This is a genomic window from Burkholderia sp. KBS0801, from assembly GCF_005937855.2.
Lineage (GTDB): Bacteria > Pseudomonadota > Gammaproteobacteria > Burkholderiales > Burkholderiaceae > Burkholderia > Burkholderia ambifaria.
On sequence record NZ_CP042179.1, the window covers coordinates 858,804 to 915,839 of the forward strand.

A 57,036-nucleotide genomic window follows, 5' to 3' on the forward strand; every position below is an offset into this window, starting at 1 on the left:
AAATTCTTCGTCTTCCAACAGAGAAGAAATAACAGACGAATCGGGCACTTCGATTGGAAAGCTCTTTGCCGGACTCGCCGTGTTCACGTCAATTGTTTCCAGTATGAATTTCATGACCATGTCGAATTCCCCGGCGGTTGGTGCTGAAGATTGTCGCCAATCTAGCCTCGTCAGTCCAATGACGGCTCCTGGCTGAACTGAGTCAGACACTCTGACGCTGTCTGCTTGGTCTAGTCCAGACTTATACAGCTGACAACAGCGGGGGCAAAGCGCATGCGATCCAGCGGTCGCTCCTGAGGGACCTGCTCGTGTCCGATGTCGCACAATGCGTCGGCGAACCGGGCATCGCGCCGCCCGCGACAGCATGAACCTTTTAATGCTTCGGCTATCCGCACGCGCCGTCCCAGGCCCGAATTCTGATTGATCGCCCGCGAGCGGCAGAGGCTGCCCTCAATACAGTGGTCGCGAATCCACGGTTTTCAACGAACGCGGATGTAGGCTGAATCGACATGACCGGATACTCGGCTGGCTGCTACACCGCGCTAATTCTCGTGGGACCGAAACCGGACTTTGCGTACGCCAGTGAATACTGCGCAGACCGCGAAGATGGACCCACTGACCACGAAGTTCGAGGCATCTGGCTTGTCCGCCCCGCGCATACCGACGATGCTCTATAGACCGCGGCTCGACGGCGATCAAGCCCCCCGCACGCCTCGAAGCGGCCTCGCTCAATGCGCGCCGCCGGCCATGCCGCCACCGCCCTTGCCCGGCCTGGTAAGCCAGACCAGCGGAACGATCACGATGAAGATGATCGACGACAGCCAGAAGATATCGTTCAGCGCGAGCATCGCTGCTTGCGCATTGAGCGTCCGTTCGAAAAATGCGGTGGCCTGATCCACGCCGCCGCCGAGCGTCGCGTGGAGCTGCGCAATGGCACTCGTATAGGCAGGGTTATTCATGCTCGATTGCTCAGCGAGCCGGGCATGATGAAGGATCGTGCGGTCGTTCCACCCCGTCGCGATCAACGACGTGCCGACCCCGCCCGCGAACACGCGCACGAAATTGGACAGGCCGGCGGCCGCCGGAATCCGTTCGGGCGGCAAACCCGACAGAATGATGGCGGTCAGCGGCGTAAAGAAGAGCGCCATCGGAATACCTTGCAACAGGGTCGGCAGCACCAGCGTATAGAGGTCGACGCTCGTCGTGTAATGCGAGCGCATGAAGAACACGCCCGCGAAGCCGAGGAAGGCCAGCGTCGCGAGCACCCGTGCATCGGACTTCGGCATGATCTTCGCCATCATCGGTGCCAGCAGCACGGCGAAGATCCCCAGCGGCGCGGTGACGAGCCCGGCGTCCACCGATCGATAGCCGAGATAGCCCTGAATCCATTGCGGCAGAATCACGAGGTTCGAGAAGAACACCGCGTACGCGACCGAGATCGCAATCGTGCCGCCGCGGAAATTGCGCACCGCGAAAAGCCGTATGTCGACGATCGGGTTCCGCTCCGTGAACTCCCAGATGAGGAAGAACAGGAAGCTGATGGCGGCGACGACCGCAAGCGTGCAGATCACGGGCGAACTGAACCAGTCGAGGTCCTTGCCCTTGTCGAGCATGATCTGCAGCGTCGCGACCCACACGATGAGCGACATCAGGCCGACCTTGTCGATGGGAAGCTGGCGCACCTGCGTCTCGCGGTCGCGATAGATCATCCACGTGACGCCGGCCGCGAACAGGCCAACGGGAATATTGATGTAGAAGATCCACGACCAGCTGTAGCTGTCGGTGATCCAGCCGCCCAGCGCGGGGCCTGCGATCGGACCGACCGTCGCAGTCATCGACCATAGCGCGAGCGCGGTCGCGCTTTTCTCCTTCGGATACGAACCCAGCAGGATCGCTTGCGACAGCGGAATCAGCGGCCCCGCGACGACGCCCTGCAATACGCGCGCAGCGAGCAGCACGAGCAGGTTCGGCGCGACGCCGCACAACCACGACGAGAACACGAACAGCACGATCGCGGCCACGAACAACCTGATCTGCCCGACGCGCTGCGTCAGCCAGCCCGTCAATGGAATCGCGACGGCATTGGCCGCCGAGAACAGCGTGATCACCCACGTGCCTTCGTCGACGGAGACGCCGAGATTGCCCGCGATGGTCGGAATCGCGACGTTGGCGATCGACGAATCGAGCACGTTCATGAACGTCGCGAGCGCGACGGCGACGGTCGCCAAGACCAGCTTTCCGCCCGTCAGCGGCGGCGGTACGGGTTGCGTCGAGGATTTCATCTTGTTTCCACCCCTGAAGTATCGACCGCGCCGGCGTATCGATCCGGCCGGTCAGGCGATTGGATCGACCGGAGCGCGACCGGAACGCGCACCGGGTCCACGGCTCAGCTTGCGCGCGCCATCGTGTCGCGCGTGACTTGTGTGTCTCGTATGTCGTGCCTGGCGGAAGCCGTCGGCGATCTGGCGGGTCCCGTCGCCCCCGCATGCTCGATGACGACGTTTCGCGCGATGATCTTCTCGATCTCGGCATCCGCCTGTGCGCCGTACTCGGCAAACACGTCCGTGCGATACGACGTGTTCATTGCCGCGCCGAGTTGCGGGCCCGTGTCGTCGCGCGTATCCACATCGACATCCATCGACAGTCCGATACGCAGCGGATGCGCGTCGAGCTCCTTGCGGTCGAGCTGGATACGCGCGGGCAGACGCTGCACGATCTTGATCCAGTTGCCCGTCGCGTTCTGCGCGGGCAAGCTCGCGAATGCGCTGCCCGTGCCTGCGGAGAAGCCGACGACGCGGCCGTGGTACGTGACCTTTCCACCGTACACGTCGGCCGTCAGCGTGACGGGTTGACCGACCCGCATGTTGCGCAACTGGCCTTCCTTGAAGTTCGCATCGACCCACACGCCATCGAGCGGCACGATCGCCATCAATGGCGTGCCGGGCGACACGCGCTGACCGACCTGAGCCGAACGCTTCGCGACATAGCCCGTGACGGGCGCGGGCAGCACGTTGCGCGCGTAGGCGAGATACGCATCGCGCACTTTCGACGCGGCCGCTTGCACATTCGGGTGCTGGTCGATCGTCGTGCGGGCAGTCAATGCGCGGTTGGCTTCCGCCTGCTGACGCGCGGCGTCAAGTGCGGCCCGTGCGGCCGCTACGTTGTCGCGCGCATGCGCGATGTCTTCGGCCGACACGGCACCCGTATCGGCGACGGCCTGACGGCGGCGCAGATCGTCCTGCGCGCGGACGAGATCGGACTGCCTCTGCGCGACGTTCGCGGCATACAGATCGTTGTTCACGTACAGACTGCTCACCTGCCGAACGATCTGCCCCAGCGCCGCTTCGGCGTTGCCGAGCGCGACTTTCGCATCTGCATTGTCCAGCGTGACGACCGGATCGCCCGCCTTCACGATCTGCGTATCGTCGGCATTCACCGCCACGACGGTGCCGGCCACCTGCGGCGTCAGTTGCACGAGATTGCCGCTGACGTAAGCGTCGTCGGTCGATTCGTGGTAGCGCGCATACGTCAGGTAGTACACGCCATATGTGACCGACGACACGACGACCGCCACGCCGAGCAGCGCCAGTAACAGCCTGCGTCGTCGTGTAGCGTCTTCGCTTGCGACATCGTCGCCTGCCTGCGGCGACGGATCATGATTCACGCGTGCGGATTCGACCGGCTTGCGAACCGGCGGGTTGATTTCGCTCATTTCGATTCTCCTGGCAGATTCGATGGATCGCCGTTCAACGCGCGGCGAAGGCAGGCGCGGCCGACACGGGTACGTCGGCACGTGCCGCGGCCCCCGAGTCTGCGAACGACGTGTCGATGAAGCCGCCACCCAGCGCGGACGCCAGCGCGATCTGACGATCACGACGATCCATGCGCAGATTCGCCACGCCCTGAGCGGCGGAAAGCGCATTGACGTCGGCGTTCAACACGGTCAGTTGATTCGTGAGACCGGCCTTGTATTGAGCCAGCGCCAGCGCGGCAGCCTTCTGCGCGGCTTGCTGCGCGGTCTGCGCATCGACCAGTTGCGCGTCCGTCGAACGCACGTCGGCGATTTGCGTCGCGACTTCGCTCAACGCAGTCACGAGCGCCTGGTTATAAGCCGCGACGGCGTTGTCGAAGTCTGCGTAGCGTCCCTTCAGTTGCGCGCGGAGTGCGCCGGCATCGAAGATCGGCAGGTGGATCGCCGGGCCGATCGACGCCGTGCGGCTCGCCGCCGTCAGGAAGCGCCCGAAGCCGAACGCATCGAGCCCGATCGCGGCGCTCAGATTGATGTCGGGATAGAACTCGGCCTTCGCTTCCTTCACGTCGTGCGCGAGCGCATCGACACGCCACCGGGCAGCCACGATGTCGGGGCGCCGGCTCACGAGATCGGCGGGCAGATTGTCGGGCAGTCGAACCTCGTTGCCGATGCCGAGCATCGGGCGGGCGATCCGCAGGCCGCGATCGGGGCCCGCGCCGAGCAGTGCGGCAATCTGATAGCGCGTCGCCAGAATCCGGCCGTCGAGCGATTTCAGCGACGCGCGGCTCGTCGCGAGGTTCGCGCGAGCGGTCTCGCGCTCGACCTGCGTATCGAGCCCTGTCGCGATGCGGCCCGCGGCGATGCGGTCGATCTTCTCGCGCCGATCGATCTCCTGTTGCGCGATGTCATGCAGCAGGTGCAGGCGGGCAAGCTCGTTATAGGTGCGTGCGATCGACGTCGTGAGCGTCAGCCTGACCGTCTCCGCGTCGGCGCGGCTCGCCTGAAGCGTCGACACCGACGCCTTCAGCGCTTCGCGTTTCTTGCCCCAGAGGTCGAGTTCGTACGAAGCGCCGAGGATGCCGCGATTCTCCGTCTGCCACGAACCGCCATACGGCGGCGGTACGAGCGCCGTTCCGGAAAATTGCTGGCGTGTGAGCGCATAGCTGGCGTCGATGCGCGGCATCGTCCCCGCTCGCGCGGATTCGCTGTAGGCCTGCGCGGCCGCCACGCGCGCACGCGCCTGAGCGAGCGTCGGGCTGCCTTTGAGCGCCTCGTCGATCAACGATTTCAGTTGGCCGTCGCCGAACTGATCGGCCCAATCGGCGGTGGGCCAATGCCCCTGCTCGAACGGAAGGCTCTGTTGCGTCGCGTACTGCCGCGGCTCGGTCACCGCCGCATCGCCGTGAATGCCGGCGTAATTCACACATGCAGACAACCCGGCCGCGACGATCGCCGGCACCCCCGCCTTGAACACGCGCGACGTGTGTCGCCCGGCGATTGAAAATATGTTCATTGCTCGTCTCGTCACGTAGTAGGCCACGAAAGCCATTTGCAGAAAAATCGCCATTCGGGTTCGCTCCGGTATCTGCGCAGGCGCGACGAGACCCGGGTGCATTTCATCGCGGCAACGCGACCTCATGCGTGCGCGAGAGGCCAGTCCCTCGTTCGCGAGCGCGAACAGTGTCCTGATGCCCATCCACGGATTCCTCAAGCTACGGCGTACCTGTTCACTGCGTCCGACACCCCGCACGCACCAGGTGCAGAAGTGTTCGCAGTTGTTCGTCAGAAGCTGGTATCGGTCTTCACCAAGGCGCGACCTGGCCCGCTCGACGACGGTCATTCCGGTATACGCGGCCCCCGGTTCCGGCTGAACCCGGATGCCCTTGTTCGCCGCGAAGCAATACAACGGAACGCATTCCACCGGGCACCGCCTTGCGGAGCGATGAAAGCCGCCATAGTGGATAACCAGGCCGTTTCCCGCGTAGATTCCGTGGTGCGCATATCCATCGCGTTCACTGACGAGATGCGCGCCCGCTTCGATGCGCGAATCGTTCCGGATCGGCGCCGGCGAAGTCGACAGCCACTCGATATCCAACGTTTTCATCGCAGGCCTCCGATTTCGTATGGGCGTCGCATGTCGCGTCGCCGCCCGAAACACCGGGAACGGTTGCCGTTGCATTTGCAACGCCTCATGGGCGACGGAGCATCACCCCCATTGCCGTACCGTCATGCTAGGAGCCGGAGCCACCCGCAGGTAGACCTGTATCGGGACACTTTCCCGTTCCTTGTCGGCACCAATCCGCTCCCATCACAGCGATGCACCCGATCGCCGCCTCTCGCCTCATTGGTGCAGAGTGGGAAACACCATGCATCCCGGGGCGATCTGGTACGGCGACTCGTCTTTGCCTAGCATGCAAGAGCGTTTGGCCCATCTTTCGGATGGAGGTCATGGGGATCGACTTGCAGGTTCGACCTGCACCATTGCGCGGATTCGCTTCGAAAAACAGCGCATCGCCCCGATACGCAAGATTCGAGACGCTCGCGTTGGACAGTACAAACAATCGGGAGGCATATGGAGAACAAGAGGTTGCAACCTCCGTCGCTGACACTGCTCGACAAATACCGCGGGCGGAAATTCGCCGTGCTCTACACGACCACGGTCACGGTCTCGGGTGGTGAATCCGGGCACGGCCGTGCATCGGGCGTGGCGAGATCCGACGACGGTTGTCTCATCGTTGATTTACGGTTGCCCGCCGAACTTGGCGGTCCGGGCGGCGGCACCAATCCCGAACAGCTTTTTGCAGCCGGCTATGCCGCATGCTTCCATGGTGCGCTGAGCCTTCTGGCAAAGCGCGAACGCATTGACATCCGGGAAACAACCGTGGCTGTCGAAGTGTCGTTTGGTCGTGATCCGGTGGATGGCGGATATGCGCTGACCGCCAACATCACCCTCCGCATGCCGGGTGTGGACCCGCAGGTCGCGGAACGTCTGGCCCGCGACACGGAGCGCCTGTGCCCCTATACGAAGATGGCGCGGCAGGGAATCTGCAGTGTCGTCGTCGTGTCGGCATGACTGAACCTCTGCTGCGTGCGGTCACGCCGATGCCCTTCACACGTGATTGGTGCCGAAGCGGCAACAGAGTGCGCGCGTCCCCGGTACTACTGGCACGCGAGACCCGCGATTACGATGGCTGCCAAGCGGGTCGTGCGATCGATCGCGATACACAGGGCCGGCGCTACCCGCTTCCACAAATCAGGAGAACGGATCATGACGCAACGTATCAACTACTTTCAGCAATCGCCGGAATTCACCAAGAAACTCGTCGAGCTCGACGGGTTGTTTCAAAAGACGACGATCGAAGTGCCGGTCCGCGAGCTCGTCGAGATTCGCGCATCGCAACTGAACGGCTGCGCGTTCTGCGTCGACATGCACGTCAAGGCGGCCCGGATCCACGGCGAGCGCGAACTGCGCATGCATCACGTCGCGATCTGGCGCGAGTCGACGCTGTTCTCACCGCGCGAGCGCGCCGCGCTCGCATGGACCGAGGCGCTGACGCATCTTCAGTCGGATGGCGTGCCGGATGAGCTCTACGAACGCGTGCGGACCCACTATTCCGAGAAGGAGCTGTCGGATCTGACGTTCCTCGTCGGCGCGATCAACTGCTGGAACCGGCTGAATGTCGCGTTCCGCATCGTGCCCGGATCGTTCGACAAGACGTTCGGGCTCGACAAGGCCAACCTGGAGTAACGACATGAAACGCATCATGCTCACGCTCGCGCCGCTTGCGCTGTCGCTGTTGATGCCCGTCCAGCCGGCGGCCGCCGCACCGCAAGCCAAGGTTACGACGCTGACCACGGAGCCGTTGCCCGAGTATCCGGGCAGGGAGGTCGAGATGATCGTCGTCGATTATCCGCCCGGCAGCGTCGATCCCGTTCATCGTCACGACGCACACGCATTCGTCTATGTGCTCGACGGCAGCATTGTGATGGGCCTGAACGGTGGGAAGGAGGTCACGCTTCACGCCGGCGACACATACCACGAAGGCCCGAAAGACATCCACACGGTCGGACGAAATGCCAGCAGCACGAAGCCGGCAAAATTCGTCGTGTTCATGATCAAGAACCAGGGTGCGCCGATCCTCACACCCGTGAAATAGCGGGAGCATCGTGGCGGCCCGGCGACGCCGGGCCCGCTCCGCTTGCTTAGCGCACCGCAAGCCTGCTCGCGATTCGGTGCGCAAGCTGCGCGGTGCAAGCGGCTCCATGCAGCCGTTTGCACCGCCGCGTCACGACGCGTCCTTGGCGACGTCGACGTCTTTCGTCAGGCCACCGACGTTCTCCCGGCACGATGATTCCGGAATCGGGACATCGCCGGGTATACTCCCCGCCAGTATCGCCCTATACTCCCCCCCAGTTTCAGCCGAACCACGAGAGACGACCTAAAAGGCGCAGAATCGTGGCGTGTTCTTGCGTGCGCGCAGGTCGTGCAAAAAGGCAGATCGATGCGTTCGCGCGTGCCGGAGCAACGCGCCGAATACGGATCGATCTTTCCGGCAGGGGCCGCTCGCAATTACCCGGCATGGTCGAGGACGCAACGAACGGCAAGGTTCAGCTTGCGCCGTTCGCGACACACGCGGAATCGCTCTCCGACAATCAACGAAGCATTCGCTCCGATACGCAACGGGAAGTCGATCCGAGCCGTCGTTCACCAGTGAAGCATCGAAAAGGAGCATGAACATGTCCGTCGCCATTCATCCCGCCGTCGATCGCGGCATTCAAAAGGGCGCCGCCGATTTCGCGGGCGGTACGCTGCGCTGCCAGTGCACACAGGATCCGGTCGAGGTTCGGGTCGATGCGCAGGTCGCATTCAATCACGCGTGCGGCTGCACGAAGTGCTGGAAGCCGGCCGGCGCGCTGTTTTCCGTCGTGGGCGTCGTGCCGCGCGACAAGGTCACCGTGACCGCACATGGCGAGAAACTGCGCGTCGTCGACGACAAGGCGTTGATTCAGCGCCATGCGTGCTCCGCCTGCGGCACGCATCTGTTCGGCCGCATCGAAAATGCCGACCATGCGTTTTACGGCCTGGATTTCATCCATACCGAACTATCGCCGGATACCGGCTGGGACGGGCCCGGTTTCGCTGCGTTCGTGTCGTCGATCATCGAGAGCGGCACGCCGCCGTCACTGATGACGGACGTGCGCGACACGTTGCGCGCCAAAGGGCTGGAGCCCTACGATTGCCTGAATCCGCCGCTGATGGATGCGCTCGCGACGCAAACGGCGAAAGCCAAGGGGACATACCGGGAGGCTTGAGTTCATCTCCACCGGCCGGCGCGCGGCGGGAAGCTGCGCGTCGTGCCTCATCCTGACGCTCACGAGCGCCGCGGTACCGCTTTCAACAGCACGGACCACCGCTGCCCAAATTACAGTGGCGTTTTCGATTCCGGCGCGTCCTCGACGAGCAGCACGCACCGGGCGGCGATTCTCTCCTTCGCACCGACCGCCACCTAATTCTCGGGCGCCGATGGAAGCGGAATCCAGTGCGTGTACCCGGACTGCGCGTTCGCCACATCGTCGAATCGAGCGACGACCGCGAATCCTCCGTGCGTCCAGGCCAATACGTTAAGCGCCTGATCGGCATCCAGGCGCGTCGGACAGTGCTGACTCGTCCTGATCCAGTTCTGGCTTTTGCGTGCGCCCTGCCACCCATCCCATGCAGCGGCCACCCGGGTGCCCCTGACGTAGCCGTCCTGGTCACGAACCTGGTTGACGACGTCGGCGCGATATTCGCTTGGCGTATCGCGAAACCACCATTGCTCAAACAGCTCTCGTTCGGTTCTCACAGACGCCTCCCCACACAGTGTTGCGTCAAGCTCAATACGCAAGTGAGCCGCCGCTGATTTCATCAGACGTCGAGCATTCGCTGTTCCCGCGCCGCGGCTACGGTCGTCGTACCGGCTTGTCCGTCCACTGGACCGGCGGCGCTCAAACTGGCCCGAAATCCGTCAGGAACGTACCCGGGCCGTGTTCCGCCCTCGACCGAAAAGGCTTGACACCTCTGTCGCCGCCGCGTACTGTCGGCCGTGAAGTATTCAAGAAGCGCGACTGCTGCTCATCATCGACCGCGAACTGCGGTATTCGTTGTCCTTTCCCTCCTTGATTATTTTCCCGCGTCCATTCGTGGCGCATCCGCTCGTCTATTCTCAGGAGATCTAATATGGATACCGGTACTGTCAAGTGGTTCAACGACGGCAAAGGCTTTGGCTTCATCACGCCCGATAAAGGCGGCGACGATCTGTTCGCGCACTTCTCCGAAATTCGCGGCGACGGTTTCAAGACGCTCGCCGAAGGCCAGAAGGTGAGCTACGAGACCAAGAGCGGCCCCAAGGGCCTGCAGGCAGCGAACATCACCCCGCTGTAACCGTCTCAAGCCTCGACTTCGCGCAAGGAGCGGCGCAGTGCCGCCGCTCCTTGTGTCATGCACGGCCTCGCGACGCCACGCGTCTCGAGGCCGGCTCGACTGGTCCGTCCGCTTCGCAGGGAGACATTGAACCTGCGTGCAGGCAGATGCCCGTCATGGTGCGCGTGTTCGACCGCGCATCCGGGCCCGGACCAGCCATCCTCGCAGGATCGCGCACGCGACGCAGCAGGAGAATTTCCATGACCCAATATCAGTCTCGCGGCAACAAGGCGCCTCCGCGTACCAAGCAGCCCCCGATGCTGCCGAAGCTCGGCACGGCGTTGAACTGGGTGCCGCCGAAAGAGTCCTCGATCACGAAGACGCAGCAGAAAAAGCGTACGACGTCTGCGCAATAGCGCCGAGATCGCGGCTGCAGAGGCAGCGGCGACCATCGCGCAAGCTGTTGCGGCGCGGGGCGCAGGCGGTCACGATCCGTCACCACGCGCGTGCCGGTTGCTGCGCGTAATACCGAATAAGTTGAAGGCCCGGCGAACGATGCGCGTATGATGGGCTTATCCGAGCGATCACCCGCCCTCCGAACGCTCCCCCTTCACTACCGCGCGCTTGGTTGTCCCTCCGCCGCGCTGCAATTTTGTCCCTTTCACCCCCGCCGGCCCGCCCGACAATGGACGGACCTCGGCCGGACGAGTTCGACCGTGCTTTTCGCCGCGGCCGAACGACAGGAGTTTGTCATGAGCATGCATTCCTACCGTGGATTCGAGATCTATCCGCTGATTTACCCGCACGTACCGGCAGCGAATGGTGCTCCGCACAACTACGATGCCGGCTTCGACGCAGCAGTCAGGATTTGTCTTCGCGGTGCGACGGACACGCAGACGCAAAGCCAGACGTACCGGCTTCGCGACAACGCGCCGTTCGGTACGGCCGGTGACGCACGTCGCGCATCGGTGCGCTATGCGGAGAACATCATCGACGACAATCGCGAAACACACGCGTTCCTGTCGAACGCAGGCTGAGGCGGCTACCCAGCCGATGCGATGCATCGGCAATCTGGAGAGCAACATGGTCATTGACGAACTACTCGCATTGATCGGACGGCACGAGGTTGCGTGGGCCGACACGATCTCGCTCGCCGGAATCTCTGATTCGGCACTGTGTCATCAGCAAGAGTTGCAAATGTACGGCGCGATACGCGCGCTATCGATCGATGCCGGACACTCGGAATTCGAGTCCGACGAGATAGCGAGCGCCGTCATGACGCGGCTCGGCTAACTTCATATTCGAACCTTCTCAAACAGGGCAACCATGACAACCGTCACACTGAAAGTCAACGAACCGATCGATGTCGCACTGCGCCGATTCCGCCGCGACATCGAGAAAACCGGGTTGATTCGCGAGCTGCGCAGTCGCATCGGCTATGAAAAGCCGACGACGGAACGCAAGCGTAAAAAGGCCAGTGCCGTTGCCAGGCAGCGCCTGCGCGCGAAGCGCATGTTGCCCCCGCGCAAAATGTACTAGGAGTGCATCGTGTCCAACCTGCCGGCCGACGCCCCATCGTTTTTCCCGTTGACGAAATGCCAGGTGGATTTCGATCGACAGAAAGACATGGTGACGCTACTGCCGAGCTTCTATGCGTTCGGCTGTGAGTACACCAGCCGCGGCCTCCTGATCGGCCGGGACGATGCCTTCAAATTGATTGCAGCCATCGAGAAAGCGCTCAGCGTTCAAGGCTGAGCCGCCGGCGCGGACGCTTCACAAGCATCAAAAGCAGAAGACCAACCATGCGCGTCGCGACCCGGTACGTGGACTTGCTCTGTTTCCTTGTTGCCCTTCAACTGGTCACCAAAAGGAAAACGCGCGAGTGGTTGTCGCCGTTTCAGCTCGTGGAATCACTGCAGGCATGGCTTGTCGTTCATCGCGCGAAATGCGAGTGGCGCGATCGTGTCTGGATAGGGCACGCGTCTCTTCAGATCGCGAAGTCCGTCCACGCCGTGGACGATCCTCCGCTCCCGGAGCGGCTTCCTGGCGTGGAAGACGACTCGACAGCCCGTCCGCGAGGCGCGATCGCCAATCGGTCGGGCCTGCGGATAAAGTGCATTCGGTACCTTCGAGAGCATATCTGACAGTGGCGCGCGCACACGGCCACGTAGCCCGCGACAACCCTAAACCTGGAGGAGCATATGCTCTTCAATTCGACACGGTTCCGAATCGATCCGACACCACGCCGGGCCGATGGACAGTACATCGCACATGCGAGGATTACCACGTTGCTCGTCGACGGAGATGAGCGACAGGTGCTCTGCAGCGGCGATCTGGCCGCTTTCGAACGCCGCGACGAGGCAGTTGCGTACGCAGCGAAATGGGGAGAGGGTTGGTTGACTGCGCAATTTGGCTGAAAATGGGAAAGTCGGCGCACGCACGTGAAGCACGTCGCTGACGGCCTCTTCCTTCCATATCGATCGCCCCGCGCAGAGGACCAGACTGGAAGGAGTCCGATTTGCCAACGCCATCGAGAAGAAGCCACGCCGCGATGATCAATGACCCGACATCCGTACCCCACTACCTCGTCCTGTTGAGCGGCTGGCAGCCCTATGTGCTGGATATGGAGCGCGTCGTGATCCGGCGGGAAGCAAGCCGGTTGTTGCTTGCGTTTGCGCGGACACGTGGAAAACTCGAGCGTATCGACGGTGACGAATGGAACATGTTTTCCGACGCACAAAACCTGTCGACCCTCGAGCGTGGGCAGGCGCGATTCTACGCACTGGTGAAAGGGACCGAAACCGAGCATCAACTGCGGTTGCTGGCCGTTCTCTGAAATTTCATTTCCGAGTGGATCCCGGCGCGGTGAGATTCGACCGCGCTACGTGAATGCGGATCATCCCGTCCACTGCACGCAAGGCGCAACATGAAACTGGTTTTGGTGGGTGCTGTGTTGTGCTGTGTGATCGTCTTCCTGTTCTGGGGCAACCCGCGAGACGGCGACCGGTAGCGCATCCGTCGCCGTCGTACGACCTCGAGTCGATGGCTTGAGAAGAGCGCCGCCGCGCACACTCCAGCAGCGCCCCAAACGACTCCCCCGTTCATCCCACGGAAGACCGCTTTGCGCCGCCGGCATGCCGGCTATCTCAGGTCCGCACGGCAGGCGCCGTGTCGTGCGCGCCGGACGTCAATGCCAGTGCCGCGAGCGCGCCAGCCGGCGCGAGCAGCGCCCAGAATCCGATGTAGCGAAAGCCGAGCGCACCCGCCATTGCGCCCAGCGCGAACGCGACGATCGCCGGCAACATCTTGCCGAACCGTGCGCGTGCGGTCGCGCGCGCGCTGTCGGTCGTGCCGGCCGACAGCAGATCGACCACATCGAGAATCGCCTGCGTGACGTTGCCCGTCATCACCGTGTTCGGCACGCTTGCTCGTGCGATCACGCGGGGATGCGCGTTCTGCACGCCCATCGCGAACGTGCCGACGATGCCGGCCACGAGCACCGGCAGGCTGTCGGACTGCGTGACGGGCGTCGCCCACACGCCGGCCGCACAGAAGCCGAGCAGCATCACGGCCTGCACCGCATACAGCGCACGCGCGCCCTGCCATGCCGGCCGCGCGGACAACGATCGCGCGATCAGGCTCGCCGCGATGACGCCGCATATGAAGGCGGGAAACACGCTCAGTTTCAGCACGAGGCCCTGCCCGAATCCGGCAACGCCTGCGCCGATCAGCACGAAGTTGCCCGTCACGTGTGCGGTGAACAGCCCGAACAGCGAGACGAAGCTCAGCGTATCGACGAACCCGGCGACCGCGGAAAGAAGGGTGTCTTCAGATTTCAATTCGTGATGTTTGCGTAAAGGTTGGGCGACGCGGCGACCGTGGATGGCACGGTTGCCGCGTCGCGTTCGGGAGGACCGACCGGCGGTCACGGATTGCCGTCGCCCTTCCCCCGTTGAATATCGCCGACGATGGTGACAAGGACGAGCGCCGCAATCAAGCCCAGGTGTTCAAAAAAACTGTTCAGCGCCATGAAATGTTCGGCGCCCGAGCGGTTCCAGAAATCGTTCGCCACGACCATCGCGACCAGCGTCAGCATCCCGAGGCTGCCGGCGCCGAGCCACGTGAAGCGGCGAAACACCACGCACAGCGAGCCGCCGATCTCGACCGCAATCGCCAGCGCCGCCCACAGCGCGGGCGGGTGCAGGCCGAAATGCGCCTGCTCCGCGACCGCATCGCCGAAGTGCATCGCCTTGTTCACCCCGCCGATCAGGAACGCGGAAACGAGCGCGAGCCGGACCAGCGATCCGACCCACGCCTGCGACAGGAGCGCGCGAATCCACGCGGGGCTGCACCGGCCGGTCAGGGTCGTCATGTCAGACCGCCCAGCACGAACAGCCGAACGCGCCCCAGAAGCCCTTCGCGTCCGAGGTCGGCAACGTGCGGCCCCACGCGCTCGCATGCGCATGGCCGTGCATGCCGCACGCGGTAGAACAGCCGCACGCGGCAGCGGCCGCTGCTGCGCGCTGCAGCGGCGCGCCCTCGCGCTGCGTCGCGCCCCAGCCGCCATAACCGCCGTAGGTGCGCACCGGCGACCAGTCCGGCATCGCGGGCGGAATCGGCATATCGTGCGACGCGAACGGCCCGGCACCCCACACGATCCGCCCGCCCACCACCGTCAGCAACGCGGTCGTGTCGGCGATATCGTCCTCCGCGCAGGTGAAGAAATCACGATCGGGGACCATCAGGTCCGCGAGCTGACCGACTGCGATGCGGCCCTTCTTGCCCACTTCGTTCGAGAACCACGTCACGTACTCGGTCCACATGCGCAGCGCGGTTTCACGATCGAGCAGGTTGCGCTGCGGATACAGGCGCGTGCCGCCGACCGTCTTGCCCGTCACGAGCCAGGCGAGCGACACCCACGGGTTGTACGACGCCACCCGCGTCGCGTCCGTGCCGGCCGACACCTTGATGCCCTTGGACAGCATCTTCGCGACCGGCGGCGTCGCCTCGGCCGCCTGCGCGCCATAGCGCTCGACGAAGTACTCGCCCTGATACGCCATCCGGTGCTGCACCGCGATGCCACCGCCGAGCGCCGCGATCCGGTCCATCGATCGCTCGGAGATCGTCTCCGCGTGATCGAAGAACCAGTTCAGCCCTTCGAGCGGGATGTCCTCGTTGACCTTCTCGAACACGTCGAGCGCGCGGCTGATCGTCTCGTCGTACGTCGCATGCATGCGCCACGGCCAGCGGTTCTGCGCGAGCACGCGCACCACGCCTTCGAGATCGTCCTCCATCTGCGCGGGCAGGTCCGGACGCGCGACGCGGAAGTCCTCGAAGTCGGCCGCGGAAAACACCAGCATCTCGCCCGCGCCGTTGTGGCGGAAGTAGTCGGTGCCGTCGTGATACTTGACGCTCTTGGTCCAGTTCACGAAGTCTTCCTTCTCCGCGTTCGGCTTCTGCGTGAACAGGTTGTACGCGATGCGGATCGTCATCTCGCCCGCGTCGTGCAGCTGGCGGATCACTTCGTAATCGTCGGGGTAGTTCTGCGAGCCGCCGCCCGCGTCGATCACGCCCGTCACGCCGAGCCGGTTCAGCTCGCGCATGAAGTGGCGCGTCGAGTTGTACTGGTACTCGAACGGCAGCTTCGGGCCCTTCGCGAGCGTCGCGTAGAGGATCGTCGCGTTCGGGTTCGCGAGCAGCAGGCCGGTCGGGTTGCCCGCGGCATCGCGCAGGATCGTGCCGCCCGGCGGCTCCGGCGTGTCCTTCGTATAGCCGACGACGCGCAGCGCGGCCGCGTTCAGCAGCGCGCGATCGTACAGGTGCAGGATGAACACCGGCGTATCGGGCGCGGCCGCGTTGAGCTCGTCGATCGTCGGCAGGCGCTTCTCGGCAAACTGATGCTCGGTGAAGCCGCCGACCACGCGCACCCATTGCGGCGCCGGCGTGATCGCGACCTGCTGGCGGAGCATTTCCATCGCGACGGCGAGCGAGCGCACGCCGTCCCAGCGCAGCTCCATGTTGTAGTTCAGGCCGCCGCGAATCACGTGCGTATGGTTGTCGGTCAGGCCCGGCAGCACCGCGCGGCCGTCGAGATCGATCACTTTCGTCGCGCGGCCCGCGAGCGGCATCACGTCCGCGTTGCTGCCGACCGCGACGAAGCGGCCGTCCTTGATCGCCACCGCGGCGGCGACGGGGTTCGCACGATCGAGCGTCGTGATGCGCCCGTTGTGCAGGATCAGATCCGGTTGGGTATCGGTTGCGGTCATTGCGTCACCTCACTTCGATCAAAGGCCGATGAGCTGCTTGAGGGCGGGGACCGCCTGCACGCCAATCAACATGCCGAGCAGCCCGACCAGGGCGATCAGCGGCGGTGCGGGAGAGCGAACCTTGATAGCGCTATAGATCACGCCTATCAGCAGGCCCGCACCAAGGGAAACCAGATAAGGTTCCATACGATCAATCTCTCGAACAAATTGGAATGCAGGCACATGCCCTGCAAACGCTCCGCGGGCGGCCTGCGAGGATGAACCGCGTCACGCCGCCCGCATTGACGTATCGCCGCCGCGGCGCGCTCATCGAGCACACCGCGGCGGCATCGACAGTCTCGACTGTCCGCGTTACTTCGCCGGCACCGGCGGAATCGACTCGTGCGGCGTCGCGGTGCGTTGCGGCGCCTTGTGGACCATCGTGTACGCGTAGTCCACGCCCATCCCGTACGCGCCCGAATGCTCCTTCGCGATCGCCATCACCGCGTCGTAGCTGTCGCGGCGTGCCCAGTCGCGTTGCCATTCGAGCAGCACCTGCTGCCACGTGACCGGCACCACGCCGGCCTGCACCATGCGCTGCATCGCGATGTCGTGCGCGGCCTGCGACGTGCCGCCCGATGCGTCGGCGACCATGTAGATCTCGTAGTCGCCCTCGAGCATCGCGCACAGCGCGAACGTCGTGTTGCAGACTTCGGTCCACAGACCCGACACGACCACCTTCTTGCGGCCGTTCGCGGCCAGTGCGTCGCGCACCTTCTGGTCGTCCCACGAGTTCATCGACGTGCGTTCGAGCGTCTTCTGGTTCGGGAACACGTCGAGCAGTTCGGGATAGGTATGGCCCGAGAAGCTGTCGCTTTCGACCGTCGTGATCGTGGTCGGGATGTTGAAGACCTTCGCGGCCTTCGCCAGGCCCACGACGTTGTTCTTCAGCACCTGGCGATCGATCGACTGCACGCCGAACGCCATCTGCGGCTGCTGGTCGATGAAGATCAGCTGGCTGTTCTGCGGAGTGAGTACTTCAAGCTTCGGATTGCTCATGGCGGTCATGTCCTTTGACGTGGAGAAAAATAAAGCCTGGCTCGCCGGCAAGCCGGGGGCCCGATGTGCTGTGCTGGGAGGTTTTCCTGCCAACGTCTGCCATTCAACACGGAAACTCGAAGCAATGCCAATTAATCGTTCTGTTTGGAAACACCCTGAAAACCAATCCTTAAAAGATCTTAAATCGGGTGAATTTTCGCGCCGCGCCAGCCATGACCTGATAGGCTCTTTTGCGACTTCGTCGGTTCATCGGCGGAGATTTATTCGCATCCTTCCACACGGTTGTCATCCACTTCAATTTATATTATGAAACCGTACGTTTCGTCGCTATTGGCCGGCATTCTCGCCGGCGCCGTCTACGCGTTGATCGGCGTGCAATCGCCCGCTCCGCCCACCATCGCGCTGGCCGGCCTGTTGGGCATCCTCGCCGGCGAACAGATCCTGCCGGTCGCTCGCAGGATGCTCGCGGGCATCCACCTGAAGGCCGCATGGAGCGATGCGAAGTGCACGCAGCACATGTTCGGCTCCCTGCCCGGCGCGCAGCCATCCAGCGCCGCGGCCAAGCACCACGAGTCGACGCCGACGTGACGGATCGCCATTGACTGGACAAAGGCGCTCACGGCGTTAACATGGCAGCCCGACGCCCCGCCTGTGAAATCCATCATGAAGCTGTCATTCGAAGCGCTCGAAGCGCTGGACGCAATCGACCGCACCGGCACGTTCGCCGAAGCCGCGGAACTGCTGCATCGCGTACCGTCGGCCCTGACTTACCTCGTGCACAAGCTCGAGGGCGACCTCGGCGTCGCACTGTTCGACCGCAGCGGCCGCCGCGCGAAGCTCACGCATGCGGGTCGCGTCGTCGTCGAAGAAGGCAGGCGGCTTCTGCATGCGGCCGAACAACTCGAACTCAAGGCGCAGCGCGCGCAGCAAGGCTGGGAAACCGAGCTGCGCATCTGTATCGACGAGATCCTGCCGTTCGATGCGCTATGGCCTCACGTGCATGCGTTCTACGGGCTCGAAATGGACACGCGGCTGAGGCTCTCGACCGAAGTCCTCGGTGGTACGTGGGACGCGCTGGTTGCGCGCCGCGCCGATCTCGTCGTCGGCGCGACGGGCGAGCCGCCGGAGCTGCCGGGCATCGTCACGCGGCCGATCGGCACGCTCAGGCACGTGTTCGCGGTCGCGCCCACCCATCCGCTCGCGGCCCTGCCCGAACCGCTGTCGATGGCGTCGATCGTCGAGCATCGCGGCGCCGTGATCAGCGACACGTCGCGCGAACTGCAGCCGCGCTCGGTCGCGGTCGATGCCGGGCAGCCGACGCTCGCGGTACCGACCCTCGCGGCCAAACTGGCCGCGCAGTGCGAAGGGCTCGCCGTGGGCACGCTGCCGGACTGCATCGCGGCGCGCGCGATCGCACAGGGCAAGCTCGTCGCGCGCCAGGTGACCGGCATGCGCGACACGACGCATTGCTACATGGCGTGGCGCAGCGACGAAGCCGGCCGCGCGTTGCGCTGGTGGGTCGAGCAGCTCGATCGCCCCGATCTCGTCGACCAGTTCCTCGCGCTTGCGTGATTCCGCCAGTGATCCTCCCGCGAACGCACTTCATCTCCTTGTCGGGTCGCGCGTCCGGATCTCCGCATCGCACCGAACGTCGTGATTGCGCCGGCCGCGCACGCCGTTACGGTTCGTCGCCTGTCTCGCACGCGAACGCATCCGCGTCGGGCCACGCGTCGCGAACGCCGCGGGTCGACCCGGAGCCCTGCGCGAGTGCCGCGGCATACGCGGCCAGCAGGCGCTTGCGCGCATCGTCTCGGGCCGGCGTCGCATCCAGATCCCGCATCGCGTCAAGCGCCACGCGCGCGCGTTCGCGACACTCGTCCACGAGCGACAGGTCCAGCAGGCACGGCACCGCCACTGCCGCCAGCGCGATGCCGGTCTCCGCGTGCCCGTCCGGCGAAAACGCCCAGTCGAGCGCCGCGCGCAGATTGCCGAGTTCGCGGCGCACCTGATCGCGCCGCGCTTCGGCCGGCGACCCATCGCCGCCGTCGGGCGCCAGCGTGAACAATGTGAGGAAGTAGTTCGCGTGCGCGAGCGCGGCGGCCGCGCATTCGCCGTTGTTCTCGAGCTGCTGCAGCGCATACGCGCGCGTCGTCGTCAACAGTCGGTAGCGCGGCACGCCGTGCGCATTCTCGACGTTCACGAGCGACTTCGACACCAGGCCGGCGATCGTGTCGAGCAGGTCCGCATCGGCCAGCCCCTTCGTGCCGACGATGTCCCGCGCCGCCTCGATCGAAAAACCGTCGCGGAACACGCCGAGCCAGCGCAACAGCACGCGCTCCGCGTCCGCCAGCAAGCGGTAGCTCCAGTCGTACATCGCCTGCAGCGTCCGATGGCGTGGCAATGCCGTGCGAAAACCGCCGGTCAGCAACCGGAAATGGTCGTCGAGATGATCGGCCAGTACGTCGATGCCGAGCACGGCCGCGCGGGCAGCGGCCAGCTCGATCGCCAGCGGCAGGCCGTCGAGATGCCGGCACACCGACGCCATCAGCGACACGCTGCGTTCGTCGAGCGGAAAGCGCGGATCGGCGGCGCACACGCGTGCCGCGAACAATTGCACCGCGCTTGCGCCCAGCATGTCGGCCGCGTCGGCACCTTCGTCGCCGACCTCGAGCGGCGGCACCGGACACTGTCGCTCGCCGTGGATCCGAAGCGCCTCGCGGCTGGTCGCCAGCACGCGCAGCCCGGTATCGGACTCGGTCAGCACGGCGGCGATCCGCGCGGCCGCGTCCAGCAGATGCTCGCAGTTGTCGAGCACGAGCAACATCCTGCGATGCGCGACGCTCGCCAGCACCGCTTCGAGCGTCAGCGAGCGGGCCGGCAGCGCGAGGTCCAGCGCGTCGGCCAGCGCGGCGGGAACGAATTGCGGGCACGCCACCGTCGCCAGCGACACGAACGCCGTGCCATCCGGAAAGCGCGCCTCGGCCCGGAGCGCGGCTTCGACCGCGACGCGCGTCTTGCCGATGCCGCCCGCGCCGACCAGCGTCACGACGCGCGACGCGTCGAGCGCCGCGAGGACATCGGCGACCATCTGCTCGCGCCCCACGAGCGCGGTCGGCGCGGGCGCGAACCGGGAGGTCGCGGAGCGCACGGCAGCCGCGCCTTCGGCGGGCGCGCTGACGAGCCGATAGCCGCGCCCGGGCACCGTGACGATCAGATCCCGGTCCTGGCCCAGCGCCTTGCGCAACGACGCGATATGCACCTGCAGGTTGTTTTCCTCCACGAACGTGTGCGGCCACACGCGCTGCATGATCTCGTCTTTCGAGACCAGCGCGCCATTTGCCTGAATCAGGAGTTCGAGAATTTCGAATGCACGGCTGCCGATGCGCAACAGTTCGCCGTTCGCGCGAATTTCACGTCTGTCGGGAAAAACGTGAAGCGTTCCAATGCGGATCATGGGAGGGTCTAATCGATGGCATTTATCGATGCCAGTCGAAATGACACCGATTTGACACCCAATGCTACGGCATTTACTGCGTATGATGATTCAAATTATCAGAATGGAATGAGCAAATTTTTTGAATCGTTGAAATCCGTGGGCTTCGCATCTTCTGCGCATGACACGGCAGGCGCCGTTCATTCCCGACCGGAGAAGCCGGGATTCACCGATGAATTGGATTTCGTACGATTAAACCGCGATTCGATTGACGCGGGAATTCGGGCGAGCTGCGGTTTCGGCTCGTGGTTGAACGCGCGGTTCGAGATGAGCCGCAGCGAGGACGCCGGACGGCCTTCGCCGCCCGGCCAGGTCACGCCAACGTCACGCGCTGACGAACGCCAGCAGTTCGTCGTTCAATCGTTGGGCATGCGTCAGATACAGCGCATGCGGAGCGCCTTCGTAGACGCTCAGCGTCGCGTGCGGCACACGCGCGGCGGTAGCCGCCGCCGTCAGCGCGAGCGGCGCCGTCTGGTCGTCGTCGCCATGAATCACGCGCGTCGGTACATCGAACTTGTCGAGATCCGACCTGAAATCGGTTTCGGAAAACGCACGGACGCAATCGAGCGTGCCCTTCAATCCGGCCTGCAGCGCCATGAACGACGTCCAGTCGAGCGTGGCGCGCGAGATCGTCGAATCGGCCCGGTTCGAGCCGGTGAACAACGGCCAGAATTGCTCGAAGAACGCGGGGCGGTCCGCCACGATCGCCGAGCGAATGCCGTCGAACATCGCGACGTCGACGCCGTCCGGATGATCGTCGCGCCGCGCGATGAGCGGCGTCACCGAGCCGATCAGCACCGCCTTCGCGATGTGGCGCGTGCCGTGCCGGCCGATGTATCGGGCCACCTCGCCGCCGCCCATCGAAAAGCCGACGAGCGTCACGTCGCGCAATCCGAGCGTCTCGATCAGTGTCGCGAGATCGTCCGCGAGCGTATCGTAGTCGTAGCCCGTCCACGGTTGGCCGGACCGGCCGAAACCGCGCCGGTCGTACGCGATGGCGCGAAAACCGTTCGATGCAAGATGATGCATCTGGACGTCCCACATGTCCGCATTCAGCGGCCACCCGTGAATGAACACGACCGGGCGCCCCGCGCCCCAGTCCTTGTAGTGAATCGAGACGCCGTCGCGTGTCGTGAACGTACTCATGAAGCTTCCTTGGCGAAGAAGAGGCAGCGGCGCCAGCCGCCGCCGGTGAATGGGGCGCACCGCTCCCCTCAGGAACGGGACAGCCTGACGATGAACCGGTCCAGCTCGGACGCGAGGATCGCCTCCCAGCAATTCGCGGGACGCTTCGCGCCGCGCCACTGCGGCTTGTAGATCGCATCGCCGGCGCGAATCGGCAGGCCGGTCAATGCGCAGCGCCCCGGCGAGCGGGCCTTTGCACTGATCCAGCGCTGCTCGTCATACCGGCAGTGGGTCGGATCGCTCCACGACACCAGCAGCGAGGAATCGGTCTGACGCTCGACGGCGACGATCGCGCACCCGCGACGTGCGCCACCGCTGGACGCGCCGCGCGCGTCGTCGCGATGACGGCGGCGCGCCGCGTCCCGGTCGCGAAGATTCAGCGACGCGCAGCGGCTTGCGCCGGACGACGGATCGAGCAGCGTCATCACGTGCTCCCAGCGATCGAATGTGTCCATGACGGCGTATCCAGGCAAGTGGCGAGAGATTCGGACGTTTCGCATCCGCGCGCATCACGATCGTCATGCGCTGGCGCGAACCGGCAGCGACCCGCGACGGGACGGCTTGATGCTGACGATAGCGAGCGGCCGCTGAAGAGTCTTGATCCACAGGCTTAATTGTTCTGGCGGCCTGGCTCGCGCGCCACACCGACCGGCCGGTTCACGAAAATTCAGCCGAATTTCAGTACACGCCGCAGGGCCCCGCGCTAGGCTCCCGTCGACGTTCGTTCGCTCGCGTCGGGCGCCTGCCGGCCCGCGACCGCGAACGCACGCCGGCTGCCGGCGAGCGTGCCGCATGCGGGCAGATCCGGACCATCGATTCCAAACGACATCATTCCACCGCACGTACAAGGAGCCTCCATGCGTCCCGCAGACCTCGACGCCGTCCCCTCGGCACGCCGCCGCGACATGCTGCTTGCCGGCGCGACCGCCGTTGCAGCCGCCGCGCTGCCGGCCGCCGCTGCCGCTGCCGCCCCCAAACACGCCGCTTCCGCACATCAAGGAACCCATCCGATGAACACGATCACCACGCAAGACGGTACGCAGATTTATTTCAAGGACTGGGGCAGCGGCCGTCCGGTCGTCTTCTCGCACGGCTGGCCGCTGTGTGCCGATGCATGGGACCCGCAGATGCTGTTCCTGGTGCAGCACGGCTACCGCGTGATCGCGCACGATCGCCGCGGTCACGGCCGCTCGAGCCAGCCGTCGCAAGGCAACGACATGGATACCTACGCGGACGATCTCGCCGCGCTGATGAACGCGCTCGACCTGCGCGAAGCGACGCTCGTCGGCCACTCCACTGGCGGCGGCGAAGTCGCCCACTACATCGGCCGTCACGGCACGAAGCGGGTGTCCAAGGCCGTGCTGATCGGCGCCGTGCCGCCGCAGATGGTGAAATCGCCGACCAATCCGGGCGGCCTGCCGATGGACGTATTCGACGGCATCCGCAAGAACGTCGCCGAGAACCGTTCGCAGTTCTACAAGGATCTCGCCGTGCCGTTCTTCGGCTTCAATCGTCCGAATGCGAAGGTGCAGCAGGGCACGATCGACGCATTCTGGGCACAGGGGATGATGGGCGGCGCCCATGGCCAGTATCTGTGCGTCAAGGAATTCTCCGAGGTCGACTATACCGAGGACCTGAAGAAGATCGACGTCCCGACGCTGATCCTGCACGGCGACGACGACCAGATCGTGCCGATCGACGATTCCGCGCGACTGTCCGCGAAGATCGTGAAGCACGCGCAGCTCAAGATCATCCCGGGCGGCGCGCACGGCATGTGCGTGGTCGATGCGGCGCGCATCAATGCCGAGCTGCTCGCGTTCCTGAAGGCGTAACCGCCGCCGTACGGCGCGCCGCGCGTCGACCTGCGTTGCGACGCCATCCACGTGATGGCCGATCGCACGCAGGTTTCGGCAGCGCTGAATCCGGTCACCCACACCCTCGACACGATGAACGGACTGGCCGCGTCGCGCGAACCCGAATGTTCAGAACGTTTCAGCGCGCCTTCAGGAATTGGCGAGCGCGCACACGTAGACTGGTTTCACGAGCCGACGTGCGGGCACTTGCCCGCGCGTCGGCGCCCTTCCTGGAGTGACGAATGATTTTCGGCGCATTTTGTCTCGCGCATCGAATCGGGTACGACCGGCCGATTCGCGTGGAGCACGCATGAAGCACAAACGTCTCTGGCTCGGTGCGACCGGCGTCGCGATCGCGGGCCTCGCGATCGCCGTCGGCATCATGGTCCGGCCGTCGATCGCGCCGATCGAGCCGCCCGCACGCGCATCGTTCGATCCGCAACTCGTCCGGGCCGGCGCGCGCGTGGTCGCACTCGGCGATTGCGTCGTCTGCCATACGGCGAAGGACGGCAAGCCGTTCGCCGGCGGGCTGCCGCTCGCGACGCCGTTCGGCACGATCTACGCGACCAACATCACGCCGGATGCCGATACCGGCATCGGCCGCTGGTCGCGCGACGCGTTCTCGCGCGCGCTGCGCAGCGGCATCGCCCGGGACGGGCATCCGCTCTACCCTGCTTTTCCGTACATCCACTTCACGCGGATGTCCGACGACGAGATCACGGCCGCCTACGCGTATCTGATGACCCGCGAGCCGGTGCAAGCAAGCACGCCGAAGAACGACCTGATCTTCCCGCTCAACTTCCGCCCGCTCGTCGCGTTCTGGAACGTGCTGTTCCTGCACGAAGGCGCAAGCACGCCGGACCCTGCGCAATCCGCGCAGTGGAATCGCGGCAAGGCACTGGTCGACGGCCTCGGCCACTGCGCGTCCTGCCATTCGCCGCTGAATGCGATCGGCGGCGAGAAAGCGGGCAAGGCATTCGACGGCGGCATCGTCGACGGGTGGGAAGCGCCGCCGCTCAACACGCTCGGCAACGCGGCACGCCCGTGGACGCAGGCCCAACTGGTCGCGTATCTGCGCACCGGCCGCGCGAGCGAGCATGGCGCGGCCGCCGGCCCGATGCTGCCCGTCACGCGCGATCTCGCGACCGTGCCCGCGGAAGACGTCGAGGCGATCGCCGCGTACATCCTGTCGATCCAGAAGCCTGCCGGCGCACGGCCTGAGACGGCCGGCGCCGGACGCAACCCGACGACGCCCGCCGGCCAACGCGGTGCGGTGCTGTTCCAGGCGTCGTGCGCGCAGTGCCACGGGCCGGCGGCGCCGATGCAATCGATCGGCGAGCGGCCGACGCTCGCGTTCAGCACGGCGGTGGCCGCCGATACGCCTCGCAACGCGATCCAGATGATGTTCAACGGTATCGGCTGGCATGGCGAGGACACGCTGAACTACATGCCGTCCTACCTCGACCAGTACGACGACCGGCAAATCGCGGATCTCGCCGCGTACATTCGCGAAACGTACTCCGATCGCCCCGCGTGGAGCGACGTCGAATCCCTGGCCGCGCAACTCAGAAAGGAGGACCGCACGCGATGATCACCCTCACCGTGAATGGCGCGCGGCATACGCTCGACATCGACCCGTCCACGCCGCTGCTCTATGCGCTGCGCAACGACTTGCACCTGCACGGCGCGAAGTTCGGTTGCGGCCTCGGACAATGCGGCGCGTGCACCGTGATCGTCGACGACAAGCCGATGTTCTCGTGCCTGATCCCGGTCGCCGCGATCGGCGCGCGCAGCGTCAGGACCATCGAAAGCCTCGGCACCGCCGAGCGGCCGGGCAAGCTCCAGCAAGCGTTCATCGATCATCAGGCGGCGCAGTGCGGCTATTGCATCGCCGGGATGATCATGCGCGCGCAGGCGCTGCTCGAACGCAACCCGAAACCGACCGAACGCGAACTGCGCACCCACATGGAACCGAACCTGTGCCGTTGCGGCACCCACCTGCGGATCCTGGCGGCCGTGCGCCAGGTCGCGGGCCTGCCGGACCCGGAACCGGCCGGCGCGCCGGTCATGATCAGCAAAGGGCTCTGATGAACGCACCCGACGACATCGACGAAGGCCGCCGGCACTTCATGGTTTCCGGCGCGCTCTTCGTCGCGTTCAGCCTGGCGCCGGCCGCACGCGCCGCCGCCGAGGTCGTGATCGCCGACGAAGGCGCGGCCGTGCATGTATCGCACGCCACCGAAACGCTGGCCGGCAGCCTCAAGACCAACCCGCTGCTGGATGCGTGGATCAAGATCACGCCCGACGGCAAGGTCACCGTGTTTACCGGCAAGGTCGAGCTCGGCACCGGCGTGCGCACCGCGTTGCTGCAGGTGGCGGCCGAGGAGCTGAACATGAAGCCCTCGCTGATCACGTTCCTGACCGCCGACACCGGCGCGTCGCCGGACGAGGGGCTTACCGCCGGCAGCCACACGATGGCGGACAGCGGCTCCGCGCTGCTGAACGCCGCCGCGCAGGTGCGCGCGCTGCTGGTCGACGGCGCGGCGAAGCAGTTCGGCGTCGATCCGCGCACGCTCACGGTCGCCGATGCGCTCATCAAGGCGCCGGACGGCCGCACCATGCGCTATGGCGACGCGGTTCGCACCGTCGACCTGCATCGCAACGCGACGCCGACCTCGCCGCTGAAGCCGCCGGCGACGTTCGCCGTGATCGGCACGTCGCTGCCGCGCGTCGATATTCCGAACAAGGTCACGGGTGGCGCGAGCTACGTGCAGGACATGGAACTGCCCGGCATGCTGCATGCACGCGTCGTGATGCCGCCGGTGTACGACGCGAAACTGCTGTCGTTCGACGAAGCGGCGATCCTGAAGATGCCGGGCGTCGTCCGGATCGTGCGCAACGGCAGCATGCTTGCCGTCGTCGCGCAGGGGGAATGGCAGGCCGTCGTCGCGCAGCGCGCGCTGGCCGCCGCATGCCGCTGGTCGCCCGGTCGGGCGCTGCCCGATCGCAATACGGTTCATGAAGACCTGAAGCGGATCTCGACGCAGCACATCGAGATCGCCAATACGCATGCGCCAGCCGCCCCCGCAGTGAAGACGCTGAGCGCCACGTTCCTGAAGAACTACCTGCTGCACGGCTCGATCGGGCCGTCCTGCTCGGTCGCGCGTCTCGAGAACGGCATGCTGACCGTATGGACCCACTCGCAGGGCGTGTATCCGCTGCGCGACGCGCTGGCCGAGATGCTGTCGATGCCGAAGGCGAACGTCCGCTGCATCCACACCGAGGGCTCGGGCTGCTACGGGCACAACGGCGCGGACGACGCGGCCGCGCATGCGGCGCTGATCGCCGCCGCGATGCCCGGCAAGCCGATTCGCGTCCAGTGGATGCGCGAACAGGAACATACGTGGGATCACTTCACGCCGGCGATGGTCACCGAGCTCAGCGCGTCGCTCGACGCAGGCGGCCGCATCGTCGACTGGAAGTACGCGCTGTGGAGCAGCTCGCACAACGAGCGCATCGTCAATGCCGGCCGGCTGCTGCCCGCGCGGATGCTCGAGCCGCCGTTCGTCCCCGCGCCGTCGACGCCGATGCTGCAGCCCGAAGGCGGCGGGGATCGCAACGCGATCCCGCTGTACGCGCTGCCGAACATGCACATCGTCAACAACTTCTCGCCGACGATGCCGCTGCAGACGTCCGCGATGCGCTCGCTCGGCGCGCACACGAACATCTGGTCGATCGAAAGCTTCATGGACGAGCTCGCGCACGCCGCCGGCGTCGATGCAGTCGAATTCCGGCTGCGTCACATGCAGGATCACCGCGCGCAGCAGGTGATCAAGCTCGCCGCGACCAAGTTCGGCTGGCCGCGTCCGCCACGCGCGCGCAACCGCGGCGTCGGCTTCGCGTTCGGCAAATACAAGAACCTGATGGCTTACGTCGCGATGGCGATCGAGATTTCGGTGGTGCCGGAGACGGGCCAGGTCACGCTCGAGCACGCTGAAGTCGCCGTCGACGCCGGGCAGGTCGTCTCGCCGGACGGCATCCGCAACCAGATCGAAGGCGGTATCGTGCAGGCCGCGAGCTGGACGCTGTACGAGGCATTGAAATACGATACGCAGCGCATCCGCAGCTTCGACTGGAGCAGCTATCCGATCCTGCGCTTCTCGGCGGCGCCGCAAAGCGTGAAGGTCCATCTGATCAATCGCCCTGGCGCACCGTTTCTCGGCGCGGCCGAGGCGTCGATGGGACCGACCGCCGGTGCGCTCGCCAACGCGATTTTCGACGCAACCGGCCAGCGCCCGCGCGAAATGCCGTTTGCCGGCGACGGGCTGAGGAAACGCATCGACGCATAGCGTCACGACACAACCGATCGCGCCGGCACGAACCGGCGCCGACAACCGACAGGCTGGAGATTGAACGATGGATACCTTGCTTTCGATGCGCGTGTTTACGCGCATCGTCGAAACGGGCAGTTTCACGCGCGCGTCGGACACGACCGGGCTGACGACACCGCGCGTGTCCGCGCTGCTGAGCACGCTCGAACAGCACCTCGGCTGCCGGCTGCTGAACCGCACGACGCGCCGCATCTCGCTGACCGAGGACGGGCAGGCGTACTACGAGCGCTGCGTCGGCGTGCTGCGCGAAATCGACGACATGGAAGCGGCGGTATCGCAGGCGCGCAACGTGCCGCGCGGCCGCCTGAAGGTGAACCTGCCGCCCGCGATGGCCAAGCAGATCATGGTGCCCGCGCTGCCCGGGTTTCTCGCCGCCCATCCGAACATCTCGATCGAACTCGGCGTGACCGATCGCCAGATCGACCTCGTCGGCGAGGGCGTCGATTGCGTGGTGCGCATCGGCGCGCTCGACGACTCGGGGATGATCGCCAGGCGGATCGGCAGCCTGACCACCTGCACGTGCGCTGCCCCCGCGTATCTCGACCGATGCGGCGCGCCCGAAACGGTCGACGAACTCGCGCAGCACGTCGCGATCAGCCACATCTCGGCCGATACGGGCCGCCCGCGGCCGTGGGACTACGTCGTCGACGGCGAAACGCGGATCGTGCAGATGTGCGGCACGGTCGCGGTGAACGACGCCGATACCTACATCGAGTGCGGCGTCGCGGGCATCGGCCTGATCAAGACCTCGCTGTACCTGGTCGAACCGTATCTGAAATCGGGACGGCTGCGCGAGGTGCTGACCGATTTCAACGCGCCGCCGCGGCCGATCTCGATCCTGTATCCGCCCAATCGGCATACGCCCGTCAAGCTCAAGATCTTCGTCGACTGGCTCACAAGCCTGTTCGCGCAGATTCCGACGCTGCAGGGCCAGCGCGGCTGAACGCCGCCACCGGCAGTCCTGCACGGACGCTCGCGTCCCAACCGTTTTCACGCCCCTGACACCGCGAGCGTTGCGCGCCTTTGCGCGGCACGCAATGCTCGATTGCGCGACGGACGTATTCCGTTGTCATCGCTCGATCAATAGTCTTGACGGCAATGCGGCGTGCATGGCTCGCCGCTTGCGAAATTGCAATGCGCCGCCCGGCAAACGGGCGTCCGACATCTCGTTCAAGGAGTCGACCATGTCAACGGAATCCCCCGCCCTCGCGGCCCACGGGCAGACGCCCAGGCTCACGCAGGGCCTCATCCTGCTGTTCGCGTTCAGTTGCGGCGCGATCGTCGCGAACCTGTACTACGCGCAACCGATCACCGAGCTGATCGCGCCGGGGCTGCATATGTCCGGCGGGATGGCGAGCCTCATCGTGTCGCTGACGCAGATCGGCTATGCGCTCGGCCTGTTCTTCATCGTGCCGCTCGGCGACCTGCTCGAGAACCGCAAGCTGATGATCGTCACGGCCGTGATCTCGATCGCGAGCCTCGCCGCGGCCGCGGTCACGCGGACGCCCGGCCTGTTCCTCGCGATTTCGCTGCTGATCGGCTTCAGCTCGGTCGCCGTCCAGATCCTGGTTCCGCTCGCCGCGCACCTCGCGCCGGATCATTCGCGCGGCCGGGTAGTCGGCACGATCATGAGCGGGCTGCTGCTCGGCATCCTGCTCGCGCGCCCGCTGTCGAGCGTGGTGGCCGACGCGTTCGGCTGGCGCTTCGTGTTCGCCGCGGCCGCGGGGGTGATGACGCTCGTGACGGTCGTGCTCGTGCTGACGATTCCGTCGCGCCAGCCCGATCATCGCGCAACCTATTTCGACCTGATCGGCTCGCTGCTGCATCTGGTGCGCACGATGCCGGTGCTGCGCCATCGCGCGTTCTACCAGGGCCTGATGTTCGCGTCGTTCAGCCTGTTCTGGACCGCCGTGCCGGTCGAGCTGACGCGTCACTACGGGTTGTCGCAATCCGCCATCGGCCTGTTCGCGCTCGTCGGCGCGATCGGTGCGACGTCGGCGCCGGTCGCCGGCCGCTTGGCGGACGCCGGCCATACCGTGCGGGCGACGCTGATCGCGCTGGTCGCCGGCGCACTGTCGTATGCGGTCGCGCTGCTTCACGGCGTGGGCCTGTACGGCCTCGTCGTCACGGGCATCGTGCTCGATTTCGCGGTGCAGATGAACATGGTGCTCGGCCAGCGCGAGATCTACGCGCTGGATGCGACGAGCCGCAACCGTCTGAACGCGCTGTACATGACCAGCATCTTCGTCGGCGGCGCCATCGGCTCCGCGCTCGCGAGCCCGCTGTACGAACACGGCGGCTGGCCGCTCGTCGCCGCGGTCGCCGGCGCCTTCCCGATCGTCGCGCTCGCGCACTACCTCGCGATCGGCCGGCCGTACGCGCAACGCCACGCACGCACCTGAACCGGCGCCGGCCGCCGGTCGAGCGCACGCATGCCGCATGGCACGTGCGCGCGCCGGAACGCCGCCGGCATGTCATTCCGACTTTCCACCGGGGCCGCCGTTTCGCCGCTTGCGGCGGTGCGATGTGCGGCGCCCCTGCTCCACGCACAAGGAATCCACCATGTCTTCCCTGCTCAGCACCTATGATCTGCGCGGCCTGCCGCTGCCCAACCGAGTCGTGATGGGGCCGATGACGCGCTCGCGCGCACCATCGCGCGGCCAGCCGACCGCGCTCATGGCCGAGTATTACGCGCAGCGCGCGTCCGCCGGCCTGATCGTCACCGAGGCGACCAACGTCAGCCACACGTCCGCGGCGTTCGAACTGACGCCCGGGCTCGTCACCGACGAACAGGCGGCCGGCTGGAAGCAGGTCACGGACGCGGTCCATGCGAATGGCGGCCGCATCTTCGCGCAGCTGTGGCACGGCGGCCGCGTCAGCTCGCTGACGCTGCTCGGCGGCGACGCGCCGCTGTCGCCGTCCGGCGTCAACGACGATCTCGAGCAATTGCAGGTGTGGGCCCGGTTGCAGAACGGCTATTACACGAAGATTCACGCGACGCCGTCGCGCGCGATGACGACGGCCGAAGTCGCCGCGACGGTCGACGACTTCGGCCGCGCGGCCGCCCGCGCGATGGCGGCCGGCTTCGACGGCGTCGAGATCCACGCGGCCAACGGCTACCTGCCGCACCAGTTCCTGTCGTCGACGCTGAACCGCCGCGACGACCGCTACGGCGGCTCGGTCGCGAACCGCGCGCGCTTTCTCGAGGAGATCGTCGCCGCGGTCGGCGGCGTGATGCCGCTCAGCCGCGTGGGCGTGCGCATCTCGCCGTACGCGCAATACAACAACGTGCGGGACGCGGAGCCGGATGCAACGTACGCGTACGTCGGCCGCATGCTCGACGAAGCGGGCGTCGCCTACCTGCACGCGGCCGATACCAACGGCTGGAGCGGCGAGCCCGACCTGCCGCGCATCATCGAGCACACGCGCAAGGCCTTCGGCGGCACGCTGATCGTCAACGGCGGCATCACGCCGGACGCCGCGAATGCGCTGATCGATGCGGGCGACGCCGATCTCGTCGCGTTCGCGCGGGCCTACATCGCGAACCCGGATCTCGTCGAACGCATCGCCACGCATGCGCCGCTCGCCGTGCCGAAGTCGATCGGCTGGTACGGCGGCGAGCGTGCGGGATACGTCGACTATGCGCGGCACGACGCGGCGGCGCCAATCGCCTGAGCCGCGTCGCACGGCGACGCCATGAGCGGCGGGCCGCGCGGCCCGTCGCTTTGAAAAGGTTCCTTCAGACGTCCTTCCAATGCGCACCCAGCACGCGCCCGCAGAAATTCGGCCGGTGAAAATCCGGATCGGCCCGCTCGAGCACGTCGGCGCTCCAGGTGCCGAACGTCGATGCCGGCCGGTGCGCGACCCCGCGGGCGACCGCGTCGAGGAACGCGTCGCCGAACCCGTCGCCGCGCGGATAAGCGGCGAGCAGCGCACGGCGCTCGTCGGCCGAATACGCGTCGGCGGCGGTGGCCATCAGGTCCGTCGATACCGCGCCCGACAACGCGCGCGCCAGCGGCGACATGCGGGCGGCCACGCCGGGCGTCGTATGCAGCGCGATGGCGCGCCATACGTCGTCGCAGATGGGCTGCGGCGTGCGGTGCCGCGACAGGAACGCGTGCGCGGCATCGGCGCTGTCGAGCTCGTAGCGCGCGCTCGAGCGGCAATACGCGGCGCTCAGGCCCATGTTCGCATACAGGGCGGCCACGTACAGCGCATCGGCATCGCACGTGTCGCCGGCGCGGCGCGCGGCGAGCGACGCGAGAACGAATACCCGGCAAGCGTGGTCGGTGATCACGCGCGGCAGCGACGCGCGCGCGGCTTCGGCGGCCTCGATCGCGATCGGCGTGCGCGGAATGCGAACGCCGGCGACTTCGTCATTCGCCGATGCGCACGTGTGCGCAGAATTCATGTCGTCTCCTTCTTCCCCGTGCCGGGGCCGAAAAATTGCTTGTTCTTCGCGCCACGCGCGCCGATACCCGTCGCCTAAAAAGCAGCGCCGAGGCAACCGAACGCGCTGCACGGCTCGGCGAGTTCCGTCGCGGCCGCATCGAGGCGCCGCGCGAAACGACGTCCATATTCGCGCGCGAAACCGGCATCGCGGCCGCCGTCGGCCGCGGCTCGCGGCTGCGCCGACGCGACCGGGCGCCACCGGCCCATGCCGCCGAACTCGGCCACGGGCGACCACGCGGGGCTCACCGGCAGCGGCGGCGGCGCCAGCGGCGCGAATTCGTCGTCCGCGTGCACGACCTTGCCGTCGACGATCGTCAGGACCGACGACAGGTGCTTGATGTGCGACTCGTCGATCGTGAAGTAGTCGTCCGTCAGCACCGCGAAATCCGCGTACCGGCCGGGCAACAGCGCGCCCTTGCGATCGTCTTCGTTCGAGAACCACGCGCTGCCGACCGTATAGCGGCGCAGCGCCTCCATCCGGCTGAGCCGATTGCCCTCCGGATAGAGCACGGTGCCGCCGACCGTCCGCCCGGACACCATCCAGTACAGCGACACGAACGGGTTGTAGCTCGCGATGCGCGTCGCGTCGGAGCCGGCACCGACCGGCAGCCCGGCCGCCAGCATCGCGCGGATCGGCGGCGTGCGCGTGGCGGCTTGCGCGCCGTAGCGCGCAATGAAGTACTCGCCCTGGAACGCCATCCGGTGCTGCACCGTCACGCCACCGCCGAGCGCCGCGATGCGCGCGATGTTCGCATCCGAAATCGTCTCGCAATGATCGAAGAACCAGCGCAGGCCGTCGAACGGGACATCCCGATTCACGGCTTCGAGCACGTTCAGGAAGCGGCCGATCGATTCGTCGTACGTCGCGTGCAGCCTGAACGGCCAGCGCTGGCTGACCAGCAGCCGCACGACCGCGGTCAGTTCCGCCTCGAGCTCGTCGGGCAGGTCCGGGCGCGGTTCGAGGAAATTGCCGAAATCGGCCGCGGAATACACCAGCAGTTCGCCGACGCCGTTCAGCCGCAGGAACGCGTCGCCGTCGCCGGGCTTCGCCAGCGTCATCCATCGCGCGCAGTCGTCGATTTCGCGCCCCGCACGCTGCACGAACAGGCTGTACGCGATGCGCACCGTCATTTCGCCGCGCTTCGCGAGCGCCATGAGCGCGGCGTAATCGTCCGGATAGGCCTGAAAATCGCCGCCGGCGTCGATCGCGCTGGTCACGCCGAGGCGGTTCAGCTCGCGCATGAAGTGCCGCATCGAATTCATCTGGTCGTCGAAGCCGAGCCTGGGGCCCTTCTCCAGCGCCGCATGCAGCACGGCCACGTCCGGGCGCGCGAGCAGCATGCCGGTCGGCCGGCCGGCGCGATCGCGCTGGATCTCGCCACCGGGCGGATCGCACGTGTCGCGGCCATAGCCGATCGCGCGCAGCGCGGCCGCGTTCAGCAGCGCGCTGTCGCCCAGGTGCATCACGAACACCGGCGTGTCGGGCGCGATCGCGTTGAGTTCGGCCACCGTCGGCCCGCGCTTTTCGGCGAACTGGAATTCGGTCCAGCCGCCGACGACGCGCACCCACTGCGGCGCGGGCGTGCGCAGCACCTGGCGACGCAGCATGCGCAGCGCCTCGGCCAGCGTCGACACGCCGTCCCAGCGCAGTTCGAGGTTGAAATTCAGGCCGCCGCGGATCACGTGCAGGTGCGAGTCGTTCAGCCCCGGGATCACGGTGCGGCCGTTCAGGTCGATGTGAAGCGTGTCGCTCCGCGCATGGCGCATGACCTCGGGTGCGCTGCCGGCCGCGAGAATCCGGCCGTCCTTCACCGCGAGCGCGGTCACGAACGACTGCCTGTCGTCCTGCGTCGCGATCTTGCCGTTGAATACGATGAGATCCGCCGATTGCGCGGATTGCGTCGCCTTAAGCACCGTCAGCCTCCCCGCTTGCGCCGCAGGCCGGCAACCGGCCGCACGCGGCATGCCGGCGGTTTGACGTTACAAGCACCATCCACCCTCCGTTGAATATTGATCGACCGGACGGCCGGCCGCGTTGCGCGGGTGCGTCCTGAGCGGGCCACGCGCGCCATCACGCCGCCGATTGCATCGCATCCAGGGTCTCGTGACGGATGTGCGCATGACCGCTCGGCCGCACCGTCTCCGAGCGGATGAAGCTCTGCACCCGCGCGAGGCGCCGCACGTCGACCGCGCACGATTGCGGGTCGAAATGCCCCGACAGGTTCGCGACCAGCGACGACGCCTGCCCGATACGCCCGCGCTCGATCAGATGATCGGCGAGATCGAGCGTGCCGCGCAGCGCCCACATCGCCGCGCCTTGCCCGTTCGCCGCGTGGATCGCCATCAGCAGATGCCGGTGCCCGTCCGCTTCGCAGGCGATAGCGCGCTCCGCGTCGGCGGTGCGGGCCTGTTCGAGCATCGCCAGACCTTTGGCACGCAGCAGCTCGGGCACGAACAGGTGCTCGCCTTGCGCCCGGCAGCACGCGAGCGTCGCGTCGAGCTTCACGCGGGCCTCGGCCGCGCGGCCCGTGCGCGTGAGCCCTTCCGCATACGCGACCACCAGCGGCGCGAGCAGGCGCCGGAAGCCGCTCGCCTCGATGCGTCGCAGCGCGGGTTCGAGCCGCGCCAGGCCAGCGCCCGGATGGCCGGCCTGCATGTCGAACTGTCCCGCGAGACATTCCGCATGGCTGAGCCAGATATCGAACCCGTTCGCCTCGGCGGCCGAGCGCAGCGTCGCGAGATAGTCGGAGATGATGTCGTGATCGCCGTGGCGCAACGCGATCGGCACGGCCGCCGCGCCGAGCACGACGCACAATGCCAGCGCCGACCCGCCGCGGCGCGCGAATTCGACCGCCTGCGCGGCGAGCCGCATCGCATGGTCCACATCGCCCTGCATCCAGACGAGCCGCGCCAGCACCGTGCGGCCGAGCGTCGCGACGTCGATGCCGAGCGCCGCTGCCGCGCAAGGCGGTTCGCCGGCCACGGCCAATTCGGCCGTGGCCGCCTCCAGCCGCTCGCGCGCCAGCGCATGCTCGCCGAAATAATGCAGCGAAGTCGCGACCATCGCGTTCGCCAGCAGCCGTTGCGGCCGGTCGCCGCGCCGCTCGGCGGCCCGCTCGAAGCGCATCGCGTAGCGCAGCGATTCGTGAATGTCGCCGCGCGACAGCATCGCGTTCCAGAGCCCGACCATCGCGCTGGCATCGAATGCGTCGTCGCCGACCCGCCCGGCGAGGCCGAGCGTGCGCTCCCACATCGCGGCGGCCGTCTGCGTATCGCCGTCCGTATACAGCAGCGCCGACGCATAGGCCGCGCGCAGCCGCATCTCGCTCGACGCGTCGACGGCACCGAGCGCGCCGGCCTCGATGGCATCGAGCATGCGCTTCGCCGGGCTCGAACAGTCACGCATGCGCGCAGGCTCCCGCAATGCGAGCGCCAGCGCGTCGGCTTCCGCGACAGGCGGCTCGGGAGCCGCGGGTTCGCGCGCGGCTTGCACGTGAGCCGGCATCCGGGGCTGGGCCTGCGCGTGTTCATGGCGCGCATGACGCTCGGCGATGCGTTCGAACTCGCCCTCGTTATGCAGTTTCTCCAGCGCATACGCGCGCGTCGATTCGGTCAATCGGTAGCGCGCCTGCGCGCCGTTGAATTCGACGGTCACCAGCGACTTCGCGACCAGCTCGCCGAGCACCGCGATCATTTCGGCGGGCGACATGCCGGGATCCATCGCGACTTCGCGGGCCGCATCGAACGTGAACGGGCCGACGAAGCACGCCATCCGGCGAAACAGCGCACGCGCGGCCGCATCCAGCAGCACATAGCTCCAGTCGAACGTCGCGCGCAGCGTCTGATGGCGCGGCAACGCTGAGCGCAGGCCGCCCGTGAGCAGGTTCAGCCGGTCGTCGAGACGCGACGCGACGACCTCGAGCCCGAGCGTCGCGACGCGCGCGGCAGCCAGTTCGATCGCGAGCGGAAGCCCGTCGAGCCGCCGGCAGATATCGCCGATCAGCCGGACACCCGCCGCGTCGATCACGCACTCGGGCGTGGCCGCGCGAACCCGCGCCAGAAACAGCTCGACCGCCGAATGACGCACGATCTCGTCGACCGTTGCGGCGCCGTCGGGCACCGCCAGCGGACTCACGCGAAACACGGTTTCGACCGAGATATGAAGCGGCTCGCGACTCGTCACGAGCACCCGCAGCGGCACGACGCGCGCCGCCAGCGACTCGACGAGGTCGGCGACCAGATCGACGACGTGCTCCGCGTTGTCGAGCACGAGCAGGCTGCGCGACACGGCGAATGCGTCGCCGATCCGGTCGACGGCCGGCACGCCATGCATGTCGAGCCCCAGTTCCTCGGCAATCGCGAGCAGCACGTCGTCGCGCGTCGTGGCTCGCGCCAGTTCGACGAACAGCACGCGTTCGCCGTCCCGGCTGCGCCACGTGTGCGCGACGTGGTCGGCCAGACTCGTCTTGCCGATGCCGCCCGCGCCGACGAGCGTGACGACCGGCGCACGGTCGATCATGTCGACGATCTGCTCGAGCTCGGCGCGGCGTCCGACGAGCGGGGCCTGATGGACCGCTTCGGCGCCCGGCGCCGTGGCAGCCGGATGCGGCGCCACCGCGTGCAGGAGCGGCGGATTCGCGACCAGCAGGTACCCGCGGCCCGGGACGGTCTTGATCAGGTCGCGGCTCGCGCCGAGCGCCTTGCGCAACGCCGCGACATGAACCTGCAGCCGGTTCTCCTCGACGATCAGGCCGGGCCAGACGGCATCCATGATGTCGTCCTTCGACACGACGGAACCGTTGGCGCGATGCAGTACTTCAAGTATGTCGAGCGCGCGCGCGCCAATCCGCAGCGCAGCGCCGTGACGGCGAATGTCGCGCTGCTCGAAATCCACCGATAAAGCCCCGATCTGGATCATGGCCGCCTCCAGGTTCCCCACGATGACCGCCATGTGAACGGAGCAGGTCACGGGGGCGGGAGTCCGCACCCGGCCTGCCGTTCAGGGCGGGTTCAAAGTCTCGAAAATGTGGGCCGAGTGTATACGCGGATTTCGTAAAAATCTTGAAGGAAAATGCGCTGACGCGCCGCGCCGGCGGCCGCCGCCCGGCGGGAATGCAGATCCGGCGATATCATTCGCCCCAGCGGGTTCGCATGCTGGTCAGGCCCCGGCACCGCGCGAAACGGTCCACAGCAAGCATTTCGTCAAGCAGCGGACATTTGTTCAAGTTATCCTCGGCCTATCGGGCTCGCTGTATGTACCGGACGCAACGATGCTCGCCCGTCGTCCGACTCCGAAGGATTCTCCGCCATGCCAGATGCCCTCGTCGCGCCCGCCGCGGCACCACCCAAAGACACGCTCGGCTGCATCGCGAACCTGCTGTCCAAGGATATTGAAAGGTCCGCGGGCGGCCTGACGCTCCATCGCAAATGCATGCGCGACGAACAGTTCGAGCGCATCGAGATGGCGGCCAGCGATCGCGGCTTCCTGATCGGCGTATCGTTGAATGCCGGCCACCGGCGGACGATCTACCGCGGGTCCGGCAAATCCGAGCGGCGGTTTCAGCACAACTCCATCTACATTCGCGACTTTTCGCGAAATTTCCGCGCCGACCTCTACGGCAAGTTCGATTTCGTCCTCGTCGAGCTGTCGCATCGCTATCTGGGCGACCTCGGCCGTGAGCACGACGGTCTGGAAATCGGCGGCCTGAGTTGCGCGCCCGACGTGCAGGACGCGGTGCTGGGCCACCTCGCGCAAGCCGTCGCCGACAGCCTCGACGGGTCCGGCGCGCTGAACGCGTTGTTCGTCGAGCAGATGGGGCTCGCGATCGGCACGCATCTGGCCTGCCGTTACGGCCATGCGCGCGCGCGCGACCTGGAGCGCAAGGGCACCCTGTCGCCGGTGAAGGTTGCGCTCGCCAAGGAGCTTCTGATGGAGAAGGCGGACCTCGGCGTGTCGATCGAGGAAGTCGCCAACGAATGCGATCTGTCGCGCGGCTATTTCATCCGCGCGTTCTCGCGCGCGACCGGACGCACGCCGCATCAATGGCTGCTCGAACAGCGCGTGGTCCGCGCGCGCCAACTGATCGAGACGACCGACATGACGCTCGCGGAAATCGCGGCCGCCTGCGGCTTCTCGGACCAGAGCCATCTGAACCGCCTGTTCGCCCGCATCGTCGGCCATCCGCCGGGCGCATGGCGGCGCGGCATGGCGCGCTGAGCCGCCTGTGTCGAGGGCCCGTTCACGCCGGTCACGGGCACCCCCCCGGCGCGACGATTTTTTCCCACGGCGGAACCTGCGTTATTGACGTGAACAGGCGCTATTTCAGCGGCGTCTCGTCGTAGTTGACCGGCACCCAGTCGTACCGCTCGCCGTCTTTCCGCAAATGCCCGAGCCCGGGAAACGCGATGTGCGCGGCACCGACCAGATACCGCTTGCCCGCCACGCGCGCGAGCGTGTCGCGCCGCGTGCGGCGAGCCGCATCGGCATCGGTGTCGTACTGGACGGTGGCGGCGGTGTCCTGCAACTGGATCGCCGCGACGTGGACGATGTCGCCCCACGCGAGCAGCCCCGCGTTGCCGCTCTCGATCAGATAGGCCGTATGGCCCGGCGTGTGGCCCGGCATCGGCACCGCGCGAATGCCGGGCGCGAGCGTCGCTTCGCCGCGAAACGTACTGAAGCGCCCGGCCGCGACGTAAGGCGCGACCGACGCGGCCGCCGCATCGAAAAACGACGCGAGGAACGCCGGCGCCTGCGCCTTGCCGTCCGGATCGAGCCAGTATTTCGCGTCGATCTCGTTCACGCGGACGGTCGCATTCGGAAAGGTCATCCTGCCGTTCGAAACCAGACCGCCGACATGATCCTTGTGCAGATGCGTGAGCAGCACTTCGTCGATCTGCCCGGCCTCATAGCCGGCCGCGCGCAGATTGGTGAGCAGCTTGCCGCAGCAGTCGCCGTAGAGCGCGCCGGCGCCGGTGTCGACGAGGATCCGCTTCGACCCGGTGTCGATCAGGAACGCGTTGATCGACCCTTGAACCGGCGGCTCGAGAAATTCGCGATCGAGATCGCGCCGGATGGCCTCCTTCGACACGTCGCGAAACACCGTATCGATCGGAAACGGATGCGTACCATCCGACAACGCGACGATCCGCAGGCTGCCGAGCTGCTGCCGATAGAATCCGGGCGGCTGGCGCCCGCCGCCCGGCTCGTCCGCGAATGCCGCCGACGCGACGATGCCGAGACACCCCACGACGAGCAGCATGCGGCCCGCGCGTGCCGCGCGTGTACACCAGTTCAGGTTCTTCTTCAAGTGCGATCCCGGGTTTGCGTATCGACGATATGCCGTGACACCGAGCTTAACCGTCAGGACCGGGAATAATCCTGAGCGACGCATGAATCGTTCTGAACGCGGGATGCGATGCGATCCACGGCCACCGGCCGGCGATAGAATGCGAACGGCATGCAACGCATCGTCGCGACAGCGACACGCACCCCGACGACGACATGGACAAATTCTCCGCGCTGCGCGCGTTCGTTGAAGTAGCGGAAGCCGGCGGCTTCTCCAGCGCAGGGCGCCGCCTCGATCTCGCCGCTTCGTCGGTGGTGCGCGCGGTGGACGCGCTCGAGGCATCGCTCGGCACCGTGCTGCTGAACCGCACCACGCGACAGGTCACGTTGTCCGATGCGGGCGCCGTCTACTATGCGCGGGCGAAGCAGCTGCTCGAGGCGCTCGCGGAAGCCGATGCACTCGTCGCCGATCGCGGCGACGAACCGTCCGGGCCGCTGCGGGTGTCCGTGCCGGTCGCATACGGCATGCACCGCATCGCACCGCAGGTCGGCGCATTCCTCGCGCGCTATCCCAGGCTCGATCTCGATCTGCAACTCACCGACGCACGCGTCGATCTCGTCACCAGCCGGATCGACGTCGCGATCCGGCTCGGCGAAGCGGCGCCGTCCGCGGAAGTCGTCGCACGGCAGCTCGGCACGTTCCGGCGGTATGTCGTGGCGAGCCCCGACTATCTCGACGCGCACGGCACGCCATCGACGCCGGGTGAGCTGGTCGATCATGGCTGCCTGCGCTTTCACTTCGGTGGCGATCAGCAGGCGTGGTCGTTCGTCGATGCGCACGGCGCGACGAAGGTGCTCGTCACCGGGCGACTGAAATCGAACCACAGCGAAGTATTGCGCGCCGCCGCGCTCGATGGCGGCGGCATCGCGCTGCTGCCCGACTGGCTGGTCGATGCCGACGTCCGGGCGGGCCGCCTGCGCAGGCTGTTCGAACAGTACGACGTCGTGCCCGACGCGGCACGCTCGATCGTCACCGCGCTCTACCTGCCGAATCAGCGGGGCTCGAAGCGCGTCACCGCGTTCATCGATTTTGTCGAGGCGCAGGCTCGCACGCCGTGCTGAATCGCACGGCATGCGGTGTTACCAGCCGAACTTCGCCTCCATGCCGACATAGTCGGCATTGCGCGCGCCGAGCGCACGAATCGAATCGGCGACCTGGAAGTGCACGGCTTCGACGGCAAGCGCCACGTTTGCATTGACGAGCCAGTCCACGCGGGCCTGCGCATACATGCCGGTCCACGCACTGCCCTTGCCGGCGGTGCCGGGCACCGCCGACATCCCTTGCCCGTAGATCGCGTCGGCCGTCGTCGCGCGCCACTGGAAGCCGACCGCGGTCATGACCGTCACGTTGCCGGCCGGCTTGAACGTCAGCGACGGCTTCACGTGAAGCAGGTTGCTGTAGCCGGTGTAGCCGGCAAGCGTGAAGTAATAGCCGTTCGGGAACAGCGGGTTGAAGGTGCCCATGCGCCCGTCGCCGGGATGCCTGTCGCCCGATGCGCCGTCGACCTGGATGCCGATGCGCGGCGTGCCGGCCGTTTTCGCGAACGTGTAGCCTGCGAGCGTGCCGAATGCCCACGCGCCGATCGTGTCCGGTCCGATGTGCCCCGTCTGGAGCATCGCCTCGGCGTCCCAGTCGAATTGCCCCGATTTGCCCGCGTAGCGCATGTCGAACACGTCGCGTCGTTCGGTGCCGGCGCCGGCGAGATAGCGCGCATTGTCGCGGGTATAGCGCGACCAGTACGCGGACAGATCGCCGGGACCGGTGCCGCTGCGCTCGACGCGCACGCCGTCGAATCTCAGGTGCCGGTTCGAGACGTCGTCGAACACCGCGTCGTTGCGGTATTGCACCGGGCGCGTCACATAGCCGATCAGCCGCCATTTGCCGATTTCGTAATTGGCCCACAGCGCGTCGAACGCCTGACGCACGTTGGGACCGTCGCGCACCGACACGAATCGCTGCAAGTCGAATGCCATTTCCTGCCGGCCGATGCGCGTCTTGAAAGTGCCGCCGCCCAGCTGATCGACATACGCGACGAACGCCTGTTCGATGTCGAGCTGATCGCGATCGACCACCCCGACCGTATCCTTGCCGAACGGCCGGGAATCGACGAACTGGACGAACGCCTGGAAATGCCCGGCATAGCGCAGATCCGCGTGCACGTTCGCACGCTGGATCACGTAATTGTCGTCATGCGCGGCGCCCAGCCCGAACAGCGGCGCATTGTTCAGCTCGAAGCGCTCGCGCAGGTTCGCGCCGAGCGACAGGTAGGTCGACGGATCGCCGCCGAGCGGGATGTACTTCAACGCGTCGAGCGGCTTGCGCGGCACGCACGGATTCGCGAGCACCGACCAGTCTTCCTGCCAGCGGTTGAACAGCACCGTGGGCCGCTTCGCGGTGCACGACGTGCCGGCGGCCACGGCCGCGGCGGGGGCCGGGTCCGTGGCCGCGGCCGACGATGCGTCGGCACCGGCCGCCGTACCGGCGTACGTCGCGGCGCCCGCCGCCAGCATGGCGGTCGGCAGGACGCCCCGCCACGCACGTTGCGTCGACCGATGTCCCATTACTTCGACCGCGCGTGGATCTCGGCGACATAGCCGCCGGGGAACTGCACGAGCGCCGCGTCGCGGCCGTCCGACGCAAAGGTCGGCACGAGCACGGTCACACCGGCCGCCTGCGCCTGCTTCAGCGTGGCGGCGAGATCGGTCACTTCGTAGCCCGTCATCTCGCGGCCGAACGGGTAAGGCAGACGGCCATCCGTCGCGAGCACGGTCATCTTGCCGAAGCCCGATTCGATGCGGATCCGGCGGAACGTATCGTTCGGCCGGCCGATCTCGACGCCCGGCGCGTGGCGCACGTCCGACACGACCTTGCCGCGCGAGAACGCGACGAAATCGCGCACCAGCTTGTTCGCGCTTTCCGGCGACACGTACACGCGGTTTTCCGGCACCGTCTGCAGCGCATCGTAGTGCGGCGCTTCGGTATGCCAGTACAGTTGCATGTTCACGCCGCCCGGCCAGCGGATGATCGCATCGCGGCCGATCGGGTCCGGGAACGTGTCGACGATCACGTCCGCGCCGTGCGCGCGCGCCGACTTCACCGCGACGTCCATGTCGGTGACGAGATAGCCGGTGCGCTCCTCGCAGAACGGGTACGGAATCGGCGTCTTGAAGCCGAACACCGACACCGTGCCGACCGGCGTGAGCACGAGCTGCGACATCGTCTGGCTCGGCGTCGGCGTGACCTGGAACACGCCCTGCTTCGACTTCTTGCCGCCGAACGTCGCGACGAAGCTGTCGGTAAAGCGGTCGAAATCTTCCGGCGCGACGCAGACGTGCGTCGTATCGTATTGCGGGCCGACCGTGACGGCCGGTACACGCCCGGATGCGGATTCGACCAGACGCGTCGTATCGGCGTGGGCCGGCGCGTTCGCCAGCAATGCGCCGAATACGGCCGTCGTCAGCAATACCTGTCGCAACTTCAGTGCAATCATCGAGTTCTCCTTGAGCTTGCCGACAGGCGTGCTGCCCGTGTGGCGGTTCGAAACAGACTAGTGGAGGCTGGCCTGAATGTCATGGCGGCATCCTGAATTGTTCTGAATATGCCGCCCCGGCTGCGCAGCTTCATCGATAATGCCCGCCGTCACGCCGGAACCGGCAAACCCAGCCGCCAGCTCAGGTTCCCGCGCGCACGCGCCTCGCAGCGCGTGTAGAAGAAGTCGGTCAGATAGATGCGCGGGCGTTCGAGCAGCCCGCGCAGGATGGCACGTTCAAGACGGTCGTAAGCGCGGTCGTCGAGATCCGGGCGCTCGGCCCGCAGGCGCCGCCCGTCTTCGCGAAACCGGCTGCGAGACGCACCGAGCACGGCCAGGTCGATGTCGCACACGAAACGGGAATCCGGTTCGGCGGCAACGCCCGCATGGGTGGTCGCGAGAATCATCGCGCAGACAAGGTCGCACGCGCGGATGCGTCCATCCGCCTGGCGCCGGAACCAGTCTGCGCTACGCTGCTCGTTATCCTGCGCGCCGGGGACGAAGATCACGTCATGGAACCACAGCGCGAGCTCGACGGCCTCCGGTTCGGGAATCGCGCCGCGCGCGAGGTCGAGATGACGCAAGCAGCGCCGTACATGCAACAGCGTATGGTAATGGCGCGCCGGCTCCGCATAGCACCGCGACAGCATGCGATAGACATCCTCGGCACGTGCGCCGCCGCAGCATGACCACAACGCAACGAATCGCGCCTGCGTCCGGTTCACGTTCGCTCCTTGGCGCGGGGCGCCCGCGCACGATCGCCCCAAGCCGACATTAGCGCGATGCGCTCAGAAAAATTCCCTGCGAATGTCGATGCTCGACCGCTGCCCGATGTTTCCGTAATGATGCGCGAGCCATGCGTCCGCTTCGCGCCGCCCGTGGTCCCGCAATTCGCTCAGAAATCCCCAATCCGCGTTGTACTTGCTCGATACGCTCAATGCGCTCAGCGCGTCGTCCGCGCGAATCGAATGGATCAGCATTTCCTTCATGTCGCCGCGCTTGACCGTGCCGTCCCGGATCAGGTCGGTGACGAACGCGATGGCGCGCATCTCGCGCATCAGCGACGAGTTGAAACTGATCTCGCTGATACGGTTGAGAATTTCCGCGGCCGTGACGGGGACACCACGGCGCACGAGCGGATTGATGTGCACGATCACGACGTCGCGCGTCGCGCAGTTGTAGATCAGCGGATAGATGGCCGGATTGCCCATGTAGCCGCCGTCCCAGTAGTACTCGCCATCGATCGACACCGCCTGGAACAGGGTCGGCACGCATGCCGATGCAAGCACCGCGTCGGCACTGACATCCTCGCCCGTGAAGATGCGTATCTTCCCGGTCTCGACGTTGGTGGCGCACAGGTACAAGCGGATCGGACAGTGCTTGCGCAGCGCGTCGAAGTCGACCCGGCGCTCGAGCACCTCGCGCAGCGGATTCAGGTTGTTCGGATTGAACTGATAGGGCGAGAAAATGCGCAGCATCATGTCGGCGAACGCATAAATCGGCGAATGATCGAGCCCGAAGCTGTGCGTGCCCTTCAACCACGGCGCCCAGCGCAGCGGGTTGTAGTGCTCCGCCGATTTCGCGACCGCCTCCCAGAAATCGTGCAGCGCCTGACGCGCACCGTCCTCGCCGCCCTGCAGCAGCCCGTACGCGAGTACCGTGGCGTTCATCGCGCCGGCGCTGGTGGCGCTGACGCCCTCGATGTCGAGCCTGCCGTCTTCGATCAGCCGGTCGAGCACGCCCCACGTGAAGGCGCCGTGCATCCCGCCGCCCTGCAACGCCAGCGCGACCGGTTTGCGCGGGACATCGCGGTGACGTCTTGTATGCGTGATTGTCATGCCCGTCTCCTCAAGCAGCGGCGGGGCGCGCGCGGCACGCGGTCACACGATGCGTCGTCGTGCGCCCCGGGCCCGTTCATCCCGCGCGCGCGCCCAATGCATCCAGCAGCGTCTTGGCCTCTCGCAGGTCGCTCGTGTCGAAGCCTTCCGTGAACCACGCGTACACCTCGGACAGCGCTTGCGTCGCCTCCACGGTCTTTCCCCGTCGTTGCAACAGCCTGGCGAGGTCCGACGCCGCCCGCAATTCCAGCGCCCTGGCACCCTGCTGGCGCGCTCGCGCGATCGCCTTGTGAAGGCAATCGATGGCTTCGTCGTCGCGTTCGGGTGCCGCGCCTTCGTTGCCCGCGCCGTCAGCCAGATAGATTCCGGTGAGCCGGTACACCTCGGCCTCGTAGCAATGCTCGCCGGATTGCTCGACGATCGCCCTGGCCTCTTCGAGCATGCTCAGTGCCGAGCGCTTGTCGCCCGCGCGCCAGTAACTGTCGGCGAGCAACGCGAGAGAGTAAGGACGCTGGTCCTCGCCGCCGGCTGCCCGCTGCGCGTCGAGGCCCTGCCGCATCTGCGCGATGCCGTCCTCGAGGTTTCCCTGCGCGCTCATCGCCCAGCCTCGCAGCACCGTTCCCCACGCGAGCCAGTACGGCAACCCGTGCTCGGTCGATACGGCGATGACCGCGTCCGCGCGCTCGGCGGCGAGCAGCGGCTCGCGCCGCAGTTGGTGCAAGTGCGCGGTGTAGGTCAGGCTAAACGCCAGCGAAGGCCCGTAAGAAAGGCTCCGCGCGAGCGCCAGTGCTTCGACGCTGCATTCGAGCGCCTGGTCGGGATACCCCTGAATCCACAGGGTCAGCACGAGGAAGCTGAGCGCCCGGATGCCCGGATCCACGCCGTGCGCGAACACGTGCGCCTGATGCTGCTCCGGGTCGTAGATCGCACGGGCCTGTTCGAGGTGCGTGCGAGCCGCAGCGAATTCGCCCTGCAGAAAGAAGCACGACCCCAGTGCGCTATGTGCCTCGATGAGGAAGCCCGGATCGTTCGCGTCCCGGGCCGTTTCGAGCATCTGCTTGCCCAGCTCGGTCGCGAGCGCATACTCGCCGCGCACCACGTGATGCATCCGCAATCCCAGCTGCGTCGCGAAGCGCGGCGATGCCTCGCCGGTCCGCTCGCACAGCTCGAGCGCGCGCGTATAGATTGCGCCCACCTCCGTCGCGCCATACCCGCGCACGTCCATCAGGACCGGCCCGAGCGAAAGCAGCAGCGTCAGCTCCCAATGCGCGCGCACGGGTGTGTCGGGCAAGCCCTTCAGCAACGCCAGCGCCGCGCCGAGGTGATTCATGGCATCGTGATGGGCGGCATGGCGCAACGCCTGCTGGGCCGCACGATGCAGGTATTCGACCGCCTTCGGAATGTTGCCGCTCTGGCTGTAGTGGTGCGCAAGCTCGCTGCAGTAATCGGCGATGCGCGTCGGGAACAGCATCTCGATCGCCTGCGCGGTGCGCTCGTGCAGCGTGGTACGCCGCTCCGTGAGCAACGAGCGGCCGGCCACTTCCTGGGTCAGCGCGTGCTTGAACGAATAATTGACTTCGGGGAAGGCGGGACGCTCGTAGATGAACTCCGCTGCTTCCAGATGCGCGAGCAGACGCCGCAGTTCGTCGTCCCGTGCCGGCGCCTCGCCGCAAATCCGCCGGATCAGGCTGAACGGAAACTCGTGGCCGATCACGGCGAGCGCCTGCAGCAGTTCCTTTTCGTCGAGCGGCAGCCGGTCGATCCGCGCAGCCAGCACGCCCTGCACGGTGGTGGGAATGTGCAGCGTCGCCGGGGTCTCCTCGATCCGATAACGCCCGGCCTCGCCGAGCAGCGACTTCTCTTCGACGAGCGTCTGGACCACTTCCTCCATGAAGAACGGATTGCCCTCCGTCTTCTCCAGAATGAGCTGCTTCAGCGGCACGAGCGAGCGATCCTCGCCGAGCAGCGCCGCGAGCAATCCCTGCGCATCCGACGGGCCCAGCGGTTCGAGCCGCAGCGTGCTCCAATGCGCCGCGCCGGCCCACGCGGGCCGATACTCGGGCCGGTAGTTCACCAGGAGCAGGATGCGTGCGTCCGGCACGTGGTCGATCAGATACGTGAGGAAGGCTTCCGTTTCGCGGTCGAGCCATTGCAGATCCTCGAACAGCAGATGGAGCGGTTGATTCCGGCTCTCGCGCACGAGCAGCTGCCTGATCGCGTCGAAGGTGCGCTCGCGCCGGATCTGCGGATCCATCTCGGCGAGCACCGGGCTGCCTTCGCCGATGCCCAGCAGATAGAGAACGTACGGCACGAGTTCCTCGAAACTGCGCTCGAGCGTGAGCGCCTTGCCGATGACCTTTTCCCGGCAGCGCCGCTCGTCGTCCTGGGTCGTGATCTGGAAATAATTCTTCAGGAGTTCGATGAGCGGCAGATTGGGAAACGCCTTGCCGTGCGATACCGAGAACGTCTCCAGCACCAGCGCGCCACGCCGCGAACGCTCCTTGAACTCGTGGAACAGGCGCGACTTGCCGACGCCGGCTTCCCCCACCACGCCGACCACGCGCCCGTGCCCGGCCCGCATGGTGTCCAGCGCGCGGTTCAGGTGCTCCATTTCCGTTTCGCGGCCGACGAACCGCGCGAGGCCGCGGTGCGCCGCCAGTTGCAAGCGGGTGCGCAAAGCGCCCAGGCCCAGCACCTCGTAGACGCACAGCGGCGCGGGAATTCCCTTGAGTTGCGTCGCGCCCAGCGCCTTGAATTCGAAATAGCCCTCGGCCAGCTTGTGGGTCGACTCGCTGACGAGAATCGACGTCGGCGCCGCGATGCCCTCGATCCGCGACGCGATGTGGATCGTATGTCCGAGCGGATCGTACTCGGTGTGCAAATCGTCGGTGCGGATCGAACGGACGACGACCTCGCCCGTGTGAACGCCGACGCGAATCTGCAGAGGAATGCCTTCCTGCAGACGAATGCGATCGCCATGCTGGCGCATCGCCTGCTGCATGCGCAACGCGGCGAAGAGCGCGCGCTGCGCATGGTCTTCGTGGGCGATCGGTGCGCCGAACAGCGCGAGGATGCCGTCGCCGAGCGATTTCGCTACATACCCTTCGTAGTAATGGACCGCCTCCATCATCAGCTCGACCACGGGCACGATCAGGCGATGCGCCACTTCGGGATCGAGATCGTGGATCAACGCGGTCGACCCGGCCATGTCGGCAAACAGTGCGGTCACGGTCTTGCGCTCGCCGGCGGGCTCGCCGCGCGCTTCCATGGCCGCGTGTTCGGCACGGATCCGCTCGGCAAGATGATCCGGCGTGTAATGAACGGGAGTCGGCGGGAGCTCGGGGGCCGATGGCCGTGAAGGTGGCGGCGCCGCAGCGGTCGTCTCGAGCGACGCTCCGCAATTGCTGCAGAAGCGGGCCGCGGGGTCGGCGTCATGTCCGCATCGCGGGCACGTGCGGGACAGCACGGCCTGACATTCCTGGCAGAACCTCGCACCGGGAGGATTCTCGGACCCGCATAGTGTGCAGCGCATAAAACCCTCTCTTCCTGCCAAGGGTCGACCTCAAAACATTATGCGCCACTCTCCGCGGGTATTCAGGGCCAACCGGCACCAGTTAACCCTACATCTTCCCCGCCAGATGGAACCGCGATGCCGGATGCCACAGCCTTACCGACGTGGCGACCTGCTCGCCGACCCACGTGCGGCGCCGCAATAGCAGACACGGTTCGCCGATCTCCATGACGAGATGCCGACGCACCTGCGCACTCGGCTTCTCCGCGTAGATGCGGAACTCCGCGCGCTGGATCGGCGCGAGCCGCACCATGTAGTGATTCGGCGTCTCGAGCGTGAAATCCTGCTCCAGGTAGTCCGGAAACAAGGCCGGGTTCACGTAGCGATCCTCGAACTGGATCGGCTCGTCCTCCTCGTAATGCACGATCCGCGAATGAAACACGGGCCCCGTGCGAAGCCCCAGCGCCTCGATCGCCTCCGGCTCGACGCTGCGTTCGAGCAGCAACACGCGCGCGCTGTGCCGATGACCGCGCTCGGCAATCTCGTCCGCGATGTTGCGGATCTCCAGCACCGTCGATTCGTAATGCCGGCGCTCGACGAACGTGCCGGCGCCCTGGATGCGCGTCAGCACGCGCTCGGTGGTCAGCTCGCGCAGCGCGCGCGACACCGTCATCCGTGCGACGCCGAACTCCTTGACCAGCTCGGCCTCGGTCGGAATCGCGCCGCCCGGCTTCCAGTCGCCCTTCGCGATCCGCTCGACGACGTAGCGCTTGATCTGCTGGTACGCCGGCAGCGCGCGTGCCGGCACGTCGTCCCCCGACGTGCCCGCCCGACGCGCCGGTGTGTATCGTTCCGTTTCGTTCATGCGCCCTCGACCGATTGAAGGTTGGATGCCCCGCCGCCTGTCACCCTCACACCGCTACAGCACCGACGGCGGCACGCCCGCGACGATCCCGGCCGCGATCGCGATGTCGTCGGCAAGCGGCCGGTCGTCGTGATACGCGGGCACGCGTTCGCGCACCTGTCGCCACAGCGCATCGGTCGACGCGGCACGCGCCGCTCCGCTCGCCTGCAAATCGTAGGCCTGCGCGGCGGCCAGCAGCTCGATCGCGAGCACGCGGGTCGTATTCTCGATGATGTCGAGCGCCTTCAGCGCGGCGGGCGTCGCGTGGCACAGATGATCTTCCTGCAACCCCGACGTAATGCCGCCGTCGAGGCTCGCCGGCGCCGCGAGCCGCTGATTCTGCGCGACGAGCGCGACCGCCGTGTACTGCGCGATCATGAAGCCCGAACACGTGCCGCCGGGCGCCGCGAGAAACGCCGGCAACCCGCTCACGAGCGGATTGACGAGACGGTCCAGACGCCGCTCGGCAATGGCCGCCACCTGCGCCATCGCGGCCGCGAGGCTGTCCATCGCAAGCGCGATGCCCGCGCCGACCGCATGCGCCTGCGAATGAACGACCGGTGCGTCGCGCGTACCGGCGACGATCGGGTTGTCGGTGACGGACGCGAGTTCGCGGTCGACGACTTCCGCCGTCACCGCGAACACGTCGCGCGCCGCGCCGTGCACATGCGGAATCGTGCGCAGGCTGAGCGGATCCTGCGTATGCCGCCCGCTCGCCGCGCCGAGCATCGGGCTGTCGGCGAGCATCGCCCGCAGGCGCGCGCCGACGTGCCCGATGCCGGGCGAGATCCGCAGCGCGAGCGACGCCGGGTCGAACGCGGCGAGCTGCCCGCCGAGATTCTCGAAGCTCGCCGCCGCGATCCAGTCGGCCCAGTCGAGCAGCCGCTCCGCGCGCGCCAGCGCGAACGCGGCGAGCCCCGTCACGCACGGTGTGCCGTTGACCAGGCTCAGGCCTTCTTTCGCGCCGAGCGCGAGCGGTTCGCGACCGATGCGGCGCAGTGCCTCGTCGCCGCGCATGCGCTCGCCGCGATGGCGCGCATGACCCTGCCCGATGCACACGAGCGCGACATGCGCCATGTGGGTCAGGTAGCCGACCGAACCGTGCGCCGGCACCTCGGGCAGGCAATCGTGTTCGAGCAGCGCGACGAGCTGTTCGACGACGTCGGCACGCACGCCCGAATGCCCATGCGCGAAGTTGTTGATCGCCGCCGCGATGATCGCGCGCGTTTCGGGCGCGCCGAGCGGCATGCCGACGCCGACCGCGTGGCTCATCAGGATGTTGCGCGACAGCGTGCTCTGCTGGGCCGGCGACACGATCACGTCGCACAGCGCACCGACGCCGGTATTGACGCCGTAAGCGCGGATCCCGCGCGCGACGATCTCGTCGACGAGCTCGCGCGCCGCGGCGATGCGCCCGCGCGCATCGTCGGTCAACGCCAGCGGTTCGCCGGCCGCGACGGCCGCAACCTGCCGCCAGTCGAGCGGCCGTGCAGAACGGAATACGGTCATGACGTCCTCAGTTCGCGGCGCGGTCGTGATGGCTCGACACGAACTGGCGGAAGCGCTCGGAACACTGGCCGCCGAACAGCGCGTCGGGCGGCCCGTCCGAATCGACCTCGCCCTGATGCAGGAACATCACGCGATTCGACACGTGCCGCGCGAAGCCCATTTCGTGCGTGACGACCAGCATGGTGCGCCCTTCCTCGGCGAGCGAGCGCATCACGCGCAGCACTTCGCCAACCAGCTCCGGGTCGAGCGCCGACGTCGGTTCGTCGAACAACATCACCTTCGGATGCATCGCGAGCGCGCGGGCGATCGCGACGCGCTGCTGCTGGCCACCCGACAGGTGCGCGGGATAGTAGCCGCGCTTGTCCGCGAGACCGACGCGCGCGAGCAGCGCCTCGGCTTCCTCGACCGCTTCCGCGCGGCTGCGCTTGAGCACGCGCAGCGGCCCTTCGACGAGATTGTCGAGCACCGTCATGTGCGACCACAGGTTGAAGTTCTGGAACACCATCCCGAGCTGCGAGCGGATGCGATCGACCTGCCGCCGGTCGCCCGGCTGCAGCTTGCCGTCGCGTGCGCGCTTCATCTTCAGTTCCTCGCCGGCAAGCGCGACGGAGCCGTCGTCGGGCGTTTCGAGCAGGTTCAGGCAGCGCAGGAAGGTGCTCTTGCCCGAGCCGCTCGCGCCGAGGATCGAGATGACGTCGCCTTCGTGCGCGTCGAGCGAGATACCCTTCAGCACATGATGATCGCCAAACGACTTGTGGATGTTCTTGACCGACAGCGCAACGGGAGCAGCGGTGTTCATCGGATTCTCCGGGAAAGGACGGGGGCGCTCAGGACGCAACGCGCCGGGGATTGCGTGCCGCCGCGGCGGGCGCACCGGATGGCTTCGGCGCACGCAGGTGGCCGGAGAGTCGCCATTCGAGCGCGCCGAGCAGGCGCACGATGATGAAGTTCAGGCCCAGATAGATCAGGGCCGCGCACACGAACACCTCGGTCGTCCGGTAGGTCTGCTGGATGATCTGCTGCGCGACGCCCGTCACCTCCCAAACGGTCACGAGACTGGCGAGCGCGGTCGACTTGACCAGCAGCACGGCTTCGGTCGAATACGCGGGCAGGCACTGGCGCAATGCGATCGGGCCGATCACCCGGCGCAGCAGCGCGAAGCCCGACAGGCCGATCGAATAACCGGCCTCGATCTGCCCGACCGGCACGGCCATCAGCCCACCACGCAGGATCTCGGCCGTGTAGCCTGCCGTGCACAGCGCGAGCGACAGCACCGCGCACACATACGGCTCGCGCAGCAGCGGCCAGACGAAGCTTTCGCGGATCACGCCGAACTGGCCGAGCCCGTAGTACACGAGGAACATCTGGATCAGCAGCGGCGAGCCGCGAAACACGAGGATGTAGGCGCGCGCGAAGCGGTTCGGCAGCCAGTGCGGCGACACGCGCATCGTGACGATCACGAGCGACAGCAGGCCGCCGAGCACGAGCGACGCGAAGAACAGGCCCAGCGTGGTCGGCACGGCCGCGAGCAGTTGGCGCAGCGTGCCGAGGAGGAAATCGAAATCGAAAGACATGCGTGCTCTCCGTCAGTTGCGCGCGAAATTGCGGCGGAACGAGCGGCCGACGATCGCTTCGGCCCGGTTGAACACGCGGTTCGACAGGCCCGTCATGACCAGGTAGAGCGCGCCGCCCGCGACGAAGAACACGAAGTACTGATGCGTCGAGCTCGCCGCGATCTGGCTCGTGCGCAGCAACTCGGCGAGGCCCGTGACCGAGATCAGCGCCGAATCCTTCAGGCTCAGCTGCCACACGTTGCCGATGCCGGGCAGCGCGAAGCGCAGCACCTGCGGCACGAGGATGCGGCGCAGCACCATCGCGCGCGGCATGCCGATCGAGCGCGCCGCTTCGAGCTCGCCCTTCGACACCGCGAGCACCGCCGCGCGATACACCTCGGCCTGATAGGCGCCCGAGATCATCCCGACGGCGAGTGCGCCGATCACGAACGGCGGCACGCCGATGAAGCCTTCCGCGCCGAACCACTGACCGATGGTCGTGACGAGCGTCGAGCCGCCGAAGTAGAACAGATAGATGACGAGCAGTTCGGGCACGCCGCGAAACACCGTCGTGTACAGGTCGCCGAGCAGGCGGGCGCCGCGGTGGCGCGACAGCTTGGCCGCCGCGATCGCCGCGCCGATCACGGCGCCGACCGCGAGCGCGGCGAGCGTCAGCGCGACCGTCATCAGCGCGGCGAGCAACAGCACGCCGCCCCAGCCCTCGGTACCGAAGCCGAGCATTTCAAGAATCGCCATGCGTGCCTCCCGGCAAGCGTTGAATGAATCCGCAGGATGCGTGCCGCCGCGCGTCGTTCGAGCCGCTCACGCGGCGGCGGCCGGCCACGCGCTTACGGCGTGACGTCGGTCTTGAACCACTTGTCGGCGAGTTTCTTCACGGTGCCGTCCGCGAGCGCCGCGCCGATCGCCGTATCGAACTTCGTCTTCAGGTCGGCGTCCTGCTTGCGGAACGCGAGTCCTTCACCCGGGCCCCAGATCGGTCCGCCGAGCTTCGGGCCCGCGAGCACGATCGACGCGTTGTCCTTCTTCGCGTTGTTCGCCGCGTAGTACGTGACATCGTCGAACGACGCGTCGATGCGACCCGCGACGAGGTCGAGATCGCGCTCAGGCGAGGTCTTGTACACGCGGATCGACGCGATGTCCTTGAAGCTGTCGTTGATGAACTTCGTGTAGACGGTGCCCGACTGGATGCCGATCGTCTTGCCCTTCAGCTGCTTGCGCAGCGTGTCGACAGTGGGCCTGTCGGCATTCGCGTCGCCGGTCAGCTTGACCATCGGCGCGCCGGGCGCGGCCTTCGGCAGGATCTTGGTATCGGTGACGGCGAAGGTCGCCGGCGTGGCCGCATACGGGCGCGAGAACAGCAGGATCTTCTCGCGCTCCGGCGTGATCGAGATCGCATCCATCAGGACGTCGAACTTGCCGGCCTGCAGACCCGGAATCATCCCGTCCCAGTCCTGCGCGACCATGTTGCACTGCACCTTGATCCGCTCGCACACGTTGGCGAGCAGTTCCGGTTCGAAACCGCCCAGCTTGCCGCCCGGCAGCGTGAGGTTCCACGGTGCGTAGCCGCCTTCGAGCGCGACCGTCACCGTCTTCCATTCCTTTGCCTGAACCGGTGCGGCGAGCGTTGCCGCCGCGGCCGCGATGGCGCCGATCGTCCTGATTGCCCACTTGATGCGCTTGCCGTTCACGAGAGTTTCTCCTTGCGTTGAAGTTCGCCATCCCTTCGGTGCAGCAAGCCGCCTCAGGAATTTGTCTATACAAGCATGCAAGAAGAAAAACAGCGAGACAAGCAGCGATCAAAAAAAACCGGGAAAACGCGGGAAATCCCCTAATTTCAGGGCTCTGACGTGCGTCATCGAGGGGAATCCGGGCACGGATTTGGTGCAATTCCGGCGGTCGAATCGCCAGGATGACTAGACAAATTTTGAATTCGATCGGGAGCGGGGCCGAGAGACTCGGCACGGACGACCATCACAATTCATCTGACGATGAATCGCGTCCGTGCCGATCCAGCCCCGGGGCGGCGGGCGCTACTTCTGCCTGGTTTGTTCGCGGTCCAGCGCCGCAAAGAGCTGATCGAAACGCGCTTTCGCATCGCGCGGTTGTGCAACGCTTCGGGCCGCGGCTTCGTTCGTCGGCTGTCCGACCACGATCAAGCCGACCATGCCCAACATGTGATGAGGAAGACAGCGATAGCCATAAACACCGGGCGTGTCGAACTTCACGGTCAGGTCTTCGCTGATCTTTCCCGCAAACGACGGGGCCCCGTCCGGCGCCATCCCGGGAATGCTTTCGACGCTATGACCGCTGTCGGCGGCCACAAAATGGACGCTGTCGCCCGCGTTGATATGGACGAGGGCCGGCTCGAACCCGCGCTGGCCGTCCGATGCCTGATTCAGCATCCTGACTTCAATGTCGGCCGCGTGAGCACCGAGCGACCACAGCAACCCCGCCCCGACGATCAACCGCGCCAATCCAGATTTCTTCATTTCGTCCTCCGACGGATTGGCCGCGGGATCGCTCCCCCGGCCAACCCGATCACGGTATCAGCTGCGCTTCAGATCGAAGCGATCGAGGTTCATCACTTTCGTCCACGCGTGGACAAAGTCGCGCACGAACTTCTCGTGCGCATCGTCCGACGCATAGACTTCGGCAACGGCCCGCAGCTCCGAACTGGAACCGAACACCAGATCGACCGGGCTTGCCGTCCACTTGAGCGCGCCCGTCTTGCGGTCACGCCCTTCGTAAGTCCCGTCGGCACTGGAGGACTTCGTCCATTGGGTCGACATGTCGAGCAGATTCACGAAGAAGTCGTTGCTCAGCGTGCCGGGGCGATTGGTCAGGACACCGATCCTTGAATGGCCCGCATTGGCGTCCAGCGCACGCAGCCCGCCCACGAGAACGGTCATCTCCGGAACGGTGAGATCCAGCTTGCTCGCGCGGTCGACCATCAACTCGGCCGGCGACCGCTCATTGCTTTTCCGATAGTAGTTGCGGAACCCGTCGGAGGTCGGCTCGAGAACGGCGAAGGAAGCGACATCGGTCTGCGCCTGCGTCGCATCGACGCGTCCCGGCGAGAATGGAACCTTGACGTCGTAGCCAGCCTTGCGGGCCGCATCCTCGACGGCCGCGCTGCCGCCCAGCACGATCAGGTCGGCCAGCGACACCTGCTTGCCATCCGTTCTGTTCCTGTTGAAGCCGGACTGAATGTCTTCCAGCGACTTCAGCACTTTCGACAGGCTCGCCGGGTCATTCACCGCCCAGGCGTTTTCCGGCGCGAGGCGAATGCGCGCGCCATTCGCGCCGCCTCGGTAGTCGGTGGCACGGAACGAGGCCGCGGACGCCCAAGCGGTCTTGATCAGTTCCGACTTCGGCACCCCCGATGCGAGGATCCTGCGCTTCAGCTCCGCGATATCGGCGTCGCCGATCATCTGGTAGCCGGCAACGGGCAGCGGATCCTGCCAGATCAGGTCGACCTTGGGCACATCCTTGCCCAGATAGCGCGCCTTCGGGCCCAGATCCCGGTGCGTCAGCTTGAACCACGCCTTTGCGAACGCCAGCTTGAATTCCTCGGGATGCGCCTGAAAACGCTTGGCGATCGCGCTGTACGCGGGATCGACCTTCAACGCGATATCGGTCGTAAACATCATCAGCGGATGTCGCTTCGACGGATCGTGTGCGTCCGGCACGATGTCCTGCGCGTCCTTCGGCATCCACTGATGAGCGCCTGCCGGGCTCTTCGTCAGCACCCAATCGTGTTCGAGCAGATTGTCGAGATACTGCATCGTGAAGTGAACGGGGTCGACCGACCATGCGCCTTCAAGGCCGCTCGTGATCGTGTCGGCGCCCTTCCCGGTACCGCACTTGTTCGCCCAGCCCAGGCCTTGCGCTTCGACGCCCGCGCCCGCCGGTGCCGCGCCCACGCATTTGTCGGGCGACGCCGCGCCATGGGCCTTGCCGAAGGTATGACCGCCCGCGATCAGCGCGAGGGTCTCC

General features: G+C 66.4%; 55 protein-coding genes and 1 pseudogene (2 of these 56 running past the window's edge). 25 read left to right on the plus strand and 31 right to left on the minus strand.

Features of this window, described 5'->3' with window-relative positions; all coding sequences use genetic code 11:
• The 4 genes from FFI87_RS33390 to FFI87_RS33410 all read right to left on the minus strand — a co-directional run.
• Positions 1-114, minus strand: partial view of a hypothetical protein gene (locus FFI87_RS33390; protein ID WP_138850637.1) — the beginning only. Its footprint begins 522 nt before the window's first position; only the first 114 of its 636 coding nucleotides appear in the window; it begins with the start codon at positions 112-114; the stop codon falls past the left edge of the window.
• A gap of 614 nt (positions 115-728) precedes the next feature.
• Positions 729-2,282: a DHA2 family efflux MFS transporter permease subunit gene (locus FFI87_RS33400; protein WP_138850638.1), complete on the minus strand. Its 1,554-nt coding sequence runs from the start codon at positions 2,280-2,282 to the stop codon at positions 729-731.
• A gap of 104 nt (positions 2,283-2,386) precedes the next feature.
• A complete protein-coding gene (locus FFI87_RS33405; RefSeq protein WP_138850639.1) occupies positions 2,387-3,712 on the minus strand; it encodes an HlyD family efflux transporter periplasmic adaptor subunit in 1,326 nt (441 codons plus the stop codon).
• 34 nt (positions 3,713-3,746) lie between these two features.
• A complete protein-coding gene (locus tag FFI87_RS33410) occupies positions 3,747-5,855 on the minus strand; it encodes an efflux transporter outer membrane subunit (RefSeq protein WP_012371969.1) in 2,109 nt (702 codons plus the stop codon).
• Positions 5,856-6,323: 468 nt separating this feature from the next.
• On the opposite strand from FFI87_RS33410, the gene FFI87_RS33415 reads away from it, so the two are divergent.
• From FFI87_RS33415 to gfa, 5 genes and pseudogenes are all read left to right on the plus strand, one after another.
• Positions 6,324-6,824: an Ohr family peroxiredoxin gene (locus FFI87_RS33415; RefSeq protein WP_012371970.1), complete on the plus strand. Its 501-nt coding sequence runs from the start codon at positions 6,324-6,326 to the stop codon at positions 6,822-6,824.
• A gap of 195 nt (positions 6,825-7,019) precedes the next feature.
• On the plus strand, positions 7,020-7,499 hold the full coding sequence (locus FFI87_RS33420; RefSeq protein ID WP_011660692.1) for a carboxymuconolactone decarboxylase family protein: 480 nt from the start codon (positions 7,020-7,022) through the stop codon (positions 7,497-7,499).
• Between the two features lie 4 nt (positions 7,500-7,503).
• Entirely contained in the window at positions 7,504-7,908 is a 405-nt protein-coding gene (locus FFI87_RS33425; RefSeq protein ID WP_138850640.1) for a cupin domain-containing protein, read from the plus strand.
• A gap of 398 nt (positions 7,909-8,306) precedes the next feature.
• A pseudogene (locus tag FFI87_RS35175) lies at positions 8,307-8,466 on the plus strand (S-(hydroxymethyl)glutathione dehydrogenase); the annotation flags it as partial.
• 22 nt (positions 8,467-8,488) lie between these two features.
• Positions 8,489-9,064: an S-(hydroxymethyl)glutathione synthase gene (gene gfa / locus FFI87_RS33430; RefSeq protein WP_138850641.1), complete on the plus strand. Its 576-nt coding sequence runs from the start codon at positions 8,489-8,491 to the stop codon at positions 9,062-9,064.
• 194 nt (positions 9,065-9,258) lie between these two features.
• Here the strand turns inward: gfa and FFI87_RS33435 are convergent, their stop codons facing one another.
• The gene (locus tag FFI87_RS33435; RefSeq protein ID WP_012371973.1) at positions 9,259-9,594 is read right to left on the minus strand and encodes a hypothetical protein; all 336 of its coding nucleotides are present in this window, start codon (positions 9,592-9,594) and stop codon (positions 9,259-9,261) included.
• Positions 9,595-9,968: 374 nt separating this feature from the next.
• Here FFI87_RS33435 and FFI87_RS33440 point away from each other — a divergent pair, with 374 nt between their 5' ends.
• The 8 genes from FFI87_RS33440 (at position 9,969) to FFI87_RS33470 (ending at position 12,987) form a co-directional block, all read left to right on the plus strand.
• On the plus strand, positions 9,969-10,172 hold the full coding sequence (locus FFI87_RS33440) for a cold-shock protein (protein ID WP_006754718.1): 204 nt from the start codon (positions 9,969-9,971) through the stop codon (positions 10,170-10,172).
• A gap of 239 nt (positions 10,173-10,411) precedes the next feature.
• The gene (locus tag FFI87_RS34680; RefSeq protein WP_012371974.1) at positions 10,412-10,567 is read left to right on the plus strand and encodes a hypothetical protein; all 156 of its coding nucleotides are present in this window, start codon (positions 10,412-10,414) and stop codon (positions 10,565-10,567) included.
• 336 nt (positions 10,568-10,903) lie between these two features.
• The gene (locus FFI87_RS33445; RefSeq protein WP_011660698.1) at positions 10,904-11,188 is read left to right on the plus strand and encodes a hypothetical protein; all 285 of its coding nucleotides are present in this window, start codon (positions 10,904-10,906) and stop codon (positions 11,186-11,188) included.
• 46 nt (positions 11,189-11,234) lie between these two features.
• Positions 11,235-11,444, plus strand: a complete 210-nt coding sequence (locus FFI87_RS33450) for a hypothetical protein (RefSeq protein ID WP_041490283.1) — start codon at positions 11,235-11,237, stop codon at positions 11,442-11,444.
• A 33-nt stretch (positions 11,445-11,477) separates the two neighbouring features.
• A complete protein-coding gene (rpsU, locus tag FFI87_RS33455) occupies positions 11,478-11,690 on the plus strand; it encodes a 30S ribosomal protein S21 (protein ID WP_138850642.1) in 213 nt (70 codons plus the stop codon).
• 9 nt (positions 11,691-11,699) lie between these two features.
• Positions 11,700-11,906: a hypothetical protein gene (locus tag FFI87_RS33460; RefSeq protein WP_012371976.1), complete on the plus strand. Its 207-nt coding sequence runs from the start codon at positions 11,700-11,702 to the stop codon at positions 11,904-11,906.
• A 446-nt stretch (positions 11,907-12,352) separates the two neighbouring features.
• Positions 12,353-12,568 carry a hypothetical protein gene (locus FFI87_RS35180; protein WP_105832875.1) on the plus strand — a complete coding sequence of 72 codons (216 nt, stop codon included), beginning with the start codon at positions 12,353-12,355 and terminating at the stop codon, positions 12,566-12,568.
• A 134-nt stretch (positions 12,569-12,702) separates the two neighbouring features.
• On the plus strand, positions 12,703-12,987 hold the full coding sequence (locus tag FFI87_RS33470) for a hypothetical protein (RefSeq protein ID WP_138850643.1): 285 nt from the start codon (positions 12,703-12,705) through the stop codon (positions 12,985-12,987).
• Between the two features lie 310 nt (positions 12,988-13,297).
• Here the strand turns inward: FFI87_RS33470 and FFI87_RS33475 are convergent, their stop codons facing one another.
• The 5 genes from FFI87_RS33475 to FFI87_RS33495 form a co-directional block, all read right to left on the minus strand.
• Positions 13,298-13,990 carry a YoaK family protein gene (locus tag FFI87_RS33475; protein ID WP_138850644.1) on the minus strand — a complete coding sequence of 231 codons (693 nt, stop codon included), beginning with the start codon at positions 13,988-13,990 and terminating at the stop codon, positions 13,298-13,300.
• 86 nt (positions 13,991-14,076) lie between these two features.
• Complete coding sequence (locus FFI87_RS33480) at positions 14,077-14,523, minus strand: DoxX family protein (RefSeq protein ID WP_138850645.1); 447 nt, start codon at positions 14,521-14,523, stop codon at positions 14,077-14,079.
• Between the two features lies 1 nt (position 14,524).
• Positions 14,525-16,417, minus strand: coding sequence for an amidohydrolase (locus tag FFI87_RS33485; RefSeq protein WP_012371981.1), 1,893 nt, complete (start codon positions 16,415-16,417; stop codon positions 14,525-14,527).
• Between the two features lie 18 nt (positions 16,418-16,435).
• Entirely contained in the window at positions 16,436-16,603 is a 168-nt protein-coding gene (locus FFI87_RS33490) for a DUF1427 family protein (protein WP_011660704.1), read from the minus strand.
• 165 nt (positions 16,604-16,768) lie between these two features.
• Entirely contained in the window at positions 16,769-17,455 is a 687-nt protein-coding gene (locus FFI87_RS33495) for a hydrolase (protein WP_011656592.1), read from the minus strand.
• Between FFI87_RS33495 and FFI87_RS33500 the strand changes: the two genes are divergently transcribed.
• The 3 genes from FFI87_RS33500 to FFI87_RS33510 all read left to right on the plus strand — a co-directional run bounded on the left by FFI87_RS33500 (position 17,454) and on the right by FFI87_RS33510 (position 19,027).
• The gene (locus FFI87_RS33500; protein ID WP_138850646.1) at positions 17,454-17,765 is read left to right on the plus strand and encodes a hypothetical protein; all 312 of its coding nucleotides are present in this window, start codon (positions 17,454-17,456) and stop codon (positions 17,763-17,765) included. The two genes, FFI87_RS33495 and FFI87_RS33500, sit on opposite strands and share 2 nt — an antisense overlap.
• Positions 17,762-18,043 carry a XapX domain-containing protein gene (locus tag FFI87_RS33505; RefSeq protein ID WP_138850647.1) on the plus strand — a complete coding sequence of 94 codons (282 nt, stop codon included), beginning with the start codon at positions 17,762-17,764 and terminating at the stop codon, positions 18,041-18,043. The genes FFI87_RS33500 and FFI87_RS33505 overlap by 4 nt, the downstream gene beginning before the upstream one ends.
• A gap of 75 nt (positions 18,044-18,118) precedes the next feature.
• Entirely contained in the window at positions 18,119-19,027 is a 909-nt protein-coding gene (locus tag FFI87_RS33510; protein WP_012371983.1) for a LysR family transcriptional regulator, read from the plus strand.
• A 106-nt stretch (positions 19,028-19,133) separates the two neighbouring features.
• Here the strand turns inward: FFI87_RS33510 and FFI87_RS33515 are convergent, their stop codons facing one another.
• From FFI87_RS33515 to FFI87_RS35185, 4 genes are all read right to left on the minus strand, one after another.
• On the minus strand, positions 19,134-20,909 hold the full coding sequence (locus tag FFI87_RS33515; protein ID WP_138850648.1) for a winged helix-turn-helix domain-containing protein: 1,776 nt from the start codon (positions 20,907-20,909) through the stop codon (positions 19,134-19,136).
• A 363-nt stretch (positions 20,910-21,272) separates the two neighbouring features.
• Positions 21,273-22,094: an alpha/beta fold hydrolase gene (locus FFI87_RS33520; protein ID WP_012371985.1), complete on the minus strand. Its 822-nt coding sequence runs from the start codon at positions 22,092-22,094 to the stop codon at positions 21,273-21,275.
• A 68-nt stretch (positions 22,095-22,162) separates the two neighbouring features.
• The gene (locus FFI87_RS33525; protein WP_138850649.1) at positions 22,163-22,588 is read right to left on the minus strand and encodes a DUF3331 domain-containing protein; all 426 of its coding nucleotides are present in this window, start codon (positions 22,586-22,588) and stop codon (positions 22,163-22,165) included.
• A 248-nt stretch (positions 22,589-22,836) separates the two neighbouring features.
• On the minus strand, positions 22,837-22,965 hold the full coding sequence (locus tag FFI87_RS35185) for a hypothetical protein (protein ID WP_261378664.1): 129 nt from the start codon (positions 22,963-22,965) through the stop codon (positions 22,837-22,839).
• 178 nt (positions 22,966-23,143) lie between these two features.
• Here FFI87_RS35185 and FFI87_RS33530 point away from each other — a divergent pair, with 178 nt between their 5' ends.
• From FFI87_RS33530 to FFI87_RS33560, 7 genes are all read left to right on the plus strand, one after another.
• A complete protein-coding gene (locus FFI87_RS33530; RefSeq protein WP_138850650.1) occupies positions 23,144-23,965 on the plus strand; it encodes an alpha/beta fold hydrolase in 822 nt (273 codons plus the stop codon).
• 331 nt (positions 23,966-24,296) lie between these two features.
• The gene (locus FFI87_RS33535; protein WP_138850651.1) at positions 24,297-25,577 is read left to right on the plus strand and encodes a cytochrome c; all 1,281 of its coding nucleotides are present in this window, start codon (positions 24,297-24,299) and stop codon (positions 25,575-25,577) included.
• The gene (locus tag FFI87_RS33540; RefSeq protein ID WP_006760329.1) at positions 25,574-26,074 is read left to right on the plus strand and encodes a (2Fe-2S)-binding protein; all 501 of its coding nucleotides are present in this window, start codon (positions 25,574-25,576) and stop codon (positions 26,072-26,074) included. Before FFI87_RS33535 ends, FFI87_RS33540 begins: the two co-directional genes overlap by 4 nt.
• Entirely contained in the window at positions 26,074-28,335 is a 2,262-nt protein-coding gene (locus tag FFI87_RS33545) for a xanthine dehydrogenase family protein molybdopterin-binding subunit (protein WP_138850652.1), read from the plus strand. Before FFI87_RS33540 ends, FFI87_RS33545 begins: the two co-directional genes overlap by 1 nt.
• 67 nt (positions 28,336-28,402) lie before the next feature.
• Positions 28,403-29,320 (plus strand): LysR family transcriptional regulator, encoded by a 918-nt coding sequence (locus FFI87_RS33550; RefSeq protein ID WP_138850653.1) that lies wholly within the window; start codon positions 28,403-28,405, stop codon positions 29,318-29,320.
• 241 nt (positions 29,321-29,561) lie between these two features.
• Positions 29,562-30,779 (plus strand): MFS transporter, encoded by a 1,218-nt coding sequence (locus FFI87_RS33555; RefSeq protein WP_138850654.1) that lies wholly within the window; start codon positions 29,562-29,564, stop codon positions 30,777-30,779.
• Between the two features lie 160 nt (positions 30,780-30,939).
• On the plus strand, positions 30,940-32,052 hold the full coding sequence (locus tag FFI87_RS33560) for an alkene reductase (RefSeq protein WP_138850655.1): 1,113 nt from the start codon (positions 30,940-30,942) through the stop codon (positions 32,050-32,052).
• Between the two features lie 64 nt (positions 32,053-32,116).
• Here FFI87_RS33560 and FFI87_RS33565 read toward each other — a convergent pair whose 3' ends face one another.
• From FFI87_RS33565 to FFI87_RS33575, 3 genes are all read right to left on the minus strand, one after another.
• Positions 32,117-32,788 carry a phosphohydrolase gene (locus tag FFI87_RS33565; protein ID WP_138850656.1) on the minus strand — a complete coding sequence of 224 codons (672 nt, stop codon included), beginning with the start codon at positions 32,786-32,788 and terminating at the stop codon, positions 32,117-32,119.
• Positions 32,789-32,862: 74 nt separating this feature from the next.
• On the minus strand, positions 32,863-34,743 hold the full coding sequence (locus FFI87_RS33570; RefSeq protein WP_138850657.1) for an amidohydrolase: 1,881 nt from the start codon (positions 34,741-34,743) through the stop codon (positions 32,863-32,865).
• A 157-nt stretch (positions 34,744-34,900) separates the two neighbouring features.
• Positions 34,901-37,747, minus strand: coding sequence for an ATP-binding protein (locus tag FFI87_RS33575; RefSeq protein ID WP_138850658.1), 2,847 nt, complete (start codon positions 37,745-37,747; stop codon positions 34,901-34,903).
• 390 nt (positions 37,748-38,137) lie between these two features.
• Between FFI87_RS33575 and FFI87_RS33580 the strand changes: the two genes are divergently transcribed.
• Entirely contained in the window at positions 38,138-39,046 is a 909-nt protein-coding gene (locus FFI87_RS33580; protein WP_012371995.1) for a helix-turn-helix domain-containing protein, read from the plus strand.
• 100 nt (positions 39,047-39,146) lie between these two features.
• On the opposite strand, the gene FFI87_RS33585 is transcribed toward FFI87_RS33580, so the two are convergent.
• Positions 39,147-40,088, minus strand: coding sequence for an MBL fold metallo-hydrolase (locus tag FFI87_RS33585; protein ID WP_012371996.1), 942 nt, complete (start codon positions 40,086-40,088; stop codon positions 39,147-39,149).
• 242 nt (positions 40,089-40,330) lie between these two features.
• Here FFI87_RS33585 and FFI87_RS33590 point away from each other — a divergent pair, with 242 nt between their 5' ends.
• Positions 40,331-41,236 carry a LysR family transcriptional regulator gene (locus FFI87_RS33590; protein WP_012371997.1) on the plus strand — a complete coding sequence of 302 codons (906 nt, stop codon included), beginning with the start codon at positions 40,331-40,333 and terminating at the stop codon, positions 41,234-41,236.
• 18 nt (positions 41,237-41,254) lie between these two features.
• Here FFI87_RS33590 and FFI87_RS33595 read toward each other — a convergent pair whose 3' ends face one another.
• The 13 genes from FFI87_RS33595 to katG all read right to left on the minus strand — a co-directional run.
• Positions 41,255-42,736, minus strand: coding sequence for an alginate export family protein (locus FFI87_RS33595; protein WP_138850659.1), 1,482 nt, complete (start codon positions 42,734-42,736; stop codon positions 41,255-41,257).
• Positions 42,736-43,665 carry a VOC family protein gene (locus FFI87_RS33600; RefSeq protein WP_138850660.1) on the minus strand — a complete coding sequence of 310 codons (930 nt, stop codon included), beginning with the start codon at positions 43,663-43,665 and terminating at the stop codon, positions 42,736-42,738. The genes FFI87_RS33595 and FFI87_RS33600 overlap by 1 nt, the downstream gene beginning before the upstream one ends.
• 149 nt (positions 43,666-43,814) lie before the next feature.
• A complete protein-coding gene (locus FFI87_RS33605; protein ID WP_012372000.1) occupies positions 43,815-44,354 on the minus strand; it encodes a hypothetical protein in 540 nt (179 codons plus the stop codon).
• A gap of 138 nt (positions 44,355-44,492) precedes the next feature.
• Positions 44,493-45,542, minus strand: a complete 1,050-nt coding sequence (locus FFI87_RS33610; protein WP_012372001.1) for a patatin-like phospholipase family protein — start codon at positions 45,540-45,542, stop codon at positions 44,493-44,495.
• Between the two features lie 76 nt (positions 45,543-45,618).
• The gene (locus tag FFI87_RS33615) at positions 45,619-49,074 is read right to left on the minus strand and encodes an adenylate/guanylate cyclase domain-containing protein (protein WP_138850661.1); all 3,456 of its coding nucleotides are present in this window, start codon (positions 49,072-49,074) and stop codon (positions 45,619-45,621) included.
• A gap of 88 nt (positions 49,075-49,162) precedes the next feature.
• On the minus strand, positions 49,163-49,918 hold the full coding sequence (hutC, locus tag FFI87_RS33620) for a histidine utilization repressor (protein ID WP_012372003.1): 756 nt from the start codon (positions 49,916-49,918) through the stop codon (positions 49,163-49,165).
• 54 nt (positions 49,919-49,972) lie between these two features.
• Positions 49,973-51,466: a histidine ammonia-lyase gene (gene hutH, locus FFI87_RS33625; protein ID WP_012372004.1), complete on the minus strand. Its 1,494-nt coding sequence runs from the start codon at positions 51,464-51,466 to the stop codon at positions 49,973-49,975.
• A gap of 7 nt (positions 51,467-51,473) precedes the next feature.
• Positions 51,474-52,265, minus strand: a complete 792-nt coding sequence (locus tag FFI87_RS33630) for an ABC transporter ATP-binding protein (RefSeq protein WP_011660730.1) — start codon at positions 52,263-52,265, stop codon at positions 51,474-51,476.
• Positions 52,266-52,293: 28 nt separating this feature from the next.
• Positions 52,294-53,040 (minus strand): ABC transporter permease, encoded by a 747-nt coding sequence (locus tag FFI87_RS33635; RefSeq protein ID WP_138850662.1) that lies wholly within the window; start codon positions 53,038-53,040, stop codon positions 52,294-52,296.
• A 12-nt stretch (positions 53,041-53,052) separates the two neighbouring features.
• Positions 53,053-53,775, minus strand: coding sequence for an ABC transporter permease (locus FFI87_RS33640; protein ID WP_138850663.1), 723 nt, complete (start codon positions 53,773-53,775; stop codon positions 53,053-53,055).
• A 92-nt stretch (positions 53,776-53,867) separates the two neighbouring features.
• Positions 53,868-54,728: a transporter substrate-binding domain-containing protein gene (locus tag FFI87_RS33645; protein WP_012372006.1), complete on the minus strand. Its 861-nt coding sequence runs from the start codon at positions 54,726-54,728 to the stop codon at positions 53,868-53,870.
• Between the two features lie 342 nt (positions 54,729-55,070).
• Complete coding sequence (locus FFI87_RS33650; RefSeq protein WP_138850664.1) at positions 55,071-55,529, minus strand: pseudoazurin; 459 nt, start codon at positions 55,527-55,529, stop codon at positions 55,071-55,073.
• A 57-nt stretch (positions 55,530-55,586) separates the two neighbouring features.
• On the minus strand, positions 55,587-57,036 hold the 3' portion of the coding sequence (gene katG / locus FFI87_RS33655) for a catalase/peroxidase HPI (RefSeq protein ID WP_138850885.1). It continues 722 nt past the right edge of the window; 1,450 of the gene's 2,172 nt are visible here — the last part of the coding sequence; its start codon lies off the right edge, out of view; it ends in the stop codon at positions 55,587-55,589.

Bases quoted from the DNA above. Each gene is read 5' to 3' on its own strand.
- FFI87_RS33400 (WP_138850638.1), bottom strand. From the start codon at position 2,282: ATGAAATCCTCGACGCAACCCGTACCGCCGCCGCTGACGGGCGGAAAG.
- FFI87_RS33405 (WP_138850639.1), bottom strand. From the start codon at position 3,712: ATGAGCGAAATCAACCCGCCGGTTCGCAAGCCGGTCGAATCCGCACGC.
- FFI87_RS33410 (WP_012371969.1), bottom strand. From the start codon at position 5,855: ATGAAAACGTTGGATATCGAGTGGCTGTCGACTTCGCCGGCGCCGATC.
- FFI87_RS33415 (WP_012371970.1), top strand. From the start codon at position 6,324: ATGGAGAACAAGAGGTTGCAACCTCCGTCGCTGACACTGCTCGACAAA.
- FFI87_RS33420 (WP_011660692.1), top strand. From the start codon at position 7,020: ATGACGCAACGTATCAACTACTTTCAGCAATCGCCGGAATTCACCAAG.
- FFI87_RS33425 (WP_138850640.1), top strand. From the start codon at position 7,504: ATGAAACGCATCATGCTCACGCTCGCGCCGCTTGCGCTGTCGCTGTTG.
- gfa (WP_138850641.1), top strand. From the start codon at position 8,489: ATGTCCGTCGCCATTCATCCCGCCGTCGATCGCGGCATTCAAAAGGGC.
- FFI87_RS33440 (WP_006754718.1), top strand. From the start codon at position 9,969: ATGGATACCGGTACTGTCAAGTGGTTCAACGACGGCAAAGGCTTTGGC.
- FFI87_RS34680 (WP_012371974.1), top strand. From the start codon at position 10,412: ATGACCCAATATCAGTCTCGCGGCAACAAGGCGCCTCCGCGTACCAAG.
- FFI87_RS33445 (WP_011660698.1), top strand. From the start codon at position 10,904: ATGAGCATGCATTCCTACCGTGGATTCGAGATCTATCCGCTGATTTAC.
- FFI87_RS33450 (WP_041490283.1), top strand. From the start codon at position 11,235: ATGGTCATTGACGAACTACTCGCATTGATCGGACGGCACGAGGTTGCG.
- rpsU (WP_138850642.1), top strand. From the start codon at position 11,478: ATGACAACCGTCACACTGAAAGTCAACGAACCGATCGATGTCGCACTG.
- FFI87_RS35180 (WP_105832875.1), top strand. From the start codon at position 12,353: ATGCTCTTCAATTCGACACGGTTCCGAATCGATCCGACACCACGCCGG.
- FFI87_RS33470 (WP_138850643.1), top strand. From the start codon at position 12,703: ATGATCAATGACCCGACATCCGTACCCCACTACCTCGTCCTGTTGAGC.
- FFI87_RS33480 (WP_138850645.1), bottom strand. From the start codon at position 14,523: ATGACGACCCTGACCGGCCGGTGCAGCCCCGCGTGGATTCGCGCGCTC.
- FFI87_RS33485 (WP_012371981.1), bottom strand. From the start codon at position 16,417: ATGACCGCAACCGATACCCAACCGGATCTGATCCTGCACAACGGGCGC.
- FFI87_RS33490 (WP_011660704.1), bottom strand. From the start codon at position 16,603: ATGGAACCTTATCTGGTTTCCCTTGGTGCGGGCCTGCTGATAGGCGTG.
- FFI87_RS33500 (WP_138850646.1), top strand. From the start codon at position 17,454: ATGGCGGTCATGTCCTTTGACGTGGAGAAAAATAAAGCCTGGCTCGCC.
- FFI87_RS33495 (WP_011656592.1), bottom strand. From the start codon at position 17,455: ATGAGCAATCCGAAGCTTGAAGTACTCACTCCGCAGAACAGCCAGCTG.
- FFI87_RS33505 (WP_138850647.1), top strand. From the start codon at position 17,762: ATGAAACCGTACGTTTCGTCGCTATTGGCCGGCATTCTCGCCGGCGCC.
- FFI87_RS33510 (WP_012371983.1), top strand. From the start codon at position 18,119: ATGAAGCTGTCATTCGAAGCGCTCGAAGCGCTGGACGCAATCGACCGC.
- FFI87_RS33515 (WP_138850648.1), bottom strand. From the start codon at position 20,909: ATGATCCGCATTGGAACGCTTCACGTTTTTCCCGACAGACGTGAAATT.
- FFI87_RS33520 (WP_012371985.1), bottom strand. From the start codon at position 22,094: ATGAGTACGTTCACGACACGCGACGGCGTCTCGATTCACTACAAGGAC.
- FFI87_RS33525 (WP_138850649.1), bottom strand. From the start codon at position 22,588: ATGGACACATTCGATCGCTGGGAGCACGTGATGACGCTGCTCGATCCG.
- FFI87_RS35185 (WP_261378664.1), bottom strand. From the start codon at position 22,965: ATGATGTCGTTTGGAATCGATGGTCCGGATCTGCCCGCATGCGGCACG.
- FFI87_RS33530 (WP_138850650.1), top strand. From the start codon at position 23,144: ATGAACACGATCACCACGCAAGACGGTACGCAGATTTATTTCAAGGAC.
- FFI87_RS33535 (WP_138850651.1), top strand. From the start codon at position 24,297: ATGAAGCACAAACGTCTCTGGCTCGGTGCGACCGGCGTCGCGATCGCG.
- FFI87_RS33540 (WP_006760329.1), top strand. From the start codon at position 25,574: ATGATCACCCTCACCGTGAATGGCGCGCGGCATACGCTCGACATCGAC.
- FFI87_RS33545 (WP_138850652.1), top strand. From the start codon at position 26,074: ATGAACGCACCCGACGACATCGACGAAGGCCGCCGGCACTTCATGGTT.
- FFI87_RS33550 (WP_138850653.1), top strand. From the start codon at position 28,403: ATGGATACCTTGCTTTCGATGCGCGTGTTTACGCGCATCGTCGAAACG.
- FFI87_RS33555 (WP_138850654.1), top strand. From the start codon at position 29,562: ATGTCAACGGAATCCCCCGCCCTCGCGGCCCACGGGCAGACGCCCAGG.
- FFI87_RS33560 (WP_138850655.1), top strand. From the start codon at position 30,940: ATGTCTTCCCTGCTCAGCACCTATGATCTGCGCGGCCTGCCGCTGCCC.
- FFI87_RS33565 (WP_138850656.1), bottom strand. From the start codon at position 32,788: ATGAATTCTGCGCACACGTGCGCATCGGCGAATGACGAAGTCGCCGGC.
- FFI87_RS33575 (WP_138850658.1), bottom strand. From the start codon at position 37,747: ATGATCCAGATCGGGGCTTTATCGGTGGATTTCGAGCAGCGCGACATT.
- FFI87_RS33580 (WP_012371995.1), top strand. From the start codon at position 38,138: ATGCCAGATGCCCTCGTCGCGCCCGCCGCGGCACCACCCAAAGACACG.
- FFI87_RS33585 (WP_012371996.1), bottom strand. From the start codon at position 40,088: ATGCTGCTCGTCGTGGGGTGTCTCGGCATCGTCGCGTCGGCGGCATTC.
- FFI87_RS33590 (WP_012371997.1), top strand. From the start codon at position 40,331: ATGGACAAATTCTCCGCGCTGCGCGCGTTCGTTGAAGTAGCGGAAGCC.
- FFI87_RS33595 (WP_138850659.1), bottom strand. From the start codon at position 42,736: ATGGGACATCGGTCGACGCAACGTGCGTGGCGGGGCGTCCTGCCGACC.
- FFI87_RS33600 (WP_138850660.1), bottom strand. From the start codon at position 43,665: ATGATTGCACTGAAGTTGCGACAGGTATTGCTGACGACGGCCGTATTC.
- FFI87_RS33605 (WP_012372000.1), bottom strand. From the start codon at position 44,354: ATGCTGTCGCGGTGCTATGCGGAGCCGGCGCGCCATTACCATACGCTG.
- FFI87_RS33610 (WP_012372001.1), bottom strand. From the start codon at position 45,542: ATGACAATCACGCATACAAGACGTCACCGCGATGTCCCGCGCAAACCG.
- FFI87_RS33615 (WP_138850661.1), bottom strand. From the start codon at position 49,074: ATGCGCTGCACACTATGCGGGTCCGAGAATCCTCCCGGTGCGAGGTTC.
- hutC (WP_012372003.1), bottom strand. From the start codon at position 49,918: ATGAACGAAACGGAACGATACACACCGGCGCGTCGGGCGGGCACGTCG.
- hutH (WP_012372004.1), bottom strand. From the start codon at position 51,466: ATGACCGTATTCCGTTCTGCACGGCCGCTCGACTGGCGGCAGGTTGCG.
- FFI87_RS33630 (WP_011660730.1), bottom strand. From the start codon at position 52,265: ATGAACACCGCTGCTCCCGTTGCGCTGTCGGTCAAGAACATCCACAAG.
- FFI87_RS33635 (WP_138850662.1), bottom strand. From the start codon at position 53,040: ATGTCTTTCGATTTCGATTTCCTCCTCGGCACGCTGCGCCAACTGCTC.
- FFI87_RS33640 (WP_138850663.1), bottom strand. From the start codon at position 53,775: ATGGCGATTCTTGAAATGCTCGGCTTCGGTACCGAGGGCTGGGGCGGC.
- FFI87_RS33650 (WP_138850664.1), bottom strand. From the start codon at position 55,529: ATGAAGAAATCTGGATTGGCGCGGTTGATCGTCGGGGCGGGGTTGCTG.